Annotated in this window: 51 protein-coding genes and 1 riboswitch (2 of these 52 only partly in view); of the genes, 34 read left to right on the plus strand and 17 right to left on the minus strand. The window is 72.2% G+C overall.

What is annotated here, in order from left to right; genetic code table 11:
• A protein-coding gene (locus ACIRQ9_RS07430; RefSeq protein ID WP_404168093.1) for a hypothetical protein crosses the window boundary here: on the plus strand, nt 1–569 show its 3' portion. It extends 199 nt beyond the left edge of the window; 569 of the gene's 768 nt are visible here — the last part of the coding sequence; its start codon lies off the left edge, out of view; the stop codon is at nt 567–569.
• On the opposite strand, the gene ACIRQ9_RS07435 is transcribed toward ACIRQ9_RS07430, so the two are convergent.
• From ACIRQ9_RS07435 to cobT, 3 genes are all read right to left on the minus strand, one after another.
• Nucleotides 506–1,231, minus strand: coding sequence for a hypothetical protein (locus ACIRQ9_RS07435; RefSeq protein WP_404168095.1), 726 nt, complete (start codon nt 1,229–1,231; stop codon nt 506–508). The genes ACIRQ9_RS07430 and ACIRQ9_RS07435 overlap by 64 nt on opposite strands.
• Nucleotides 1,232–1,241: 10 nt before the next feature.
• The gene (locus ACIRQ9_RS07440) at nt 1,242–3,020 is read right to left on the minus strand and encodes a phosphatidylglycerol lysyltransferase domain-containing protein (protein WP_404168097.1); all 1,779 of its coding nucleotides are present in this window, start codon (nt 3,018–3,020) and stop codon (nt 1,242–1,244) included.
• Between the two features lie 74 nt (nt 3,021–3,094).
• A complete protein-coding gene (cobT, locus tag ACIRQ9_RS07445) occupies nt 3,095–4,183 on the minus strand; it encodes a nicotinate-nucleotide--dimethylbenzimidazole phosphoribosyltransferase (RefSeq protein WP_404168099.1) in 1,089 nt (362 codons plus the stop codon).
• A 141-nt stretch (nt 4,184–4,324) separates the two neighbouring features.
• Here cobT and ACIRQ9_RS07450 point away from each other — a divergent pair, with 141 nt between their 5' ends.
• Complete coding sequence (locus ACIRQ9_RS07450; protein WP_404168101.1) at nt 4,325–5,299, plus strand: class I SAM-dependent methyltransferase; 975 nt, start codon at nt 4,325–4,327, stop codon at nt 5,297–5,299.
• A gap of 23 nt (nt 5,300–5,322) precedes the next feature.
• Here the strand turns inward: ACIRQ9_RS07450 and ACIRQ9_RS07455 are convergent, their stop codons facing one another.
• Entirely contained in the window at nt 5,323–6,522 is a 1,200-nt protein-coding gene (locus tag ACIRQ9_RS07455; RefSeq protein ID WP_404168102.1) for a bifunctional adenosylcobinamide kinase/adenosylcobinamide-phosphate guanylyltransferase, read from the minus strand.
• Between the two features lie 180 nt (nt 6,523–6,702).
• Between ACIRQ9_RS07455 and ACIRQ9_RS07460 the strand changes: the two genes are divergently transcribed.
• Nucleotides 6,703–6,915 carry a hypothetical protein gene (locus tag ACIRQ9_RS07460; protein WP_404168104.1) on the plus strand — a complete coding sequence of 71 codons (213 nt, stop codon included), beginning with the start codon at nt 6,703–6,705 and terminating at the stop codon, nt 6,913–6,915.
• A gap of 43 nt (nt 6,916–6,958) precedes the next feature.
• Here the strand turns inward: ACIRQ9_RS07460 and ACIRQ9_RS07465 are convergent, their stop codons facing one another.
• The 3 genes from ACIRQ9_RS07465 to ACIRQ9_RS07475 form a co-directional block, all read right to left on the minus strand.
• Entirely contained in the window at nt 6,959–8,026 is a 1,068-nt protein-coding gene (locus tag ACIRQ9_RS07465; RefSeq protein WP_404168106.1) for a S1C family serine protease, read from the minus strand.
• 71 nt (nt 8,027–8,097) lie between these two features.
• On the minus strand, nt 8,098–8,802 hold the full coding sequence (locus ACIRQ9_RS07470; RefSeq protein WP_404168230.1) for a class I SAM-dependent methyltransferase: 705 nt from the start codon (nt 8,800–8,802) through the stop codon (nt 8,098–8,100).
• An 80-nt stretch (nt 8,803–8,882) separates the two neighbouring features.
• Nucleotides 8,883–9,479 carry a DUF3043 domain-containing protein gene (locus ACIRQ9_RS07475; RefSeq protein WP_404168108.1) on the minus strand — a complete coding sequence of 199 codons (597 nt, stop codon included), beginning with the start codon at nt 9,477–9,479 and terminating at the stop codon, nt 8,883–8,885.
• Between the two features lie 276 nt (nt 9,480–9,755).
• Here ACIRQ9_RS07475 and ACIRQ9_RS07480 point away from each other — a divergent pair, with 276 nt between their 5' ends.
• The 6 genes from ACIRQ9_RS07480 to ACIRQ9_RS07505 all read left to right on the plus strand — a co-directional run bounded on the left by ACIRQ9_RS07480 (nt 9,756) and on the right by ACIRQ9_RS07505 (nt 18,711).
• Nucleotides 9,756–10,547, plus strand: a complete 792-nt coding sequence (locus tag ACIRQ9_RS07480; protein ID WP_404168110.1) for a PspA/IM30 family protein — start codon at nt 9,756–9,758, stop codon at nt 10,545–10,547.
• A gap of 28 nt (nt 10,548–10,575) precedes the next feature.
• Nucleotides 10,576–10,854, plus strand: coding sequence for a hypothetical protein (locus tag ACIRQ9_RS07485; protein WP_404168232.1), 279 nt, complete (start codon nt 10,576–10,578; stop codon nt 10,852–10,854).
• Nucleotides 10,855–11,094: 240 nt separating this feature from the next.
• Nucleotides 11,095–12,345, plus strand: a complete 1,251-nt coding sequence (locus tag ACIRQ9_RS07490) for a sensor histidine kinase (protein WP_404168112.1) — start codon at nt 11,095–11,097, stop codon at nt 12,343–12,345.
• Nucleotides 12,342–13,025: a response regulator gene (locus ACIRQ9_RS07495; RefSeq protein ID WP_404168114.1), complete on the plus strand. Its 684-nt coding sequence runs from the start codon at nt 12,342–12,344 to the stop codon at nt 13,023–13,025. Before ACIRQ9_RS07490 ends, ACIRQ9_RS07495 begins: the two co-directional genes overlap by 4 nt.
• 198 nt (nt 13,026–13,223) lie before the next feature.
• Nucleotides 13,224–16,337, plus strand: coding sequence for an efflux RND transporter permease subunit (locus tag ACIRQ9_RS07500; RefSeq protein WP_404168116.1), 3,114 nt, complete (start codon nt 13,224–13,226; stop codon nt 16,335–16,337).
• A 148-nt stretch (nt 16,338–16,485) separates the two neighbouring features.
• Nucleotides 16,486–18,711 (plus strand): PQQ-binding-like beta-propeller repeat protein, encoded by a 2,226-nt coding sequence (locus ACIRQ9_RS07505; RefSeq protein WP_404168117.1) that lies wholly within the window; start codon nt 16,486–16,488, stop codon nt 18,709–18,711.
• A gap of 15 nt (nt 18,712–18,726) precedes the next feature.
• Here ACIRQ9_RS07505 and nadA read toward each other — a convergent pair whose 3' ends face one another.
• A complete protein-coding gene (gene nadA, locus ACIRQ9_RS07510; protein WP_404168119.1) occupies nt 18,727–19,911 on the minus strand; it encodes a quinolinate synthase NadA in 1,185 nt (394 codons plus the stop codon).
• 326 nt (nt 19,912–20,237) lie between these two features.
• Between nadA and ACIRQ9_RS07515 the strand changes: the two genes are divergently transcribed.
• Nucleotides 20,238–20,594, plus strand: coding sequence for an iron-sulfur cluster assembly accessory protein (locus tag ACIRQ9_RS07515; protein ID WP_030951236.1), 357 nt, complete (start codon nt 20,238–20,240; stop codon nt 20,592–20,594).
• A gap of 69 nt (nt 20,595–20,663) precedes the next feature.
• Here the strand turns inward: ACIRQ9_RS07515 and ACIRQ9_RS07520 are convergent, their stop codons facing one another.
• Both ACIRQ9_RS07520 and ACIRQ9_RS07525 read right to left on the minus strand, forming a co-directional pair.
• The gene (locus tag ACIRQ9_RS07520) at nt 20,664–22,448 is read right to left on the minus strand and encodes a hypothetical protein (protein WP_404168121.1); all 1,785 of its coding nucleotides are present in this window, start codon (nt 22,446–22,448) and stop codon (nt 20,664–20,666) included.
• Between the two features lie 104 nt (nt 22,449–22,552).
• On the minus strand, nt 22,553–22,762 hold the full coding sequence (locus ACIRQ9_RS07525) for a hypothetical protein (protein ID WP_404168123.1): 210 nt from the start codon (nt 22,760–22,762) through the stop codon (nt 22,553–22,555).
• A gap of 131 nt (nt 22,763–22,893) precedes the next feature.
• On the opposite strand from ACIRQ9_RS07525, the gene ACIRQ9_RS07530 reads away from it, so the two are divergent.
• Nucleotides 22,894–23,868 (plus strand): carbohydrate kinase family protein, encoded by a 975-nt coding sequence (locus ACIRQ9_RS07530; RefSeq protein ID WP_404168125.1) that lies wholly within the window; start codon nt 22,894–22,896, stop codon nt 23,866–23,868.
• Between the two features lie 67 nt (nt 23,869–23,935).
• Here the strand turns inward: ACIRQ9_RS07530 and ACIRQ9_RS07535 are convergent, their stop codons facing one another.
• Nucleotides 23,936–25,312 (minus strand): cysteine desulfurase/sulfurtransferase TusA family protein, encoded by a 1,377-nt coding sequence (locus tag ACIRQ9_RS07535; RefSeq protein WP_404168127.1) that lies wholly within the window; start codon nt 25,310–25,312, stop codon nt 23,936–23,938.
• Between the two features lie 327 nt (nt 25,313–25,639).
• Here ACIRQ9_RS07535 and coxB point away from each other — a divergent pair, with 327 nt between their 5' ends.
• From coxB to ACIRQ9_RS07555, 4 genes are all read left to right on the plus strand, one after another.
• On the plus strand, nt 25,640–26,602 hold the full coding sequence (gene coxB / locus ACIRQ9_RS07540) for a cytochrome c oxidase subunit II (protein ID WP_404168129.1): 963 nt from the start codon (nt 25,640–25,642) through the stop codon (nt 26,600–26,602).
• Nucleotides 26,599–28,329 (plus strand): cytochrome c oxidase subunit I, encoded by a 1,731-nt coding sequence (ctaD, locus tag ACIRQ9_RS07545; RefSeq protein ID WP_351325279.1) that lies wholly within the window; start codon nt 26,599–26,601, stop codon nt 28,327–28,329. The genes coxB and ctaD overlap by 4 nt, the downstream gene beginning before the upstream one ends.
• A complete protein-coding gene (locus ACIRQ9_RS07550; RefSeq protein WP_046727399.1) occupies nt 28,326–28,724 on the plus strand; it encodes a cytochrome c oxidase subunit 4 in 399 nt (132 codons plus the stop codon). The genes ctaD and ACIRQ9_RS07550 overlap by 4 nt, the downstream gene beginning before the upstream one ends.
• A 152-nt stretch (nt 28,725–28,876) precedes the next feature.
• Nucleotides 28,877–30,139 carry an Ig-like domain-containing protein gene (locus ACIRQ9_RS07555; protein ID WP_404168131.1) on the plus strand — a complete coding sequence of 421 codons (1,263 nt, stop codon included), beginning with the start codon at nt 28,877–28,879 and terminating at the stop codon, nt 30,137–30,139.
• Nucleotides 30,140–30,243: 104 nt separating this feature from the next.
• On the opposite strand, the gene ACIRQ9_RS07560 is transcribed toward ACIRQ9_RS07555, so the two are convergent.
• Entirely contained in the window at nt 30,244–30,645 is a 402-nt protein-coding gene (locus tag ACIRQ9_RS07560; protein WP_363013827.1) for a hypothetical protein, read from the minus strand.
• Nucleotides 30,646–30,823: 178 nt separating this feature from the next.
• Here ACIRQ9_RS07560 and ACIRQ9_RS07565 point away from each other — a divergent pair, with 178 nt between their 5' ends.
• From ACIRQ9_RS07565 to ACIRQ9_RS07590, 6 genes are all read left to right on the plus strand, one after another.
• Nucleotides 30,824–31,444 (plus strand): heme-copper oxidase subunit III, encoded by a 621-nt coding sequence (locus ACIRQ9_RS07565; RefSeq protein ID WP_351325272.1) that lies wholly within the window; start codon nt 30,824–30,826, stop codon nt 31,442–31,444.
• A gap of 78 nt (nt 31,445–31,522) precedes the next feature.
• Nucleotides 31,523–32,335: a cytochrome c gene (locus ACIRQ9_RS07570; protein WP_404168133.1), complete on the plus strand. Its 813-nt coding sequence runs from the start codon at nt 31,523–31,525 to the stop codon at nt 32,333–32,335.
• Nucleotides 32,332–33,390, plus strand: a complete 1,059-nt coding sequence (locus ACIRQ9_RS07575) for a Rieske 2Fe-2S domain-containing protein (protein WP_404168135.1) — start codon at nt 32,332–32,334, stop codon at nt 33,388–33,390. The genes ACIRQ9_RS07570 and ACIRQ9_RS07575 overlap by 4 nt, the downstream gene beginning before the upstream one ends.
• Entirely contained in the window at nt 33,387–35,024 is a 1,638-nt protein-coding gene (locus ACIRQ9_RS07580) for a cytochrome bc complex cytochrome b subunit (RefSeq protein ID WP_404168137.1), read from the plus strand. Before ACIRQ9_RS07575 ends, ACIRQ9_RS07580 begins: the two co-directional genes overlap by 4 nt.
• Before the next feature lie 132 nt (nt 35,025–35,156).
• Nucleotides 35,157–36,221, plus strand: coding sequence for an anthranilate phosphoribosyltransferase (gene trpD / locus ACIRQ9_RS07585; protein WP_404168139.1), 1,065 nt, complete (start codon nt 35,157–35,159; stop codon nt 36,219–36,221).
• 98 nt (nt 36,222–36,319) lie between these two features.
• Nucleotides 36,320–36,436: riboswitch (SAM riboswitch) on the plus strand.
• 154 nt (nt 36,437–36,590) lie between these two features.
• Nucleotides 36,591–37,952, plus strand: coding sequence for an aminotransferase class V-fold PLP-dependent enzyme (locus ACIRQ9_RS07590; protein ID WP_404168141.1), 1,362 nt, complete (start codon nt 36,591–36,593; stop codon nt 37,950–37,952).
• A gap of 117 nt (nt 37,953–38,069) precedes the next feature.
• Here ACIRQ9_RS07590 and ACIRQ9_RS07595 read toward each other — a convergent pair whose 3' ends face one another.
• Complete coding sequence (locus tag ACIRQ9_RS07595) at nt 38,070–38,351, minus strand: Lrp/AsnC family transcriptional regulator (protein ID WP_024882613.1); 282 nt, start codon at nt 38,349–38,351, stop codon at nt 38,070–38,072.
• A complete protein-coding gene (locus tag ACIRQ9_RS07600) occupies nt 38,348–39,091 on the minus strand; it encodes a rhomboid family intramembrane serine protease (protein WP_404168143.1) in 744 nt (247 codons plus the stop codon). Before ACIRQ9_RS07600 ends, ACIRQ9_RS07595 begins: the two co-directional genes overlap by 4 nt.
• A 152-nt stretch (nt 39,092–39,243) precedes the next feature.
• Here ACIRQ9_RS07600 and ACIRQ9_RS07605 point away from each other — a divergent pair, with 152 nt between their 5' ends.
• The 5 genes from ACIRQ9_RS07605 (at nt 39,244) to ACIRQ9_RS07625 (ending at nt 44,619) form a co-directional block, all read left to right on the plus strand.
• Nucleotides 39,244–39,483, plus strand: coding sequence for a hypothetical protein (locus tag ACIRQ9_RS07605; protein WP_009309707.1), 240 nt, complete (start codon nt 39,244–39,246; stop codon nt 39,481–39,483).
• Between the two features lie 40 nt (nt 39,484–39,523).
• The gene (locus ACIRQ9_RS07610; protein ID WP_404168145.1) at nt 39,524–40,867 is read left to right on the plus strand and encodes an NYN domain-containing protein; all 1,344 of its coding nucleotides are present in this window, start codon (nt 39,524–39,526) and stop codon (nt 40,865–40,867) included.
• Nucleotides 40,868–41,077: 210 nt separating this feature from the next.
• A complete protein-coding gene (locus ACIRQ9_RS07615; RefSeq protein WP_404168147.1) occupies nt 41,078–42,112 on the plus strand; it encodes an NlpC/P60 family protein in 1,035 nt (344 codons plus the stop codon).
• Between the two features lie 263 nt (nt 42,113–42,375).
• Nucleotides 42,376–43,392: an NlpC/P60 family protein gene (locus tag ACIRQ9_RS07620; RefSeq protein ID WP_404168149.1), complete on the plus strand. Its 1,017-nt coding sequence runs from the start codon at nt 42,376–42,378 to the stop codon at nt 43,390–43,392.
• A 30-nt stretch (nt 43,393–43,422) separates the two neighbouring features.
• Entirely contained in the window at nt 43,423–44,619 is a 1,197-nt protein-coding gene (locus tag ACIRQ9_RS07625) for a hypothetical protein (protein ID WP_404168151.1), read from the plus strand.
• Nucleotides 44,620–44,631: 12 nt separating this feature from the next.
• On the opposite strand, the gene ACIRQ9_RS07630 is transcribed toward ACIRQ9_RS07625, so the two are convergent.
• Complete coding sequence (locus tag ACIRQ9_RS07630; protein WP_404168153.1) at nt 44,632–45,885, minus strand: glycosyltransferase 87 family protein; 1,254 nt, start codon at nt 45,883–45,885, stop codon at nt 44,632–44,634.
• Between the two features lie 111 nt (nt 45,886–45,996).
• Between ACIRQ9_RS07630 and ACIRQ9_RS07635 the strand changes: the two genes are divergently transcribed.
• Together ACIRQ9_RS07635 and ACIRQ9_RS07640 are read left to right on the plus strand one after the other, a co-directional pair.
• A complete protein-coding gene (locus ACIRQ9_RS07635) occupies nt 45,997–47,139 on the plus strand; it encodes a glycosyltransferase family 4 protein (protein WP_404168155.1) in 1,143 nt (380 codons plus the stop codon).
• 78 nt (nt 47,140–47,217) lie between these two features.
• Entirely contained in the window at nt 47,218–48,852 is a 1,635-nt protein-coding gene (locus ACIRQ9_RS07640; RefSeq protein ID WP_404168157.1) for a GMC oxidoreductase, read from the plus strand.
• A 4-nt stretch (nt 48,853–48,856) separates the two neighbouring features.
• Here ACIRQ9_RS07640 and ACIRQ9_RS07645 read toward each other — a convergent pair whose 3' ends face one another.
• Nucleotides 48,857–50,653, minus strand: coding sequence for an AMP-dependent synthetase/ligase (locus ACIRQ9_RS07645; RefSeq protein ID WP_404168159.1), 1,797 nt, complete (start codon nt 50,651–50,653; stop codon nt 48,857–48,859).
• A gap of 316 nt (nt 50,654–50,969) precedes the next feature.
• Between ACIRQ9_RS07645 and ACIRQ9_RS07650 the strand changes: the two genes are divergently transcribed.
• The 6 genes from ACIRQ9_RS07650 (at nt 50,970) to ACIRQ9_RS07675 (ending at nt 56,083) form a co-directional block, all read left to right on the plus strand.
• On the plus strand, nt 50,970–51,767 hold the full coding sequence (locus ACIRQ9_RS07650) for a metallophosphoesterase (protein WP_404168161.1): 798 nt from the start codon (nt 50,970–50,972) through the stop codon (nt 51,765–51,767).
• Between the two features lie 134 nt (nt 51,768–51,901).
• Nucleotides 51,902–52,342 (plus strand): SRPBCC family protein, encoded by a 441-nt coding sequence (locus ACIRQ9_RS07655; protein ID WP_351325245.1) that lies wholly within the window; start codon nt 51,902–51,904, stop codon nt 52,340–52,342.
• 149 nt (nt 52,343–52,491) lie between these two features.
• A complete protein-coding gene (locus ACIRQ9_RS07660) occupies nt 52,492–53,646 on the plus strand; it encodes an ArsA family ATPase (protein WP_404168163.1) in 1,155 nt (384 codons plus the stop codon).
• A gap of 63 nt (nt 53,647–53,709) precedes the next feature.
• The gene (locus ACIRQ9_RS07665; protein WP_404168165.1) at nt 53,710–54,171 is read left to right on the plus strand and encodes a DUF5304 domain-containing protein; all 462 of its coding nucleotides are present in this window, start codon (nt 53,710–53,712) and stop codon (nt 54,169–54,171) included.
• A 55-nt stretch (nt 54,172–54,226) separates the two neighbouring features.
• Nucleotides 54,227–55,180 (plus strand): ROK family glucokinase, encoded by a 954-nt coding sequence (locus ACIRQ9_RS07670; RefSeq protein ID WP_404168167.1) that lies wholly within the window; start codon nt 54,227–54,229, stop codon nt 55,178–55,180.
• Nucleotides 55,181–55,330: 150 nt separating this feature from the next.
• Nucleotides 55,331–56,083 (plus strand): endonuclease/exonuclease/phosphatase family protein, encoded by a 753-nt coding sequence (locus ACIRQ9_RS07675; protein ID WP_404168169.1) that lies wholly within the window; start codon nt 55,331–55,333, stop codon nt 56,081–56,083.
• A 69-nt stretch (nt 56,084–56,152) separates the two neighbouring features.
• Here the strand turns inward: ACIRQ9_RS07675 and ACIRQ9_RS07680 are convergent, their stop codons facing one another.
• Nucleotides 56,153–56,598 carry the 3' portion of a hypothetical protein gene (locus ACIRQ9_RS07680; protein WP_404168171.1) on the minus strand. The gene runs 118 nt beyond the window's last position, so the window shows 446 of its 564 coding nt (coding positions 119–564); its start codon lies beyond the right edge, outside the window — the gene reads right to left on this strand; the stop codon is at nt 56,153–56,155.

Below are 56,598 nucleotides of genomic sequence, written 5' to 3' on the forward strand. Positions count from 1 at the left end.
TCGGCGGGTTCGGCGCGGTCGCGGGCGGCCGGCAGGGCTTCGGCGCCGCCCTCGCCGCGGTCGTCTTCGGCGTCGGCGCCGGGCTGGTCCTCGACGAGTTCGCCCTGATCCTGCACCTCGACGACGTCTACTGGACCGAGGAGGGCCGCCAGAGCGTCGAGGTCGTCGTCATCACCGCCGCGATGGTCGCACTGCTGCTCGCCGGGTTCTCGCCGTTCGGCGTCAACGACATCTCGGCCGACGAACTCCAGGACCGCGGCGCCGTCATCGCCAACGTCGTGGCGAACTTCCTCTTCTCGCTCGTCGCCCTGAGCAAGGGCAAGGCGCGGCTCGCGATCTTCGGCGCGGTCGTGCCGTTCGTGGGCCTCGTCGGCGCGGTCCGGCTGGCCCGGCCCGGCTCGCCCTGGGCCCGCCGCTTCTACCCGGGCCGCCCGCGCTCCCGCGCGAGGGCCGAACTGCGCGCCTACCACCACGACCGCCGCTGGGCCCGGTTGAGCAGAACCCTTCAGGACTGGATCGGCGGCAAGCCCGACCGCCCGGAACCGGCCCGGCTGCCCGGCCGCCGCTGACGCCTGGGGCGGCCCAGCCGCCGCCCCGCCACCACCGTCGCGCACAGCGCCAGCACGCTCGCGATGGCCGCCAGGTGCTCCTTGCCCGCGAGGTTGTCCTTCAGCAGCACCTCGGCCACCATCGCCGCCGCCACCACGCCCACGGTGGCGCAGGCGCCGTACCGCCATCCCAGCAGCACCGCGAGCCCGACGACCGCGGCCGACGGGCCGGTGTCCACCACCCAGGCGTCCGAGGCGGGCAGGCCCAGCGGGTGCCGCGGGCCCAGTGCGATGCCGGCGCGGGCGTACAGGGTGCCGGCGAGGGTCGCGACGTAGGCGACGGTGAGGGTCCGCCACCAGCCCAGGCACACCTCCGCGATGCCGAACACGAGCAGGATCTGCGCCAGCGCGCCCCACACCGGCAGGTCCAGCGCCGGCACGAACAGCGAGAGCGGGGTGCGCCGCAGGGCCGTCCAGAGCGGGTCCGCCGCCCGGACGCTCCCGATCTCCTGCACGAACCGGTAGCCCCACGACTGGTTCTGGACGAACTGCAGCAGCGCCGTCAGGCACACCGCCGCCACCGACATCGGCACCGCCCGCAGCCGCCGCTTCGCCAGCGGGCCGCGCACGGTGGCGTACAGCAGACCCCATTCGGCGCGGGCCCAGCGGGCGAGCGGCGTCATCCGGCGGTCCTCATCCGCGCGCGTCCCGGTCGGTGTCCAGGTGCCGCCGGCGCAGCCGTCCCGGCACCGCGGGCACGGCCCCCAGGAACCCCTCCGCGCGCGCCGACGCGAGACCGATGCGCGGCAGGTCCGCGGTCTTCTCGAAGAGCAGGAACCGCGGTTCCCAGATCGGGCGGTACTTGGCGTTGGCCCGGTACAGGGACTCGATCTGCCACCACCGGGAGAAGAAGCTCAGCAGGGACCTCCACAGCCGCAGCACCGGTCCCGCCCCGAGCCGCGCACCCCGTTCGAAGACCGAGCGGAACATCGCGAAGTTGAGCGAGACCTGCGTGATCCGGATCTCCCGGGCCCGCCGCAGCAGCTCGATGACCATGAACTCCATCAGCCCGTTGTCGGAGTCCCGGTCCCGCCGCATCAGATCGAGGGAGAGCCCGCCGGGACCCCACGGCACGAACGACAGCAGCGCCCGCAGCCGGCCTTCCCCGTCCGTGCACTCCAGCATCACGCACCGCCCGTCCCGGCCGTCGCCGAGGCGTCCCAGCGCCATGCTGAACCCGCGCTCGGTGGCGCCGTCCCGCCAGTCGTCGGCGCGCCGCAGCAGGTACGCCATCTCGTCGGCGGGGATGTCCTCGTGGCGGCGGACCCGCACCGAGTAGCCGGCGCGGCCGACCCGGTTGTGGGCCTGCCGGACGGTCCGCATGGCCCGTCCCTCCAGCGTGAACTCGGCGACGTCGACGATCGCCTCGTCGCCGAGTTCCAGCGCGTCGAGACCGTGCCGCGCGTAGACGGTCCCGGCCTCCTCGCTCGCGCCCATCACCGCCGGGATCCACCCGTGCGCCCTGGCCTCGTCCAGCCACGGCACGATCGCGCCCGGCCAGGCCTCCGGATCCCCGATGGGATCCCCTGAGGCGAGGCTGACCCCGCCCACCACCCGGTAGGCGACCGCGGCCTTCCCGGTCGGCGACCACACGACGCTCTTCTCCCGGCGCAGCGCGAAGTACCCGAGCGAGTCCCGTTCGCCGTGCCGCTCCAGCAGTTCCCGCAGCCGCTTCTCGTCGTCCTCGGTGAGCGGGTCGACGGCACGGCGGGAGCGGAACGCGGCGTACAGGACGGCGAGGACGAGCAGCGTGCTCAGCACGTTGACGGAGACGTTCACCCAGTTGGGCGGCGCGATGTACGGGAATCGGGACGGGTCTGCGGAGACCGAGACCAGACGCAGGGTGCCGTAGTGCCAGCGTTCCGCGAACGTCGAACGGGCCGCGTGCGGGGCCTGGTTGGTGACGGTCACCAGGAGGGCGGCGAGCAGCGAGGCGAGCAGGCCGCCGCCGGCCGCGACGGTCGCCGCGAGCCGCGGGTTCGCCCGGTCGCCCTTGGCGTAGAACTCCCGGCGGCCGGCGAGCAGCGCGGCCACGAAGGCGGCGGTCAGCGCGATCGAGACCCAGTTCTGCGGATACCGCCGGATCTCCGGGAACGCCATGGCGAACGCGAACAGCACCAGGAACAGGCCGCTCAGCACGAGGTTGAGGATCCAGGCGGCCCGCTTGCGCCGCCGCATCGTGATCGCGAGGAACGCGGTGAACACGCCGGAGGCGAAGCCGGCCGTCAGCAGGTACGGCGTGAAGAAGTCCTCCTGGTTGTGCCGTCGCACGTCCTGCCCCAGCGACACCCACACCGCGCTGAGGAAGTTGACGAAGGCGACGGCCCGCAGGTACCACACGGCGGAGGTGGCGGCCCGCCGGGAAACCCCGACGGCCCGCCACCGTTCAACGGCAATCCGGACATCTCCCATGGAGAGGGATCATATGGGCGCTCTCGCGGGGAACGCCGTCACACGCACGGACCGCACCGCCGTCGGTGACACCGCTACTCCGCCGGCTTGTCCTCCGCCGCCTCGGCCGCCTCTTCCCCGGCGCGCTCGGGGAGTTCGGCCGCCAGCGCCGCCGCGGACCTGACCAGCGGGAGGGCCAGCAGCGCCCCCGCTCCCTCACCCACCGTCACACCCTGGGCCAGCAGGGGCTCCAGGGCCATCCGGTCCAGCGCCTTCGCCTGGCCCGGCTCCCCGCTGTCGTGGCCGGCCAGCCACCAGTCCGGCGCCCGGAACGCGATCCGCTGCGCGACCAGCGCGCACGCGGCCGCCACCACCCCGTCCAGCACCACCGGCAGCTTGCGGACCGCCGCCTGCAGCAGGAACCCGGTCATCGCCGCGAGATCGGCCCCGCCGACCGCCGCCAGCAGCCGCAACTGGTCGCCGAGCACCGGCCGGGCCCGCCGCAGCGCGTCCCGGATCGCCGCGCACTTGCGCATCCACGCCAGGTCGTCGATGGCCAGCCCGCCCCGCCCGGTCACCACGGACGCGTCGGTCCCGCACAGCGCCGCGATCAGGACGCAGGCCGCCGTGGTCCCGCCGACGCTCACGTCGCCGAGCACCACCAGATCGGTCCCCGAGTCGGCCTCGCCGTCCGCCAGCGCCATCCCCGCGCGGAAGGCGGTCTCGGCCTCCTCCGGGGTGAGCGCGTCCTCGACGTCGATCCGGCCGCTGCCGCGCCGCACCCGGTGCGAGACGACCTCCGCGGGCAGCGACCCGGGGTCGCAGTCCAGGGCCATGTCGACGACCGTCAGCGGCACTCCGAGCCGCCGCGCCAGCACCGCCACCGGGCTGGCCCCGGCGAGGACCGCCCGCACCAGCACGTCGGCGGTGCCCGCGGGCCGCGCGGACACGCCGAGTTCGGCGACGCCGTGGTCACCGGCGAAGAGCAGGACCCGCGGCCGGTCGACCGGCCGTACCGGCACGGAACCCTGCGCGGCGGCCAGCCACTCGCCCAGGTCGTCGAGGCGGCCCAGCGCCCCGGGCGGCACGACCAGCCGCTCCCGGCGGGCCTCCGCGTCACGGCGCACGCCGCCGTCGGGGCGCTCGATCAGATCGGTGAAGTCGTCGAGATTAAGCGAGCTCATTCGCCGAACAGTACCGGCACCGAACGAACGGTTCGGTGCCAGATCGCCCCCACACCCGCACGGCGTCTTGGCAGGCAAGATCGGTATCCCATACGTTCCATTTTGCAGTGGATTGCCTATTGGGAGCCCAGGGAGCCGCCGATGCCGCCCACACCCGAACTCCTGCCGGGCGCCGACCGGTTCCACGAACCGCGCCGCGAGGACTGCCCCTGGTGCGGCTCCGGACGCCTGCGCACCCGGCTGCGCACGCCCGACCTCCAGCACCACCGGCCCGGCACCTTCGCCGTCGACGAGTGCCGCGACTGCGGCCACGCCTTCCAGAACCCGCGCCTGACCGCCGAGGGGTTCGTCTTCTACCACCGGGACCACTACCAGGGCCGGCTGGAGGACCACGCGGACCGCCTGCTCGCCACCCGCGGCGGCCGCCGCAGGCACCGCGCCGCCGCCCGCGCCCTGCTGGCCCTCACGGAGCCGGAGAGCTGGCTGGACGTCGGGACCGGCCGCGCCCACTTCCCGCGCGCGGCCAAGGAACTCTTCACGTACACGTCGTTCGACGGCCTGGACTCGACCCTGCGCGTGGTGTGGGCCCAGGCCGACGGACACGTCGAGGAGGCCCACTGCGGCCACCTGACCGCACCGGACATGCAGGCCCGGCTGCGCGCCCGCTACGACGTCGTCAGCATGTTCCGCCACCTCGAACACGCCCCCGACCCGCGCGCCGAACTCCGCGCGGCGCTCGCGGCGCTGCGGCCCGGCGGTCACCTCCTGCTCGACACCGCCGACCCGCGCAGCGCCTACGGCACCCTGCTCGGCAAGTGGTGGGTCCCCTTCGGCCAGCCCCGCCACCTGCACCTGCTGCCGCCGGCCAACCTGCGGGCCGAACTGGAGGCGCAGGGCTGCGAGATCCTGCGGGCCGACCGCGGCGCCCCGCACATCCCGTACGACATCTCGGCGGCACTCGCGCTGCTGCTGGGCCGCGTGCTGCCCCGGCGGGCGCTGCGCGCGACGGCCCCGCTGGTGGCCGCGGCCGCGGCCGTCGACCACGCGCTGGCCCCGCTGCTGCGCCGCACACCCTTCTCCAACGGCCACCGGATCATCGCGAGGAAGAGACGCTGACGGCCGCGCGGCGCCGGGTGCCTCTACCGCAGGATCAGAGCCTGGCCGGCCACCACCAGCACCACCTGTTCGCACTCGGCCGCGAACGCCGTGTTCAGGCGGCCCAGTTCGTCCCGGTAGCGGCGTCCCGACGCCGTGGCCGGGACGATGCCCGAGCCCACCTCGTTGGAGACGGCGACCACCGTCCGCCCGGTCGAGCGCACGGCCTCCGTCAGCTCCCGCACCCGCTCCCGCAGCGCCTTCTCGCCGCCCGACGCCCACTCCGTGTCGTCCCACGCCCCGACGGCGTCCATCGCGTCCGTCAGCCACAGCGACAGGCAGTCCACCAGCAGCGGCGGCCCGTCCTGCGCCAGCAACGGCACCAGGTCGCACGTCTCGGTCGTCCGCCACGACCCCGGCCGCCGTTCCCGGTGCACGGCCACCCGCGCCGCCCACTCGGTGTCCCCGCCGCGCGTGCCGCCCGTGGCGACGTAGAGCACGTCGGGGAAGGACTCCAGCCGCCGTTCGGCCTCCACGGACTTGCCGGACCGCGCCCCGCCGAGCACCAGCGTGCGGCGCGGCACGTCGGGCACGTCCTCGTACACCCCGACCGTCAGCGTCGTGCCGTCCGGCACCGCCCGCGCCCCGGCCGCCGCCAGCCGCCGCCGCATCTCCGGCCCCGGCGGCACGTCGTGGTCGAGATGGACGGCGACGACGTCGGTGGCCGGACCCACCGCGCCCACCGCCCGCAGCCGCGCCAGCGCGTCGGGCCGTCCCACGACGTCCAGGAGCGCCATGTCGTACGACTCCGAGCCGCCGTTCTCCAGTCCGGCCGGCGCACCGCCCGGCGGCAGGTACAGCATCCGCTGCTCGTCGGGTCCGGTCACCGCGTACCCGGTGCCGCCCGCGTCCATCGCCAGCGCCCGCACCCGGTGCCCGGTCAGCAGCGTCAGCTCCCGGCCGTCCGGCACCCGTACCGGCTGCGGCAGCCCGGTGGGCACCTCGACGGCGGGTCCGTCGTGCGGATGCGACAGCAGCACCTGCCGTACACCGGTGAGGGACCGTCCGGCCCGCGCCGCCGCGAACGCCGCGCCCGGCGTCAGGTCGAGCAGCAGCGTGCCGTCCACGAGCACCGAGGCGGCGGCCCTGGCGTCCTCCCCGACGGCGCGGGCACAGGCCGCGCAGGGACAGTCCGGGCGGGGCAGGCCCGCGGGGGCGCCGGTACCGAGCAAAGTCACTTCCACGGACCGATTCTCACCCGTCCTGACGGTTCCCGCTCCGGCCGACGCCCCGTGCGACGTGCCGCGTCAGGGGCGCGGGAAGCGGTGCGACCCGCCGCCACCGGCCCACGGCCGAGCCCGCAACCAGCAGAGTTTTCGGCGCCCCGCTTATACGATGCACCAGTTGGATCAAAGGAGGCCTACATGGCGGCATGGACGTGGCGGTTCGAGAAGGCCGACGGGACGGAGGTCCAGCCCGCGGTGGAGCCAGAGGAGTTCACCACCCAGGGCGACGCCGAGTCGTGGATCGGCGAGCACTGGAAGGACCTGCTGGCCGGCGGCGCCGACCAGGTGCGGCTCTACGAGGACGCCACCGAGATCTACGGCCCGATGAGCCTGCACGCGAACGAGTCCTGAGAGGTGCCGGACCGGGGCGGCTCCGCACGGGGCCGCCCCGCCGTCACTGCTCTCCCAGCGTCACGTCCACGGTGCGTTCGACACCCTCGCGGGTGAAGGTCACCGTCGTCCGCTGCCCCGGCCGGTCCGCGGCGAGCGACTCCGCCAGAGAGGTGATGGTGGTGACGTGGTCGCCGCCCAGCCCGGTGATGATGTCCCCGGCCCGGATGCCCGCCCTGTCCGCCGCGTCCCCCTGTTTCACCGTCACCACGGCCACCCCGGCGGGCTGGTAGTCCGCGTCGACGACGGTGCGCCCGCTGATGCCGAGCGCGGCCCGCCCCGAGTCCGTGACCTTGCCCTGCTTGATGATCTGGTCGGCGACCGTCTTCACCATCGACCCCGGGATGGCGAACCCGATCCCGGGCGCCGCGCTGCCGCCCAGGTCCGGATCGCTCGCGGCGAGCGTCGGGATGCCGATGACCTGGCTGTCCAGGTTGACCAGGGCGCCGCCGCTGTTGCCGGGGTTGATCGCGGCCGACGTCTGCACCATGTTCGGGATGGTGGCGCCCGTGCCGCCGCCCTCCTGGTTCTCGCTGACGGTCCGTCCGGTCGCCGACACGATGCCCTCGGTCACGCTGGACGACAGCCCGAGCGGCGAGCCCATGGCCAGCGTGATCTGCCCGACCTCGACCTTCTCGGTGTCCCCGAAGGACGCCGCCTTCAGCCCGTCCGGTTTCCTGTCGAGCCTGAGCACCGCCAGGTCCTGCTCGGGATAGGAGTAGACGAGCGTCGCGGTGAGCGGTTCCTCGCTGTTGGCGGTGGTCACCTTGAACTTCTTCTCGCCCTGGACGACATGGGCGTTGGTGACGATGTGTCCGTCGCCGTCGTAGACCACACCGGACCCCAGGTCCTTGCTGGCCTGGATCTGCACCACCGACGGCAGGACGTCCTTGATCACCTTCTGGTACTGGTTCTGCAGTTCGGACGCCGCCGCGGGGACGGCCGCCGCCCGTGCGGTCGAGCGGTCCCCGGCCGGGGAGCCGGCGGCGGAACAGGCGCAGAGCAGGGCGAGACAGCAGGAGCCGAGCGCGGCGGCCGTACGCGGGATCCGGCGGGTACGGGAAGCGTCCATGCCCCCGAGTCTCGCCGCGGGGTGCCGGTCCGGCGCGTGCTGCTGACCCGAACGGGCAGCGTGCGGCGGGTTCAGCCGCGGACCCCGCACAGATGCAGCAGCGCCGCGACCGCGCGGTAGGGATCCGTCCGCCCGGCCCGCTCCTCGGCCGCCAGCAGCGTCTCCAGATCGGCGGGTGCCGCGGCGCCGTCCGCGGCCGTGTCCGTGAACACCCGTACGCCGTACCAGGAGTGCAGCGGCGCCCCGATGCCCGCGAGCGCGGCGGTGACGGCCGCCAGCCGGTCGGCGCGCACGTCCAGGCCCAGCCGGTTGCGGTAGGAGACGGTGTCGAAGGCGCCCAGCGCCCCCGCCCAGTCACCGCTCAGTCCCGGCCGCATCGCCAGCGCGTCCGCGTTGCGCACCAGCAGCGACAGCAGCCCGCCCGGCGCCAGCATCCGGGCCAGCCCGGCCAGCAGCGCGTCCGGCTCCTCGACGTACATCAGCACACCGTGACAGAGCACCAGGTCGAAACCGCCCGGCAGGAAGTGGACACCCGTGTCCCGGCCGTCGCCCTCGACGATCCGCACCCGCTCGCGGATGCCCTCCGGCTCACCGGCCAGGGCCTCACGCGCGGCGGCGATCATCGCCGGTTCCCGCTCGACACCGGTCACCTGGTGCCCGGCACGGGCCAGCCGCAGCGCCTGCGTGCCCTGGCCCATCCCGACGTCCAGCACCCGCAGCCGCTGCCCCACCGGGAACCGGCCGGCTATCTGCTCGTCGAGCTGCCGGGCGACCAGCTCTTGTCGTACGACGTCACGCAGTCCGCCCAGCTTCTCCAGCCAGGCCTTCGCCGCACCCCCGGTGAACGGCTCTGCGCTCAGGGCCGCTCTCCGCGCTTGACCTGCGGCTTGGGCAGCCGGAGCCGACGCATCTGGAGGGAACGCATCAGCCCGTAGGCGACGGCGCCCTTCCTGTTCTGGTCGGGGAAGCGCTCGGTGAGGCGCTTGCGCAGCCGGATGCCGCTCACCGCCGCGTCGAGCACGATCAGCACGATCACCACCAGCCACAGCAGCAGCGCGATGTTCTTGATCGCCGCGTTGTTGACGACGCTCATGACCAGGATGATCACGGCCAGCGGCAGGAAGAACTCCGCCATGTTGAACCGCGAGTCGACCCAGTCGCGGGCGAACTTGCGGACCGGGCCCTTGTCACGGGCCGGCAGGTACCGCTCGTCGCCGGTGGCGAGCGCCTGGCGCTGCCGCTCCATGGCGGCGCGCCGGTCCTCCCGCTGACGCTTGGCGGCGTCCTTGCGGTTGGTCGGCGTGCTGGCCACGCTGCGACGCTGGGTCTGGGCCGCACTGCGCTTGGGCGTGGGCCTCCCCTTGGGCGCCTGTGGGTCACGGGTCTGCTTGGAGTCGGTCACCGCCGCCTTGTCGGCGGGGGCCTTCTCTTCCTTGGCACGGCTACGGAACACAAAACCCAAGGGTACGGGGTGGACACGTGTGGGCCCTAGTCCGGCGGGGAACGATCCCGCAACGCCGGACGTCTCCATGGGGGACAGAGGGGACGTTGCAGACGCTTCGCTCGGGGTCGCTCTCCTACCTGTGCCGGAGCGCGAACGTCGGCAGTCGTCCTTGGGGATGAGCGCATCGGTCCCCGAACAGTGCGGTAATGGAGGCAGGGCCCGTACTGTGGGTTCTGTCGCAGGATCTGTGAGCTGGAGTCCGTCAGAAGGGGGCGCGCGAAGCCCATGAGCGGTGTCATGAAGCGTATGGGGATGATCTTCCGCGCGAAGGCGAACAAGGCCCTGGACAGGGCCGAGGACCCGCGCGAGACCCTGGATTACTCGTACCAGAAGCAGCTCGAACTGCTCCAGAAGGTGCGCCGCGGGGTTGCGGACGTCGCCACCTCCCGCAAGCGGCTCGAACTCCAGCTGAACCAGCTCCAGCAGCAGTCCTCCAAGCTGGAGGACCAGGGCCGCAAGGCGCTCGCGCTCGGCCGCGAGGACCTCGCCCGCGAGGCGCTGTCCCGCCGCGCCGCGCTCCAGCAGCAGGTGACCGACCTGGAGACCCAGCACTCCACCCTCCAGGGCGAGGAGGAGAAGCTCACCCTCGCGGCCCAGCGCCTCCAGGCCAAGGTGGACGCCTTCCGCACCAAGAAGGAGACCATCAAGGCCACCTACACCGCGGCCCAGGCGCAGACCCGCATCGGCGAGGCCTTCTCCGGCATCTCCGAGGAGATGGGCGACGTCGGCCTCGCCATCCAGCGCGCCGAGGACAAGACGCAGCAGCTCCAGGCCCGCGCCGGCGCGATCGACGAACTGCTCGCCTCCGGCGCCCTGGACGACCCGACGGGCATGGCCAAGGACGACATCGCCGCCGAGCTCGACCGCCTCTCCGGTGGTACGGATGTGGAGCTGGAACTCCAGCGGATGAAGGCCGAGCTGGCCGGCGGTCAGCCGCAGCAGGCCATCGAGGGCGGCGCCGGCCAGGAACGGCAGGCGCAGCAGCCGCAGGACACCCCGCGCTTCGACAAGCAGTAGCCGACGCCTGGAGGGCGACATGGCCGACATGGTCGTAAGGATCATGGGGGAGGGCCAGGTGAGGCTGGCCGACAGCCACCTCACCGAACTGAACAGGCTGGACGACGAACTCCTCGCGGAGACGCAGTCCGGTGACGAGGCGGCCTTCCGCCGCACCCTGACCGCCCTCCTGGACAAGGTCCGGGAGCTGGGCAGCCCGCTCCCGGACGACGCCCTGGAACCCTCGGACCTGATCCTCCCCTCCCCGGACGCGAGTCTGGAGGAGGTCAGGGCACTCCTGAGGGACGACGGCCTGATCCCGGGCTGACCCGGAGCACCCGGACGAAGGCGGACTCGTACCCCCGCCCCCCCGGCCCCCCCGTCCACCCCGCCCGGGGCCCGCGGACGAAGGCCGGTCCCGCGCACGGTCAGCCCGTCCGGCGGGTGAGGACGAGGCCGTTCGGGCCGAAGCGGGGGTGCGGGGGCGGCGGTGCCTGCGAACGGCGCCCGCGGCGGCGGGCCGAACCGGCGGTTCCGGCGCACCCGGACCCGCCGTACTGTTCACACCGTGAGCCCCTTCGAAAGAGCCCGCTGCCGCGTCGGCGCCCACCCGCTCGCGGTGGACGCGGTCGTCGCCGCGGGCGCTCTCGTGTGCATGGTCGTGAGCTCCTTCGCCGTCCCGCACGGCGCGCACGGCGTCGCCTGGGGCATCCGTGCCCCGGACCCGCTCAGCCTGGTCCTGATGACACTCGCCGCCGTCGCCCTGGTCTTCCGCCGGCACGCCCCGAAGACGGTCCTCGCCGTCACCGGCGCGGCCTCCGTCGTCGAATGCGTCACCGGCGACCCCCGCGCGCCCGTCGCGATGGCGGCCGTCGTCGCCCTCTTCACCGTCGCCGCCACCACCGACCGCCGCACCACCCTGCGGGCCGGCCTGCTCACCATGACCGTGCTGACCACCGCCGCGATGGCCGCGGGCCCGCTGCCCTGGTACGCCCAGGAGAACCTCGCGATCTTCGCCTGGACCGGCATCGGCGCCACCGCGGGCGACGCGGTGCGCAGCCGGCGGGCGGTCGTCCAGGCCATCCGGGAGCGGGCCGAACGCGCCGAGCGCACCCGCGAGGAGGAGGCCCGCCGCCGGGTCGCCGAGGAACGGCTGCGCATCGCCCGGGACCTGCACGACGTCGTCGCCCACCACATCGCCCTGGTCAACGTGCAGGCCGGCGTCGCCGCGCACGTCATGGACAAGCGGCCCGACCAGGCCAAGGAGGCCCTCGCCCACGTCCGCGAGGCCAGCCGCTCCGCACTCAACGAACTGCGCGCCACCGTCGGCCTGCTCCGCCAGTCCGGCGACCCCGAGGCCCCCACCGAACCCGCGCCCGGCCTGCACCGCCTCGAAGAGCTCGCCGACACCTTCCGCAACGCCGGCCTCCAGGTCGAGGTGGCCCGCGCCGACCAGGGCACCACCCTGCCCGCCGCCGTGGACCTCGCCGCCTACCGGATCATCCAGGAGGCCCTGACCAACGTGCGCAAACACGCGGGGCCGGCGGCCAAGGCCGAGGCCAGCGTCGTGCGCGTCGGACCGCACATCGAGGTCACGGTCCTGGACGACGGTCCCGGCGAGGGCGCGGAGTCGGCCGCCACCGAGGGCGGCGGCCACGGCCTGCTCGGCATGCGCGAGCGCGTCACCGCCCTGCGCGGCACCCTCACCACCGGCCCCCGCTACGGCGGCGGCTTCCGCGTCCATGCGATCCTGCCCGTCAAGACCGACACCGACGACCGTACGGACCGCCGCACGGGCGCCCTGGGGGATTCCGCATGACGATCCGTGTCCTGCTCGCCGACGACCAGGCACTGCTGCGCAGCGCGTTCCGCGTGCTCGTCGACTCCGAGCCGGACATGGAGGTGGTCGGTGAGGCCTCCGACGGCGCCGAGGCGGCACGGCTGGCCGGGGAGACGGCGGCCGACGTCGTCCTGATGGACATCCGGATGCCGGGCACCGACGGTCTGGCCGCCACCCGGATGATCAGCGAGGATCCCTCCCTGGACCGGGTCCGGGTGGTCATCCTGACCACGTTCGAGGTCGACGACTACGTGGTCCAGGCGCTGCGCGCCGGTGCCTCCGGCTTCCTCGGCAAGGGCAGCGAACCCGAGGAGCTGCTGAGCGCCATCCGGGTCGCCGCCGGCGGCGAGGCCCTGCTGTCCCCGGCCGCCACCAAGGGCCTGATCGCCCGGTTCCTCGCCCAGGGCGACGACGGCGCCGACGGCCGCGACCCGGCCCGCGCCGAGCGGCTGGACGCCCTCACCTCACGCGAGCGCGAGGTGCTGGTCCAGGTCGCCGGAGGGCACTCCAACGACGAGATCGCCGAGCGCCTGGAGGTCAGCCCGCTGACCGTGAAGACGCACGTCAACCGGGCCATGGCCAAGCTGGGCGCCCGGGACCGGGCGCAGCTCGTCGTGATCGCCTACGAGTCGGGACTGGTCCGCCCGCGGACGGACTGACCTCCACCCGCGCGTACTCCACCGGGAGTACGAGCCCGGTGAAGGACGGCACCCAGGGCCTACGGGACCGGGGCCGCGGATGGGCGAGGGTGGTGGGGTGGGCGCTCACAGGTGCCCCCCTGTGCCGCTCGTCCGTCGCTCTCGCGCACCGCTCCGCAGCCCCGCGCACAGCAGCTCACCGAAAAGAGACCCTGACCCATGTCCTGGCTGTCCCGATTCAGCCTCGCGCAGCGGGCCCTGATAGGCCTCATGTCCCTGATCGCGCTCGTCTTCGGAGCGATCGCGATCCCCCAGATCAAGCAGCAGCTGCTGCCCACCATCTCCCTGCCCATGGTGTCCGTGATCGCCCCCTACCAGGGCGCGCCGCCGGACGTCGTCGAGAAGCAGATCGTCGAGCCGATCGAGAACAACCTCGAAGGCGTCGACGGCGTCACCGGCGTCACCTCCACCGCGAGCGAGGGCAACGCCGTGATCATGGCGTCCTTCGACTACGGCAACGACACCAAGCAGCTGGTGGCCGACGTCCAGCTGGCCGTCAACCGCGCCCAGCTCCCGGCCGACGTCGACCCGCAGGTCATCTCCGGCTCCACCGACGACATGCCGACGGTGGTGCTGGCCGTCACCTCAGGCCGGGACCAGCAGGCCCTCGCCGACCAGCTCGACAAGACGGTCGTCCCGGACCTGAAGGGCATCGACGGCGTGGGCCGCGTCCAGGTCACCGGCGTGCGCGACCTCCAGGTCACCGTCACCCCCTCGGACGCGAAGCTGGCGCGGGCCGGCCTGACGCCCGCCGCCCTCGCCCAGACGCTCCAGGCGGCCGGCGCTACCGTGCCGGCGGGCTCCTTCGACGAGGGAGGCGCCAACCGCACCGTCCAGGTCGGCGGCGGCCTCACCTCGCTGGCGCAGATCAAGGACCTGAGGGTCGCGGGACAGGGCGGCACGAAGCCCGTGCGCCTCGGTGACGTGGCCACGGTCGAGGAGCGGGAGGCCCCGGCCGACTCGATCACCCGCACCGACGGGCGTCCCAGCCTCGCCGTGAACGTCACCATGGACCACGACGGCAGCGCCGTCTCCATCTCGAACGCGGTCAAGGACAAGCTGCCGAAGCTCCGTCAGGACCTCGGCTCCGGCGCGACCCTCACCGTGGTCAGCGACCAGGGTCCCGCGGTCTCCAAGTCCATCAAGGGCCTGACCACCGAGGGCGCCCTCGGCCTGGTCTTCGCGGTCCTGGTCATCCTGGTCTTCCTGGCCTCGGTCCGCTCGACCCTCGTGACGGCGGTCTCCATCCCGCTGTCGGTGGTCCTCACGCTCATCGTGCTGTGGACCCGCGGCCTCTCCCTCAACATGCTCACGCTCGGCGCGCTCACCATCGCCATCGGCCGGGTCGTCGACGACTCGATCGTGGTCCTGGAGAACATCAAGCGCCACCTCGGCTACGGCGAGGAACGCCAGTCCGCGATCATCGGCGCGGTCCGCGAGGTGGCCGGCGCGGTCACCTCCTCCACCCTCACCACGGTCGCCGTCTTCCTGCCGATCGGGCTGGTCGGCGGCATGGTGGGCGCCCTGTTCGGCTCGTTCAGCATCACCGTGACGGCCGCGCTGCTCGCCTCCCTGCTGGTCTCCCTGACGGTCGTGCCGGTGCTGTCGTACTGGTTCCTGCGGGCCCCGAAGGGCACCCCCGAGGACGCCGCGCAGGCCCGTCGCGCGGCCGAGGCGAAGGAGGCCGACAGCCGGCTCCAGCGCGCCTACGTGCCCGTCCTGCGCTTCGCGACCCGGCGCCGCCTGACCAGCGTGCTGATCGCCGTCGTGGTCCTGGTCCTCACGTTCGGCATGGCCGGGCTGCTGAAGACCAACTTCTTCGACCAGGGCGACCAGGAGGTCCTCACCGTCAAGCAGGAGCTGAAGCCGGGCACCAGCCTGGCCGCGACCGACGCGCAGGCCAAGAAGGTCGAGAAGCTGCTCGCCTCCGTCGACGGGGTGAAGGACTACCAGGTCACCATCGGCTCCTCCGGCTTCATGGCGGCCTTCGGCGGCGGCACCGACACCAACCAGGCGTCGTACTCCGTGATGCTGGACGACGCGAAGTCGTACGACACGGTGCAGACCGCCATCGAGGACGGCCTGCACAGGCTCCCGGGCGTCGGCACGACCACGGTGTCGGCCGGTGACGGCTTCGGCAGCCAGGACCTGAGCGTCGTCGTGAAGGCGGCCGACGCGGACGTGCTGCGCAAGGCCTCCGAGCAGGTCCGGGCCGCCGTCGCGCAGCTCGACGGCGTCACCGACGTCACCAGCGACCTCTCCCAGAGCGTGCCGCGCATCTCGGTGAAGGCCAACTCCAAGGCCGCCGCCGCCGGGTTCGACGACCAGACGCTGGGCGCCGCCGTCACCCAGGCGGTCAAGGGCACCACGGCCGGCAAGGCCACCCTCGACGACACCGAGCGCGACGTCGTCGTGAAGTCGGCGAAGCCCGCCGAGACCCTCGCCCAGCTGCGCGCCCTCAAGCTCGGCCCGGTCCGGCTCGGCGACATCGCCACCGTCAAGGTGGTGGACGGGCCGGTCTCGATGACCCGGATCGACGGCCAGCGCGCCGCGACCGTCTCCGCGAAGCCGACCGGTGACAACACCGGAGCGGTCAGCAGCCGGCTCCAGTCGAAGATCAAGGCGCTGAAGCTCCCCGCGGGCGCGACGGCCTCGATCGGCGGCGTCACCTCCGACCAGGACAGCGCGTTCAGGAACCTGGGCCTGGCGATGCTGGCGGCGATCGCGATCGTCTTCATGCTGCTGGTGGCGACCTTCCGCTCACTGGTCCAGCCGCTGATCCTGCTGGTCTCCATCCCGTTCGCGGCGACCGGCGCGATCGGCCTGCTGGTCGTCACCGGCACCCCCATGGGCGTCCCGGCGATGATCGGCATGCTGATGCTGATCGGCATCGTGGTCACCAACGCGATCGTCCTGATCGACCTGGTCAACCAGTACCGGCGCCAGGGGTACGGCGTGGTCGACGCGGTGATCGAGGGCGGCCGGCACCGGCTCCGCCCGATCCTGATGACCGCGCTGGCGACCGTCTTCGCCCTGCTGCCGATGGCGCTCGGCGTCACCGGCGAGGGCGGCTTCATCGCCCAGCCGCTGGCGGTGGTCGTGATCGGCGGTCTGATCACCTCCACGCTGCTCACCCTGCTCCTCGTCCCGACGCTGTACGCGATGCTCGAACTCCGCAAGGAGCGCCGGGCGGCGAAGCGGGCGGCGAAGCGCGGCGGCACGGACGCGGACGCCGCGCCGAAGGCGGAGGAGCCGCAGCCCGCGGGCGTGTGACGCGCCCGCGCGCGGCCGCCCGAACGCCGCCGCGCCCGACGGCCGGTTCCCGGGACACCTCCGGGAACCGGCCGTCGTCGACGGCGGCGTTCAGGCCGTTCCGTATGCTGGCGCCGCGAACCGCACGACGGGGAAGGGGACTTTCGGCGTGCCGCTGCACAAGGACGACCCGAGATCCCTCGGCGGGTACCGGCTGGCCGACCGGCTCGGGGCCGGCGGCATGGGCATCGTCTACTGGGGCCGGTCGCGCTCCGGGCGCGAGGTCGCCGTCAAGGTGGTGCACGCCCACTACGCCGGCAACCCGGTCTTCCGGGCCCGGTTCCGGATGGAGGTCGAGGCCGCCCGCCGGGTCAGCGGCGCCTTCACCGCACCCGTCCTGGACGCCGACCCGGACGCGCGCACACCCTGGATGGCCACCCAGTACGTGCCCGGCCCCTCCCTGGCCGCCCGGATCCGGGCCCAGGGCGCGCTGCGCCCCACCGAACTGCGGCCGCTGGCCCTCGGCCTGGTGGAGGCGCTGCGGGACATCCACCGGGCCGGGGTCGTGCACCGGGACCTGAAACCGGCCAACGTCCTGATGGCCGACGACGGTCCGCGCGTCATCGACTTCGGCATCTCCCGGGCCGCCGAGGACCACCACACCCTCACCGAGACCGGGCAACTGGTCGGCACCCCGCCGTTCATGTCGCCTGAGCAGTTCACCGACGCCCGTACGGTCGGCCCCGCCTCGGACGTCTTCTCGCTCGGCGCGCTGCTGGTGTACTGCGTCACCGGACGCGGCCCCTTCGACGCCGACAGCCCCTATCTGACCGGCTACCGGGTGGTCCACGACGAGCCCGTCCTGGACGGCGTGACCGGCCCGCTGCGCGCGGTCCTGCGAGGCTGCCTGGCCAAGGAGCCCGCCGCCCGGCCCGGACTCGACGAACTGGCCCGGGAGTTCGCGGCGGCGCTGCCGGAACCCGCGCCCGACGAGCCGCACACGACGACCCTGCGGCCGCTCTCCGCGCGGCCCGGCACCGCGCCCTCGCCCGGCGACACCACCGGACCGTTCCCCGGCCGCCGCCCGCGCCGCCGCGCCCCGCGGGTGCTGCTCGCCGCGGCCGCGGCGACCGCCCTGGCCCTCACCGGCTCCTTCCTGCCCGGCCCCTGGAACGCCGACGGCGGGACGCGCACCGGCTCGCCGGCGGCCCCCGGATCCCGCTGGGGCACCCTCCCCGACGGCTGGAAGCCCTGGCAGACGACGGTGTCCGCGACCGCCGAACAAGGTGTCAGGAAGGCCCCGGGCCACGAGGGCGACACCTCGCCCTCCTGCGTCTCGGACGGCTCCTCCGTCTACTGCGGCGGCACCGCCCTGCTCCCCACCCGGGTCGACGCCACCACCGGCCGGACGCTGTGGCGGGCCGGGATCGCGCCCTCGGGCGTCCCGGCCGACCGCTACCTCACCACCGTCCTCGGCGTGGACCACGGCCGGGTCCTGGTCGAACTGCAGATCACCGGCGGCGACGGAGCGGGACAGGCCCAGAGCGTCATGGCGCTCGACGCCGCCGACGGCGCCAGGCTCTGGTCCCGCGCGGTCCGCACCGACAGCCTCGGCTCGGCCTACGCCGACGGGGTGACCCTGACCCAGGAGGGCGACGGCAGCGCCGTCACCGTCCGCTCGGCGCGCGACGGCAGCCTGCGCAGGACCGTGCCGGTGCCCCGGGGCTGGCTCTGCTCGCCGCTGTCGGCCGGGGACTTCCCCTACGTGGACTGCGGCGACCAGACGGACGGCTCGCGGGCCACGAGGTTCTTCGCCGTCGACCCGGCCGACGGCCCGGTGCGCACTCTGGACTCGCCCGCCCAGACCGGCAGTTTCGTCGGCAGGCTCGGCAAGGAGCTGGTCTTCCTTGAATCGGACGACCAGGACGTGAACAACGGCCCCGACCTGATCTACACCCGCATCGTGCGGGCGGACGCGGAGACCGGCAGGCGGTCGGTGACCGAGCTGCCCGAGCACTACCGGGGCGGGCTGCCCACCCTGGCCCGCGGCACGCTCTACCTCGCCACCTCAAGCGGCCTGGTCACCGCCTTCTCCCCGACCACCGGGAAGAAGCTGTGGAACAGCCACACCACCCTGGAGACGCCGGGCCAGGCCTCGGTGGACCCGAGCGGCCGCACGCTCTACATGGCCGGCGCGAGCGGCCGGGTGGCCGCACTGGACACGGCCGGGGGCACGGTCCTGTGGGAGTCCTCGGCCCGCGCGGAGGTGCTGGGCAACAGCGGCCTGCTGCCCACGGTCTGGTTCAACCGCGGCGCCCTGGTCCTGTCGACCTCCGACGGCACCGTCTTCACCCTCGACCCGGCACACCCCGAGCGGAAGCCCGTCTCGGGGTGACGCCGGGCGGTACGGCTACGGCAGCGCCAGCATCCGCTCCAGGGCGAGCTTGGCGAACGCCTCGGTCTCCCGGTCGACCTCGATCCGGTTGACCAGGTTGCCCTCGGCCAGCGACTCCAGGGTCCAGACCAGGTGGGGGAGGTCGATGCGGTTCATGGTGGAGCAGAAGCAGACCGTCCGGTCGAGGAAGACGATCTCCTTGTCCTCGGGGGCGAAACGGTTCGCCAGGCGGCGGACCAGGTTCAGCTCGGTGCCGATCGCCCACTTGGAGCCGGCCGGCGCGGCCTCCAGGGCCTTGATGATGTACTCGGTGGAACCGACGAGGTCCGCGGCGGCCACCACCTCGTGGCGGCACTCCGGGTGGACCAGGACGTTCACGCCCGGGATGCGCTCGCGCACGTCCTGCACCGACTCCAGCGAGAAGCGGCCGTGCACCGAGCAGTGGCCGCGCCACAGGATCATCCTCGCGTCGCGCAACTGCTCGGCCGTCAGGCCGCCGTTCGGCTTGTGCGGGTTGTAGAGCACGCAGTCGTCCAGGGACATCCCCATGTCCCGCACGGCGGTGTTGCGGCCCAGGTGCTGGTCGGGCAGGAACAGCACCTTCTCGCCCTGCTCGAAGGCCCACTCCAGGGCCCGCTGCGCGTTGGACGAGGTGCAGATGGTGCCACCGTGCCTGCCGGTGAACGCCTTGATGTCCGCGGAGGAGTTCATGTACGAGACGGGCACGACCTGGTCGGCGATCCCGGCCTCGGTCAGCACGTCCCAGCACTCCGCGACCTGTTCGGCCGTCGCCATGTCGGCCATCGAGCAGCCGGCGGCCAGGTCGGGCAGGACCACCTTCTGGTCGTCCGAGGTCAGGATGTCGGCGGACTCGGCCATGAAGTGCACACCGCAGAAGACGATGTACTCGGCCTCCGGGCGGGCGGCCGCGTCCCGGGCCAGCTTGAAGGAGTCGCCCGTGACGTCGGCGAACTGGATGACCTCGTCGCGCTGGTAGTGGTGGCCGAGTACGAAGACCTTGTCGCCGAGCTTCTCCTTGGCCGCGCGGGCGCGCGCGACCAGGTCGGGGTCGGACGGCGAGGGCAGGTCGCCGGGGCATTCGACACCCCGCTCGCTCTTCGGGTCGGCCTCGCGGCCGAGCAGCAGCAGGGCGAGCGGGCTCGGCTGTACGTCGAGCTCCGTGGTCTGGGCGGTGGTCACGACACGCACCCTTTCTACTTTTCGTCGTTCTGACGTTATCTATCATAACCGCTTCACGTCACTTTGACGAAGGCCATTGTGTCCATGTGACGTGAATCCCGGCCCCGCGCGGGAGGGTTGCGGGGGAGCGGTGACGGGGTGCCGGCCCGGTGGTGGCGGGGCGGCTGTGGGGTGGCCGACAGACCGCTGCGCGTGACTTCGGGCGTGTGCGAGCATGAAGAAGTAGAGAAAACGCGAGAACGCCGATGCCGGCCCGGAATGAAACAGCGGACCCGCCGGTTGCACTCGTCGGCAAGCAGTCTCCGTACAACCCGGGAGAGATGTAGATGTCCGTATCGGACGAGACCAGCACCGCCACCGACGGCATCATCCTCAGTGACGCCGCCGCGGCCAAGGTGAAGGCCCTGCTCGACCAGGAAGGCCGTGACGACCTCGCGCTGCGCGTCGCCGTCCAGCCCGGCGGCTGCTCCGGCCTGCGCTACCAGCTCTTCTTCGACGAGCGTTCCCTCGACGGGGACGTCGTCAAGGACTTCGGCGGCGTCAAGGTCGTGACCGACCGCATGAGCGCCCCGTACCTGGGCGGCGCGTCGATCGACTTCGTCGACACCATCGAGAAGCAGGGCTTCACGATCGACAACCCGAACGCCACCGGCTCCTGCGCCTGCGGCGACTCCTTCAGCTGAGCCGTCGGCACGGCGAGCGGCACGAAGGCGGCGGTCCCTCCTGGTGAGGGGCCGCCGCCTTCGTCCGTCTCAGCGCACCTGCGGGTCCAGCGGGGTCGCCTTCTCCTTCGCGACCGCCCGGCCGTCCGCGCCGACCACCTTCCGGCCGTCCAGCGGCGCGTGCAGCCGCACCGTCTTGTGGTACTGCTTGGCGATCATGACGCAGACCTTGTCCGGCCAGGGCGTCGCGGTCACCTCGACCGTCACCTGCCGTGCGCTCTCGTCCGCGGTGACCGCGTAGTCGGCGCACACCCCGCCGGTGAAGGCGACGGTCAGATCACTGCCGTCGGCCGTGTAGCCGTCCACCCTCACGTCCTTCGGGGCGCCCGGGGACGAACTCGGCGCCGGTGAGGCGGTGGAGGCCAGGTACGCCGGGTCCACCGCCGGATAGGTGACGGTGTACGGGTCCGCCGCGCCGCGCACCCGGAACAGCCAGGACGGCACCAGCGTCTGCCGGCCGCCGACGGAGTGCGCGGCCAGCCCGAACACCGCGCCCTCGACCACGGCCGAGGAGGCGGACGGCGAGGACGCGGAGCACGGCTGCTCCAGCCGGTCCTTGAGCGGTACGGAGCTCGCGCAGCCGCCGATCCCCATCCGGTGGTCGGACCGCGGCGCCGCGTTCATCAGGCCGAGCGTCCTTGTGGCGCTCAGCACCGGATACGTGTCGCCCTTGACGGGCGTGGCGAGCATGCCGTTGCCGCCGACGACCTCGCCCTTGCCGCCGACGGTGAGCCCGGTCGTCCAGCCGTGGGTGGGCAGCCCGCCCACGACCGGGTCGGCGTTCACCGCCCGCTGGGCGCCCATGACCTGGCTCGCGTCGAGTTTCGCGCCGCCCTGGCCGAGCGCCTCGAGAACCGGTGCGGCGGCCTTCTCGGCGACGGCGACGCTCACCGGCGCCGGGGCCGGTGCCCCCGGGTCCCGGCCGCACACCGGTCCGGCCTTGCAGTTGTCGGTGCCGGGGGCGTAGCGGGTGTACGTCCAGATCCCCGGGGCGTCTTTGTTGACCTGGAGGCTGCCGCCGGAGCCGTCGTGGTCGGTGCCGACCTTCCACACCCGGCCCTCGGCGACCGGCGCGCCCTCGACCCCGAGCGCCTTCGCCAGCGCGGCCACCCTGTCCGCGGGGACCTCGCCGGCCGGCCGGTACACCGCGGCCGAGCCGGGCCCGTCCGGGAGCTTTCCGTCCGCCCGGTAGGTCGTGCCGTAGGGATCGGGTTCGCCCGGCGCGATGCCGTTGCCCGCGGAGGAGTGGCCGTCCAGGGCCAGCGGCGGGGGAGCGGAACCGCCGGACGCGCCCGCCCCCGCTCCGGTCCCGCCGCCGGAACCGCCGCTCGCGGCGACGTAGGCCCCGCCCCCGCCGGCCAGCAGCACGGCGACGGCCACGGAGGCGACGATCAGCGGAGACCGGCGCCGTACGGGACGGCCGGGCTCGTCCCCGGGCCCCTCGCCCGCACCGGAGAGGGCCGTCACCTCGGCGTTGTCGTGGGTCACGTCCTGAGCGGAGGCGTCCTCCGACGCCGGGGCCCTCTCGGAGGTTGCCGGGGTTGCCGGGGTTGCCGGGGTGGTCGCCGGGTCGGCGGCGGCCGGCGACCCGGCGTCGTCCGCGGGCCGGGGGCTCCCGGTGTCGTCCGCGGTGGCGTCCGGGGCCGTCTCCGGTGGCGCCTCCGGGGCGCTCGTTTCCCGCGCGGGACGCGCGGTGGGCTCGGTGGTCTCGGCGCCGGGTGCCCGCGGCGCGTCTGCCGGCTCCCGGGGCTCCACGGGCTCCCCGGTGCCACCCGCGGCCGCGTCCTCGTCGTTCTCGGGTCGCTCGCTCTTCACCGCATCGCTCCTCGCCGCGTGTCGTATCGCGCCTCCCCTTCACGGGGGACGGCGATGGGACGCGGGAGGGGAGCGCGCGGTTCCCCGTGAACGCGCCGGGCGCGTCAGTCCCCGTAGTCGGACATCGCGTCCAGCAGCCTGGCGGACTTCTTCGGCACGGTCACCCCGTGGATGAGCGACGGCGGCACCGGACGGGCGTCGCCGTGCTCGGGAACCGCCCAGTGCGGGGCCATCCGGGCGCAGTCCCCGCGCAGCGACGCGAGGTCGCCGTCGAGGTCGGCCGGAGCGGGAGCCTGGACCTTGAGGTTTGTCATGAACGAACCGTATGCACGCCCGGGGCCGCGAAGAAAGATCTACTATCGGGTAGTTTTGGCACCTTCAGAGCCCCCGGTCGACCCGGTAGCGTTAACTGTCATTCACGCCTCCCCTCAGGAGAGTCCCAGCCGTGCGCATCGCAGTCACCGGCTCCATCGCCACCGACCACCTCATGACCTTCCCCGGCCGCTTCGCCGACCAGCTCGTCGCGGACCAGTTGCACACGGTCTCGCTGTCGTTCCTGGTCGACAACCTGGACGTACGGCGGGGCGGCGTCGGCGCGAACATCGCGTTCGGCATGGGACAGCTCGGCACCCGCCCGGTCCTGGTCGGCGCGGCGGGCTTCGACTTCGACGAATACCGGGCCTGGCTCGACCGGCACGGCGTCGACACGGACTCCGTCCGCATCTCCGAGACCCTGCACACCGCGCGCTTCGTGTGCACGACCGACGCGGACCACAACCAGATCGGCTCCTTCTACACGGGCGCCATGAGCGAGGCCCGGCTGATCGAGCTGAAGACGGTGGCCGACCGGATCGGCGGCCTCGACCTGGTCCTGATCGGCGCGGACGACCCGGAGGGCATGCTCCGCCACACGGAGGAGTGCCGGGCCCGCGCCATCCCCTTCGCCGCCGACTTCTCCCAGCAGATCGCCCGGATGAACGGCGACGAGATCCGGATACTGCTGGACGGCGCCACCTACCTCTTCTCCAACGAGTACGAGAAGGGCCTGATCGAGACCAAGACCGGCTGGAGCGACGAGGAGATCCTCGGCAAGGTCGGCCACCGGGTCACCACGCTGGGCGCCCGCGGGGTGCGCATCGAGCGGGCCGGCGAGGAGGCCATCGAGGTCGGCTGCCCCGACGAGGAGCGCAAGGCGGACCCGACCGGCGTCGGCGACGCGTTCCGCGCCGGGTTCCTGTCCGGGCTCGTTTGGGGTGTCTCGCTGGAGCGGGCGGCCCAGGTGGGCTGCATGCTCGCCACGCTCGTCATCGAGACCGTGGGCACCCAGGAGTACCAGCTGCGCCGCGGCCACTTCATGGAGCGGTTCACCAAGGCGTACGGGGACGAGGCAGCCGAAGAGGTGCGCGGGCACCTGGTCTGACGTCGCCGGACGACGGGCGCGCGCGGGAGCTGGTCGCACGGTTCCCCCGCGCCCCCGACGACGTGCCTCAGCCGACCCGGCGCACCAGGTACGCCGTCCCCTTCTCCGCCGCCTCCTCGCCCACGTACTCCTGGCCCCGCATCTCGCACCACGCCGGGATGTCCAGGCGCGCGGCCTCGTCGTCCGAGAGCACCCGGACCAGGCCCCCCACCGGCACGCTCCCGATGACCTTCGCCAGCTCGATGACCGGGATCGGGCACCGCTTGCCCAGGGAGTCCACGACGACCTCCGCCGCCCCGACGGCCGTCGTCACCGGCGGGGCGTCCAGCTTCTCCCGCACCCCCGCCACCACCCCCGGCAGCACGTCGAGGAAACGGTCGACGTCCGCCTCGGCGGCCCCCGGTGGCAGCGACACCCGCACGTTCCCCTCGCTCAGCACGCCCATCGCCCTGAGCACATGGCTCGGTGTCAGCGTGCTGCTCGTGCAGGAGGATCCGGAGGACACGGAGAAGCCCTCGCGGTCCAGCTCGTGAAGCAGGGTCTCCCCGTCGACATAGAGACAGGAGAAGGTGACGACACCCGGCAGCCGCCGGTCCGGGTCGCCCACCACCTCCACGTCCGGCACCGCCTGCGGCACCCGCGTCCGGATCCGCGCCGTCAGTTCCCGCAGCCGTACCGCCTCCCGCTCGGCCTCCGCCCGCACCGCCCGCAGGGACGCGGCCGCCGCGACGACCGCCGGCAGGTTCTCGAAACCGGGCGACCGGCCCGATTCCCGCTCGTCCGAGGCGCCTTGGGGAGCGAACCGCACCCCCTTGCGCACCACCAGCAGCCCTACCCCGCTCGGCCCGCCCCACTTGTGCGCGCTCGCGGTCAGCAGCGACCAGTCGCCCTCGACGGGTCCCCACCCCAGCGACTGCGCCGCGTCCACCAGCAACGGCACCCCGGCCGCCCGGCACGCCTCGGCGACGGCCGCGACCGGCTGCACGGTGCCCACCTCGTGGTTGGCCGACTGGAGGCAGGCGAGCGCGGTGTCGGACCGCAGGGCGTCCGCGTAGGAGTCGGGGTCCACCGCGCCCGTCCGCCGCACCGGCACCCGGGTCACCGTCCCGCCCTCCGCCTCGAACACCTCGGCCGAATGGAGTACGGAGGAGTGTTCGACGGCTGACACGATCAGGTGACGTCCGGTGCGCCGGCGGCCGGCCAACGCCCCGCCGACGCCGGTGTGGACGGCCCGTGTTCCGGACGGGGTGAACGTCAGTTCGTCCGCCCGGCAGCCGACCGCCTCGGCGGCCGCCTCCCGCGCGGCGTCCAGCAGCATCCGGGCCCTGCGGCCCTCGCGGTAGAGCCGGGAGGGATCGGCCCACCCGTCGTCCAGGGCGGCCAACAGCGCCTGCCGGGCGACGGGATGGAGGGGTGCAGCCGACGCTGCGTCGAAGTAGGACACACGGCAACGTTAAAACGTCCCCGAGTGCGGCGACCCGGGGGTGTCGGGGGCACCCCCGGCCGAAGGCTCGGGGAGGAGCGGCGCGACGAGGCACGTGGCACCCCCACTCGCCACACAAACCGCTACAACCCGAGCTATTGGGCGTGCTTTCCCACCCCTACGGGGTGACCCGCGGCGCGTATGACCCCCTCCCCGCGAACCCCCTAACGGCGTCGGCTAGGGTTTGGTCCGCATAAACATCCAAACCCTGCCCGACGCAGGGCGGCGACCGACCAGCCAGAAGGCCGCAGCCGAACCGCGCGGGCGAGACTCTCGGGAAGGCGCTACGTGAGTCCCAACGGCTCCGACCGCTCGCCGCGGCGCCCGATGCGGCGGAAGCTGCTGCAGGCTATGACCGCGGGCCTGGTCCTGGCATCCGCTACCGGATGCACATACAAGGACTTCCCCCGCCTTGGTATGCCCACCCCCACCACGGAAGAGGCTCCGCGGATCCTCTCCCTGTGGCAGGGCTCCTGGGCCGCCGCGCTCGTCGTCGGCGTGCTGGTGTGGGGTCTGATCATCTGGAGCGCCATCTTCCACCGGCGCAGCCGCACCAAGATCGAGGTGCCGGCCCAGACCCGGTACAACATGCCGATCGAAGCGCTGTACACGGTGGTTCCGCTCATCATCGTCTCGGTGCTGTTCTACTTCACCGCGCGTGACGAGACGAAGCTGCTCAGCCTCACCGACAAGAAGCCCGACGTCACGGTCAACGTGGTCGGCTTCCAGTGGAGCTGGGGCTTCAACTACATCACGCCCGTCGACGGTGTCCCCGGCGACGCGAAGACCGACGCGAACCTGGCCGCCATTCCGGACCGGTTCAAGAAGGAGTTCCCGGCCGCTGCCGGCGGCGTCTACGACGTCGGCACGCCGGGCGTCAAGAACCCGCAGACCGGCAACCCCGGTCCGACGCTCTGGCTCCCCAAGGGCGAGACCGTCCGCTTCGTCCTCACCTCCCGTGACGTCATCCACGACTTCTGGGTGGTGCCGTTCCTGATGAAGATGGACGTCGTCCCGGGCCACACCAACGCCTTCCAGGTGACCCCCAATCAGGAGGGCACCTTCCTCGGCAAGTGCGCCGAGCTCTGCGGCGTCGACCACTCCCGGATGCTGTTCAACGTGAAGGTCGTCTCTCCTGAGCGCTACCAGCAGCACCTCAAGGACCTCGTCAAGAAGGGGCAGACCGGTTACATTCCCGCCGGCATCGCGCAGACGAGCCACGAGAAGAACCGGGAGACGAACAACCTGTGAGCATCCTCAACGAACCCCAGGGTGCCGCGGCTGAAGGCTCGTACGCTGACGAGCTGCCGGTCAGGCGCAAGCAGCCCGGCAATGTCGTGGTGAAGTGGCTGACGACCACCGACCACAAGACCATCGGAACGCTCTATCTGGTCACCTCGTTCGCGTTCTTCCTGATCGGTGGAGTGATGGCGCTGCTCATGCGCGCCGAACTCGCTCGCCCCGGTCTGCAGATCATGTCGAACGAGCAGTTCAACCAGGCGTTCACGATGCACGGCACGATCATGCTGCTGATGTTCGCGACGCCGCTGTTCGCGGGCTTCACCAACTGGATCATGCCGCTCCAGATCGGCGCGCCCGACGTCGCGTTCCCGCGGCTGAACATGTTCGCCTACTGGCTCTACCTGTTCGGCTCGACCATCGCGGTCGGCGGCTTCCTCACCCCGCAGGGCGCGGCCGACTTCGGCTGGTTCGCGTACTCGCCGCTGTCGGACGCGGTCCGCTCGCCGGGCATCGGCGCCGACATGTGGATCATGGGTCTGGCCTTCTCCGGCTTCGGCACCATCCTCGGCGCGGTCAACTTCATCACCACGATCATCTGCATGCGCGCACCGGGCATGACGATGTTCCGCATGCCGATCTTCGTGTGGAACGTGCTGCTGACCGCCGTCCTGGTCCTGCTCGCCTTCCCCGTCCTCGCCGCCGCGCTGTTCGCGCTGGAGGCGGATCGGAAATTCGGGGCACACGTCTTCGACGCGGCCAACGGCGGAGCGCTGCTGTGGCAACACCTCTTCTGGTTCTTCGGACATCCAGAGGTGTACATCATCGCGCTGCCGTTCTTCGGCATCATCTCCGAGGTCATCCCGGTCTTCTCCCGCAAGCCGATGTTCGGCTACATGGGCCTGATCGCGGCGACCATCGCGATCGCCGGTCTGTCCGTGACGGTGTGGGCGCACCACATGTACGTCACCGGCGGTGTGCTGCTGCCGTTCTTCTCCTTCATGACGTTCCTGATCGCGGTCCCGACAGGCGTGAAGTTCTTCAACTGGATCGGCACCATGTGGAAGGGGTCACTGAGTTTCGAGACCCCGATGCTGTGGGCCACCGGCTTCCTGATCACCTTCACCTTCGGTGGTCTGACCGGTGTCATCCTGGCCTCGCCGCCGATGGACTTCCACGTCTCGGACTCGTACTTCGTGGTGGCCCACTTCCACTACGTGGTCTTCGGCACGGTCGTCTTCGCGATGTTCTCCGGCTTCCACTTCTGGTGGCCGAAGATGACGGGCAAGATGCTCGACGAGCGTCTCGGCAAGATCACCTTCTGGACGCTGTTCGTCGGCTTCCACGGCACCTTCCTGGTCCAGCACTGGCTGGGCGCCGAGGGCATGCCGCGCCGGTACGCCGACTACCTGGCGGCCGACGGCTTCACCACGCTGAACACGATCTCCTCGATCAGCTCCTTCCTGCTCGGCCTGTCGATCCTGCCGTTCCTCTACAACGTCTGGAAGACGGCCAAGTACGGCAAGAAGGTCGAGGTCGACGACCCGTGGGGCTACGGCCGCTCGCTGGAGTGGGCGACCTCCTGCCCGCCGCCGCGGCACAACTTCCTCACCCTGCCGCGGATCCGCAGCGAGTCCCCGGCGTTCGACCTGCACCACCCTGAGATCGCCGCCCTGGAGCAGCTGGAGCACGGCCACGCCGCCGCCGCTGTCGCGGGCAGCAAGGAGGCCGGCAAGTGAAGATCCAGGGCCGCATGTTCGTGTGGCTGAGCGTCTTCGTCCTCGCCATGGCGATCGTCTATGGCGTGTGGTCGAAGGAGGCGGCCGGTACCACGGCGCTCTTCATGGCCTTCGGCCTGTGCATCATGATCGGCTTCTACCTGGGCTTCACGGCCTCGCGGGTGGACGCCGGTGCCCAGGACAACAAGGAGGCCGACGTCGCGGACGAGGCCGGCGAGGTGGGCTTCTTCAGCCCGCACAGCTGGCAGCCGCTCGCCCTCGGTGTCGGCGGCGCGCTCGCCTTCCTCGGTGTCGCGGTCGGCTGGTGGCTGCTGTACTTCTCGGCGCCCATCATCATGATCGGCCTCTTCGGCTGGGTGTTCGAGTACTACCGCGGTGAGAACCGCACCCAGTAGGCACGTACCGAACGCACCGGGAGCCCGGATCCTCCGTCAGGAGGGTCCGGGCTCCCGGCGTTGCGGGGGCGGCTCCCGCCTTCGGCGCAGTGGCGTCACCCGTACGGGTCATCCGGCATGCCGGTCCCGAAAACCTCTCATAACGTGACCATATGAGTCAGACTCCGTGCGCCCGCACCGTCGTCAGCTGCGCCCTGCTGGTGACCGCCCTCGGAGCGGGCATCACCGCTTGCGGATCCAGCGGCAACCCACTGTCGGAGAAGCCGCACGACGCGGCGGACCAGATCTCCTTCAACACCCCCACCGGCGCCGGGAAGCGGGCCGATCCCGACAAGCCGCTGGAGGTCGTCGCCAAGAACGACGAGGACCGGATCACGGACGTCACGGCCCAGGACGCCACCGGTCGCGTCGTGGCGGGCGAACTCGACGCCGACGGGCGCCGCTGGCACAGCACCTCCCCGCTGGCCGCCGACGCCCACTACACGGTCCAGGTGAGCACCGAGGACGAGGACGGCGTGCCGGGCCGCAAGACCCTCACCTTCGACACCAGCAAGCCCACCACGCAGCAGCGGCTGAAGGTCACCTTCGGCCCCAAGGCGGGCGAGTACGGCGTGGGCCAGCCCGTCACCGCCCAACTCGACCAGCCCGTCAAGGACAAGGCCCAGCGGGCCGTCGTGGAGCGCGGCCTGCGGGTCGACTCGGTCCCCGCCGTCGAGGGGTCCTGGTACTGGGTGAGCGACAAGGAGCTCCACTACCGGCCCAAGGACTACTGGCCCGCGCACGCCACCCTCCAGGTGCGCAGCAACCTGGACGGCATCAGGATCAGCGACCGCCTGTGGGGCGGCGCGGCCGCGCCCCTGAAGCTCACCACGGGCGACAAGCTCCTCGCCGTCACGGACGCCGGCGCCCACCAGATGACGGTCTACAAGAACGACAAGGAGATCAACCAGATCCCCATCACCACCGGCAAGCCGGGCTTCGAGACCCGCAACGGCGTCAAGGTCGTCCTGGAGAAGCAGTACTTCGTACGCATGCGCGGTTCCACCGTCGGCATCGCCGAGGGCACCTCGGACTCCTACGACCTGCCGGTCTACTACGCCACCCGGGTGACCTGGTCGGGTGAGTACGTGCACGCCGCGCCCTGGTCGGTGGGCTCCCAGGGGTACGCGAACGTCAGCCACGGCTGCACCGGCATGAGCACCTCGAACGCCGAGTGGTTCTTCGACGCCTTCCACCCGGGTGACCTGGTGAAGGTCGTCAACTCCAACGGCGAGGAGATGGAGCACTTCGGCAACGGCTTCGGCGACTGGAACCTGTCCTGGAAGGACTGGCGGGCCGGCAGCGCCCTCACCGGCGGCACCCAGACCACCCAGAACCCCCAGAACGCGGCCCGTCTGCAGCCCGCGTCACTGTGAGGGGCCAGGGGCGCGGGGCGGCGCCCACGTCGCGGCGGCCGCCCCGTGGGCACCGGCGGCCCCCACGGGCCCGCGACCGCGCAGGCACCGCGCCCCGGCCTCCCCTAGGCGCTCTGCAGCCTCCGCTGGCGCAGCAGGGCGGCCAGCGAGGCCGCGAACTCCACCGGGTCCACCGGCAGCGTCACCGCCGCGTCCGCGCGGCTCCAGGTGGCCAGCCAGGCGTCCTGCGGCCGGCCGATCAGCAGCAGCACCGGCGGACAGTTGAACACCTCGTCCTTGATCTGCCGGCACACGCCCATGCCCCCCAGCGGCACGGCCTCGCCGTCCAGCACGCAGACGTCGATGCCGCCCTTGTCCAGTTCGGTGACGACCGCCTGGGGCGTCGCGCACTCCACGAACTCGACGAGGGGCACATCGGGGGCCGGGCGCCGGCCGGCGGCCAGCCGGACCTGCTCGCGGGTGTTGGAGTCGTCGCTGTAGACCAGCACCGTGGCGGTCGGCTGCATTCTTCCTCCGAGGCGTCAGCGTCGTACGGACAGGACCGATGCGCCGGATGCTACTCCCCCGGACACCTCGTCAACACCTGTTGGAACACCGCTTCGATGGGCCATCCGGGCAGTACACACGGTGCGGACACCCCGAACGGCACCCCCCGGAGTGAGCGCGAGATAAGCGACCGACATAATGTCGGTCGTGGCGACAGCAACGACAGTAGAAACCGGGCACGCGCACCCGTCGGTCAATCGGCCGAACCTCACCAGCGTCGGAACCATCATCTGGCTGAGTTCCGAGCTGATGTTCTTCGCGGCCCTCTTCGCGATGTACTTCACCCTGCGATCGGTGACCGGTCCGGATCACTGGAAGGAGATGGCGAGCCATCTCAACATTCCGTTCTCCGCGACCAACACGACGATCCTGGTGCTCTCCTCCCTGACCTGCCAGCTCGGCGTGTTCGCCGCCGAGCGCGGGGACGTGAAGAAGCTCCGGGGCTGGTTCATCATCACCTTCGTGATGGGCGCGATCTTCATCGGCGGTCAGATCTACGAGTACACCAACCTGGTGAAGGAGGACGGCATCTCGCTCTCCTCCGACCCGTACGGCTCGGTGTTCTACCTGACCACTGGCTTCCACGGCATGCACGTGACGGGCGGCCTCATCGCCTTCCTGTTCGTTCTCGGCCGCACCTACGCGGCGAAGCGCTTCACGCACGAGCAGGCGACCGCGGCCATCGTCGTGTCCTACTACTGGCACTTCGTCGATGTCGTCTGGATCGGCCTTTTCGCCACGATCTACCTGATCAAGTAGCCGGGGCCGGCTCCACGCGCTGCACAAGCGCACCACCCAGAAGCATCGACGCAGAAGATCCTGACACCGGGGTAATCCGTGAAAAAGCTCTCCGCACGACGACGCCATCCGCTGGCGGCGGTCGTCGTCCTACTCTTTGCGCTGGCGGCCACTGGGGGGCTGTACGCCGCGTTCGCGCCCGCGGGCCGGGCGCAGGCCGACGAGACCTCCCAGTCCCTGACCATTGAGGAGGGCAAGAAGCTCTACTCGGTCGGCTGTGCCAGCTGCCACGGCACCGGCGGTCAGGGTTCGTCCGACGGCCCCAGCCTGGTCGGCGTGGGCGCCGCCGCGGTCGACTTCCAGGTCGGCACCGGCCGTATGCCGGCCGCCACCTCGCAGGGCCCGCAGGTCGTCAAGAAGAAGAACATCTACAGCCAGGCCCAGATCGACCAGCTCGCGGCGTACATCGCCTCGCTGGGCGCCGGTCCCCAGGTGCCCACCAAGGAGCAGTACGGCCCGGGCGGCGCCGACATCGCCGCCGGCGGCGAGCTGTTCCGCACCAACTGCGCGCAGTGCCACAACTTCGTGGGTGCGGGTGGTGCGCTGACCAAGGGCAAGTTCGCGCCGACCCTGCAGGACGTCGCCCCGAAGCACATCTACGAGGCCATGCAGACGGGCCCGCAGAACATGCCGTCCTTCCCCGACACGACGCTGTCCGAGAAGAACAAGAAGGACATCATCGCGTACCTCGACGCGGTCAACAGCTCCAAGACGACGAACCCCGGCGGTCTCGACCTGGGCGGCCTCGGGCCGGTCAGTGAGGGTCTGTTCGCCTGGATCTTCGGTCTCGGCGCCCTGATCGCCGTCGCCGTCTGGGTCGCCGCTCGGACCGCAAAGGCCAAGAAGTCATGAGTAGCCAAGAGATTCCAGAAGAGAACCTGCCCGCTGGGCAGGGACACGCGCACGGTGCCGTGAGCGTCGCGGACGAGAAGGACCCGTTCGCCGACCCCGGTCTGCCGCCCCACGAGCACCGGATCCAGGACATCGACGAGCGGGCCGCCAAGCGGTCCGAGCGCGTCGTCGCCCTGCTGTTCACGGTGTCGATGCTGGCCACCGTCGGGTTCATCGCGTCCTACGTGACGATCCCGAAGGACAAGTCGATCTTCGTCTTCCCGCTCGGTCACATCAGCGCGCTGAACTTCGCGCTGGGCCTGACCCTCGGTGTGGCGCTGTTCTGCATCGGCGCGGGCGCGGTCCACTGGGCCCGCACCCTGATGTCCGACGTGGAGGTCGCCGACGAGCGGCACCCGATCGAGGCGAGCCCCGAGGTCCGCGCCAAGGTCCACGCGGACTTCAAGCAGGGCGCCAAGGAGTCGGCGCTCGGCCGGCGCAAGCTGATCCGCAACACGATGTTCGGCGCGCTGACCCTGGTCCCGCTCTCCGGTGTCGTGCTGCTGCGCGACCTCGGCCCGCTGCCCGGCACCTCGCTGCGGCACACGGCGTGGTCCAAGGGCAAGCTGCTCGTCAACATGAACACCAACGAGCCGCTGCGTCCCTCCGACGTCGCCGTCGGCTCGCTGACCTTCGCCAAGCCCGAGGGCGTCGAGGAGTCCCAGGAGGACTTCCAGAACGTGATGGCGAAGGCGGCCCTGATGATCATCCGGCTGCAGCCGGACAACATCAAGGACAAGCGCGAGCTGGAGTGGTCCCACGAGGGCATCGTGGCCTACTCGAAGATCTGCACCCACGTGGGCTGTCCGATCTCGCTGTACGAGCAGCAGACCCACCACGTGCTCTGCCCGTGCCACCAGTCCACCTTCGACCTCTCCGACGGTGCCCGAGTGATCTTCGGCCCGGCCGGTCACGCCCTGCCGCAGCTGCGCATCGGTGTGAGCGAGGAGGGCTACCTCCAGGCGCTCGGCGACTTCGAGGAGCCCGTCGGTCCTGCTTTCTGGGAGCGCGGATGAGCACTACGACGAACGACGAGACCCGCGCACGCGGGAAGGCTCCGGCCGGCGAGCGTGTCGCCGACTGGGCCGACGGACGGCTCGGGATCTACTCCCTCGCCAAGTCCAACATGCGCAAGATCTTCCCCGACCACTGGTCGTTCATGCTGGGCGAAGTGTGCATGTACAGCTTCATCATCATCATCCTGACGGGTGTCTATCTGACGCTGTTCTTCCACCCGTCGATGAACGAGGTGACGTACCACGGCAGCTATGTCCCGCTCCAGGGGCAGATGATGTCGGAGGCGTTCAACTCGACCCTGCACATCTCCTTCGACGTGCGCGGTGGCCTGCTCATCCGGCAGATCCACCACTGGGCCGCGCTGATCTTCCTCGCGGGCATGTTCGTGCACATGATGCGCGTGTTCTTCACGGGCGCCTTCCGCAAGCCGCGTGAGATCAACTGGATGTTCGGCTTCCTGCTGTTCGTCCTCGGCATGTTCACCGGCTTCACCGGCTACTCGCTCCCGGACGACCTGCTCTCCGGTACCGGCGTCCGCTTCACCGAGGGCGCCATCCTGTCGACGCCGATCGTCGGCACGTACATCTCGTACTTCCTCTTCGGCGGCGAGTTCCCGGGCCACGACTTCGTGGCGCGGTTCTACTCGATCCACATCCTGCTGCTGCCGGGCATCATGCTCGGCCTGATGGTCGGCCACCTGATCCTGGTCTTCTACCACAAGCACACGCAGTTCGCGGGTCCCGGAAAGACCGAGAAGAACGTCGTCGGCATGCCGCTGCTGCCGGTCTACATGGCCAAGGCCGGAGGCTTCTTCTTCCTGGTCTTCGGTGTCATCGCGGCCATCGCGGCGACCACCCAGATCAACCCGGTGTGGGCCATCGGCCCCTACCGTCCGGACCAGGTGTCCACCGGCGCCCAGCCCGACTGGTACATGGGCTTCGCCGAGGGCCTGATCCGGTACATGCCGGGCTGGGAGATCAACTTCTGGGGCCACACGCTGGTCCTCGGCGTGTTCATCCCGCTCGTCCTGTTCGGACTGGTGCTGGGCGTCATCGCGGTCTACCCGTTCATCGAGTCCTGGGTCACCGGCGACAAGAGCGAGCACCACATCCTGGACCGGCCGCGCAACGCCCCGACCCGTACCGGGTTCGGTGTCGCCTGGGTGACCGTGTACATGATCGGGCTGGTCGGTGGTGGCAACGACCTCATCGCCACCCACTTCCACCTGTCGATCAACGACGTGACCTGGTTCGTCCGGATCTTCTTCTTCGCCGGACCGGTCATCGCGTTCATCGTCACCAAGCGGATCTGCCTCGGCCTGCAGCGCCGGGACCGCGAGAAGGTGCTGCACGGTCGCGAGACCGGCATCATCAAGCGGCTGCCGCACGGTGAGTTCATCGAGGTGCACGAGCCGCTCAGCCAGGAGCAGCTGCACACCCTCACGGCCCACCACCAGTACGAGCCGGCCGAGGTCGGCGCGGGGGTCGACGAGAACGGTGTCGAGCGCAAGATCAAGGGGTCCGAGAAGCTCCGCGCCAAGCTGAGCAGCGCCTACTACGGCGAGGACAGCCAGATCCCGAAGCCCACCGTCGAGGAGTACAAGGAGATCACGAGCGGCCACGGCCACCACTGATCGACCGCGTCGCCACACGACGGCCGAAGGGCCCCCGTCCGGGGTACGGACGGGGGCCCTTCGCCGTGTCCGGAGCTGGATAGGGTAGGCCCCGACGACCCTTTTCCCCGTACGACGATCAGGAGCGGCTCCATGAGCGCTGTGACCCCCGCTGGAGGCGACACCGCGGCGGGCCGTTCCTGGCCCGAGGTGCTGAACGCACTGCTGTACGGCCAGGACCAGAGCGCGGACGCGACGGCCTGGGCGATGGACCAGATCATGCGCGGCCAGGCGACCGACGCCCAGATCGCCGGCTTCGTCGTCGCCCTGCGCGCCAAGGGCGAGACGGTCGACGAGATCAACGGGCTGGTCCGCACGATGTACGCGCACGCCAACGTCATCGACGTGCCCGGCCGCACGGTCGACATCGTCGGCACCGGCGGCGACGGCGCCAAGACGGTGAACATCTCCACGATGTCGGCGCTGGTGGTGGCCGGCACCGGGGCGAAGGTCGTCAAGCACGGCAACCGGGCCGCGTCCTCCGCGTCCGGCGCCTCGGACGTGCTGGAGAAGCTCGGCGTCAACCTCGACCTGACCCCGCGGCGGGTCGCCGAGGTCGCCGAGGAGGCCGGCATCACCTTCTGCTTCGCGGTCAAGTTCCACCCGGCGCTGCGCCACGCCGGCGCGGCCCGCGGCCAGCTGGGCATCCGTACGGTGTTCAACATCCTCGGCCCGCTGACCAACCCCGCGCAGGTGCGGGCCCAGGCGGTCGGCGTGGCGGACCCGCGCATGGCGCCGGTCGTCGCGGGCGTCTTCGCCGAGCGCGGCAACTCCTCGCTGGTCTTCCGCGGCGACGACGGCCTCGACGAGCTGACGACCACCGCCACCTCGCGGGTCTGGATCGTCCGCGACGGCACGGTCACCGAGGAGAGCTTCGACCCGAGGGACGTGGGCATCGGCCTGGTCCCGGTGGAGGCGCTGCGCGGCGGCGACCCGTCGTACAACGCGGAGGTCGCCCGCCGGCTCCTGGACGGCGAGACGGGGCCGGTCCGCGACGCGGTGCTGCTGAACTCGGCGGCGGCGCTGGTGGCCCTGGACCCGGGCACCGGGACGCTGGCCGGGCAGATCCGCGCCGGCATGGACCGGGCCGCGGAGTCGGTCGACTCGGGCGCGGCCAAGCGGGTGCTGGAGCGCTGGGCGGCGGCGACCCACCGGTAGCCCGCCGGCCGGAGATCACGCGCCGGCGCGGCGACCTGCGTTCCGTCATCCGGACAGAGGTTGCGCGCCGGCGATCATCTCCTCTACTTTTCCTCTCAGGTCATGAGTGACAGTCATGAGGCCCCGGCCGACTGTCCGGCAACCCTCCGTCCGTGGCGGGGTGCCCCGGGTGAAGACCAGGCCGTAGGCAGCGAGGTCTGCGGCAAGCGCGGATCCCTCACGCTCGTCCAGCGAGCACGGCCCGGGGATCCTGGTCACCGAGGGAGTCTCCCGTGAGCAAGCGAATGCGCTAGGGCGCCGAGCCCCCCTTCCGCGCACCTGTCCGCATGCCTGTTCCGCCTTCTTCTTTCCTCTCACGGGAGTTCCGCCATGTCCGTCTCCACCGCTGTCTCCACCCCGTCGGTTTGTGCCCCGCTGCCCGTTCTGGGACGTGATGTCACCGTCCCGCTCGTCACCGGCGGCGAAGTCACCTACGCCGCCCTCGACTACGCGGCCAGCGCCCCCGCGCTCCAGCGGGTCTGGGACGACGTGGCGGCGTACGCGCCCTACTACGGCAGCGTCCACCGCGGCGCCGGCTACCTCTCCCAGCTCTCCACGGACCTCTTCGAGAACGCCCGCAGGACCGTCGCGGAGTTCCTCGACTGCCGCCCCGACGACCAGCTGGTCTTCACCCGTTCGACCACGGACTCCCTGAACCTCCTGGCCCGCGCCCTGCCCGCCGACTGCCAGGTCTTCGTCTTCGAGACCGAGCACCACGCGAGCCTGCTGCCCTGGCAGGACGCCCGGGTCAGCTACCTGGACGCCCCGCGCACCCCGGCCCAGGCCGTCCGGACCCTGGAGCGCGCCCTCGCCGCCCGCGATCCCCACGGCCCGGCCCTGGTCTGCGTCACCGGCGCCTCGAACGTCACCGGTGAGCTGTGGCCGGTACGGGAACTGGCGGCCGCGGCGCACGCGCACGGCGCCAGGATCGTGCTGGACGCGGCCCAGCTGGCGCCGCACCACCCGGTGAGCGTGCGCGACCTGGACGTCGACTGGATCGCCTTCTCCGGCCACAAGCTGTACGCGCCGTTCGGCTCCGGCGTCCTGGCCGGCCGCGCCGACTGGCTGCGGGCCGCCGAGCCGTACCTCGCGGGCGGCGGCGCCAGCCGCACGGTGACCCGGCGTGAGGACGGGGGAGTGGCCGTGGAGTGGCACGAGAGCGCCGCCCGCCACGAGGCCGGCTCGCCGAACGTCATCGGGGCCTACTCGATCGCCGCGGCCTGCAAGGCGCTCACCGAGGCGGGCTTCGAGACGCTGGTGGCCCGCGAGCGGCACCTGATCGCCAAGGTCCGCGCGGGCCTCGCGGAGGTCCCCGAGGTCCGCGTGCTGTCCCTCTTCGGCGACGACGCCCCGCGGGTGGGCGTGCTCTCCTTCGTCGTCGAGGGCTGGAACAGCTCCCACTTCGCCGCGGCCCTGTCCGCCGAGTACGGCATCGGTGTCCGCGACGGCCTCTTCTGCGCCCACCCGCTGGTGCGGACCCTGCTGGGTTCCGACCCCGGGACCCAGGGCGAGTGCGGGGCGCCGGAGGCGGCGCCGGGGGAGAAGTCCCTGAACGCGATCCGGGTCAGCTTCGGCGCGGGTACGCCCGACGAGCACGTGGAGCGCTTCGTGACGGCGGTGCGGGAGCTGGTGGCCGACGGTGCGAAGTGGTCGTACCGCACGGAGGACGGCCGCTGCGTCCCGGCGGTCTGATCAGCGCCCCTCGGGGGCGCGGGGAACCGCGCGATCGGCCACGACGGACCCGCGGTGGACCACGGTGCGGGCCGGCGGGGACCGGCCGCGCGGTTCCCCGCGCCCCTGAAGGGGCTTCTAGCTGTCCAGGCCGATCGCGAACGCCGCCTCCAGGTCGTGCTGGGAGTAGGTACGGAACGCCACGTGCGTGTCCGTGCCCTCCACGCCCTGGATCTTGCTGATGCGGCCCGGGATCACCTCGGCCAGGTCCTCGTGCTCGCGCACCCGGACCATGGCGATCAGGTCGTAGGTGCCGGTGACGGAGAAGACCTCGCTGACGCTGTCCAGCGCGGCGATCTGTTCCGCGATCTCGGGGATCCGGTCCACGCTGGTCTTGATGAGGACGATCGCGGTGATCACGGCTGGTTCTCTCCCTCGGGAGCCGGAGCTGGGGCGGCCTTCACTTTAGTCCCACGCCCGTACCGCACCCACGCGTAGCCGAGGCCGAGCCCGAAGCCGACCACGTGGGCGAGATAGGCGACGCCCGGACCGGCCGGCGCCTGGTTCAGGGCGAGCCACTGCAGGGCCGCCCAGAACGGGAGCACCACCCAGGCCGGGAACCGCAGCGGGAGGAAGAAGAGGAACGGCAGAAGACTGGTCACACGGGCGCTGGGGAACAGGTAGAGGAACGCTCCCAGGACTCCCGAGATCGCCCCGGACGCCCCGACCAGCGACTGCTGCGAGGAGGCGTTGGCGGCCGCGTAGCCGAGCAGCGCGAGGTAGCCGCAGACGAGGTAGAAGAGGGTGAACTCCACGCGGCCCATCCGCTCCTCGGTCATCGTCCCGAAGACGAAGAGGAAGAGCATGTTGCCCAGGAGGTGCACCCAGCTGCCGTGGATGAACAGCGCCGTGGCCGGGGTGAGCAGCTCCCGTGCCGGGCCGTCGAACAGGTCGGCCGGGACCACTCCCCAGCGCCGGAAGTACGCGCGCTGGGCGGCGGCCAGGGCGTCCCCGGTGCCGTAGGAGTGGTTGAAGCCGGACGCCGGGCCGAGCAGGAAGATCAGGCAGCACACGGCGATCAGGGTGTACGTCATGGGGGCCGAGGTGCCCCTCAGGTTCCGTACGGTCCGCACGGCCGTCGGATTCCAGTTGCCGATCATGGACATAGAGCATGGCGTAACCGGACGCACCGGTGCAGATCGCCTCGCCGCCGCGGACAGGGCCGCGTCGAGGACTCGCCAGGCCGTAGGGTAACGAGCCACACGCGTCGGGACGGCGCGTCACGGACACTAGAAGGAAGCGAACAGCCACGATGACGGTTCCCCTGCCGACCGCCACGACGCGGTGGCGCTGCACCCTCTGCGGCAACCTCACGCGCTTCGACGTGACCCGCTCGTCGAAGGTCGTGGAGTACGTCCACCTCGACCTGGCCGGTGAGCCCAAGGTCGAGGAACGCGAGGTGGTCAGTGAGACCATCGAGTCGGTGCGCTGCCGCTGGTGCAACGCGGTGGACCAGGTGGAACTCGTGGACAGGCCGGGCGCCGACTCCTGAGACCGGGAGGCGGCCCCGCACAGGTGATGGGGTGTGACGGATGGTGGAGACCACCGGCGGAGGGCCGGGCGACGGCACCGCCGAGGTGCTTGACCGTCCGCTGCCCGACGGCGTGCGACGGCGGGTCGTGCAGATCGTGTCGGACGGCTTCGGCGGCCTGACCGTCGCCGAACTCCCCGCCCAGCTGCGGCAGTACGCCCGGTTCGCACCGAACCGGCGGGCCAAGTTCGCCGGCAACGCCATGGCGACCGCGCTGGAGACGGACACCCTCTTCAGACAGCGGATCGGGGAGAAGCTCAGAGAGGCGCAGCCGGAACTCGCCGGCGCCCTCGACGCCGGCTCACCGCCCCCGGCCGCGGACCCGCTCGACGTGGCGGCCGCGGCCTACGTACTGCGCCCCACGGGCTGGGTGAAGCTGGTGGCGGCGGCCGGCGAGGAGGCCCAGCGGGCCTACGCCGAGCGGGCCGACGAGGAGAGCCGGGCCGAGCTGGAGCGGCTGCGCGAGGAACTGGACCGGGCCCGGGACCAGACCCGTGCCGAGACCGAGCGGCTGCGCGCGGAGCTGGACGCGGCGCGCAAGGAAGCGGAATCGCTTCACCGCAAGCTGCGCGCCGCCCACAGCGACGTCAAGCGCGGCGAGGCCGCGCTGCGCAAGCTGCACGCGGCGATGGAGTCGATGCGCGCCGACGGGCAGGCCCAGGTGTCCGCCGCCGAGAGCGAGGGCCGGCGCCTCAAGGCCCGCCTCGGTGAGGTCGAGGCGGCCCTGGAGGCCAGCCGCAGGGCCGCCCGCGAAGGGCGCAGCGTCGAGGACATGAGGGTGCGGCTGCTGCTCGACACGGTGCTGGACGCGGCCCAGGGGCTGCGCCGCGAACTGGCCCTGCCGCCGGTGTCGGTGCGGCCCGCCGAGACGGTGGACGCGGTCGAGCCGGGACGGATGACCCCGAAGGACATCGCGGCCAGGGCGCTGTCCGAGAACGACCCGGCCGTCCTCGACCAGCTGCTCGCCCTGCCGCAGGCGCACCTCGTGGTGGACGGCTACAACGTGACCAAGACCGGCTATCCGCAGATGCCGCTGGAGAAGCAGCGGCTGCGGCTGCTCGGCCAGCTCTCCCAGCTCGCCGCGCAGACCGGCGCCGAGGTCACCTGTGTCTTCGACGGCGCGGAGCTGGCCGCGCCGGTGCTGCTCGCCCCGCCGCGGGGCGTGCGGGTGCTGTTCTCCAAGCCGGGCGTCACCGCGGACGAGCTGATCCGCCAGCTGGTCCGCGCCGAGCCGCCGGGGCGGCCGGTGATCGTCGCCTCGACCGACCGCGAGGTCGCCGACGGGGTCGCGAAGGCGGGTGCCCGTCCGGTGGCTTCTGCCATGCTTCTGAAGCGACTGTCCTGAACATTCAACGGACATATGCAATGCCCGAATTGACCGAACAGTGACGCAACGTAGCGTCAATCGAACATCACGGCACGTGAGTTATGTGCAAAGAGTGCGTTGCGTGACCAGTTTTTTCGCTGTTGGGTTTGAACTGATCACGGGGAGGTCACTAGGGTCAGGCCTCGAACCTCCACACGGGTGATCACTCAAACGAAGGAGCCCGTCTCCGTGGCGTCCCATCGTCGACCCAAGCAGCCCAGTCGCGCGCGCGTGACCGTGCTGACCACCGCAGCCGCCGCTGCCGTCGTCCTCAGCGCCAATGCCGCCAACGCGGCGCCCGGCGAGAAGCTGAACAAGGACGAGGTCAAGGCCAAGGTCGACAAGCTCTACGAGGAGGCCGAGCAGGCCACCGAGAAGCTGGACGGAGCCAAGGACAAGCAGCAGAAGCTGCAGAAGGAGATCTCCACGATCCAGGACAACGTGGCTCGTGGGCAGGAGGACCTCAACAAGCTGCGGGACAGCCTCGGTTCGCTGGCCACCGCGCAGTACCGCTCCGGCGGCATAGACCCCTCGGTCCAGCTCTTCCTCTCGTCCGACCCGGACGACTACCTCGACAAGGCCTCCACGCTCGACCAGTTGAGCGGCCAGCAGGTCGAGGCCCTGAAGAAGATTCAGGACAAACAGCGCGAACTCGCCCAGGAGCGGGCAGAGGCCACGGACAAGCTCAAGGACCTCTCCGCCACCCGCACCGAGCTGGCCAAGCAGAAGAGCGCCGTCCAGTCCAAGCTCGCCGACGCGCAGAAGCTCCTGAACACCCTGACGGCCAAGGAGAAGGCCGCCCTCGACGCCGAGCAGGCCCAGGCCGCCAGCCGCGCCTCCTCCCGCGTGAACCTGGGCAACACCGGTTCCGCCTCCGGCCGCGCCGGCGCCGCCTTCTCCGCCGCCCAGTCCGTGATCGGCTCGCCGTACGTCTACGGCGCCTCCGGACCGTCCTCCTTCGACTGCTCGGGCCTGACCTCCTGGGCCTACGCCCAGGCCGGCGTCACCATCCCGCGCACCTCCGAGGCCCAGGCCAACGCCGGCACCCGGATCTACAGCCAGAGCGACCTCAAGGTCGGCGACCTGGTCATCTTCTACGGCGACTTCCACCACGTCGGCCTCTACGCGGGCAACGGCCAGGTGCTGCACGCCCCGCACACCGGCGCGGTGGTGCGCTACGAGGCGATCGGCGACATGACGTTCGAGTTCGGCGTCCGGATCTGACCCCCGCGGGTCACGCCGACACCCGTACGGCCCAGAGGCGACCCGGCGCAGCGCCCGAACGAGCGAATCCCGGCGACCCCGGATGACGTCACGCCCCGCCGTTGACCTGCGTCAGCGGCGGGGCGTCACCTTGTGCGGCGGCCGTGGGTCTTTGGCCGGGGCGTGGTCGCGCGACTACTGTCTGGCGCGTTTCCTCCGGTGCGGGGCATCCCCGTCCCCGGCACCGGAGGAAGCGGTACCCGTCCGCCGGCAGAAGGACCACCGTGGGGTTTCACCGCCGTCTCGCACCGTCCGGGTTCAACCGCGGCGCCGGTGCCGCCCTGTGCGCGCTGTCCGCCGCGGCGGCCGCGCTCGGCGCCGTCCCCGCGCACGCGGCCCCCAAGGGCCCCACCCGCGCCGAGGTGGACCGGCTGTACCAGCAGGCCGAGGAGGCCACCGAGGCCTACAACAAGGCCGACGAGCGGGCCGGCGTCCTGCGCCGCGAGGTGAACGACTCCCAGGACCGCATCGCCCGCCGGCAGCAGAGCGTCAACACCATGCGGGAGGCGCTCGGTTCCCTGGCCGGCGCCCAGTACCGCTCCGGCGGCATCGACCCCACCGTCGCCCTGCTGTTCGCCGACGACCCGCAGGAGTACCTCGACCGGGCGTCCCTGCTCGACCGCATCGACGCCCGCCAGGCCGGACAGCTCAGGGAACTGCGGTCGGCCCTGCGCGAACTGGCCCAGGAGCGCGACGAGGCGGCCGGCCAACTCCGCGAGCTGGAGCGCAGCCGCGCCGCGGTCGCCTCCCACAAGGCCGCCGTGGAGAGGAAGCTCGCGGCGGCCCGGCGGCTGCTCGGCACGCTGCCCGCGGCCGACCGCGCCGCCTTCGGGCACGCCTCGCGAAGCGACGCCCGCGCCGGCCTGCCGGTCCTCTCCGGCGCCACCGCCCCCGACGCCCGGGCCGCCGCCGCGGTGGCCGCCGCCCGCGCCGCCCTGGGCAGGCCGTACGTGTGGGGCGCCAACGGCCCCTCCGGCTTCGACTGCTCGGGCCTGATGCAGTGGTCGTACGCGCAGGCGGGCATCCACCTGCCGCGCACCTCGCAGGAGCAGCGCGGCGCCGGCCGCCAGGTCCCGCTCTCCCAGGCGCAACCCGGTGACCTGGTCGTCTACCGCTCCGACGCCAGTCATGTGGGGATGTACGTCGGCAACGGACAGGTCATCCACGCCCCCTACCCGGGCGCACCGGTCCGCTACGACCCGGTCGGGATGATGCCCATCTCCTCGGTCACCCGGCCCTGACATCCGGGCCCGGGCCCGTACGATCGGAAAGTGGCTGGTGGCGGACGGGCGTGGCGCACGGGAGCGGCGGGGCTGTGCCTGCTGCTCCTGCCGCTGACGGGATGCGGCGGCGGGCAGGCGGCGACCGGGTCGGCGACGGCGGCGGTGCAGCAGGTCCTGGACCGGCGCGCGGCCGCCCTCCTCGGCCATGACGAGCGGGCCTACGCCGAGACCGGGACCCGGGCCTCGTACACGGACCTGCGGGCGGTGCCCCTCGCCGACTGGAGCTACCGGCTGACCGCGCTCCACCCGGACGGCGCCGAGGCCACCGCGGAGGCCCGGCTCAGCTACCGCGTCCGGGGCTACGACCAGGCCCCGGTCACCACCGACCGGACCCTGGCCCTCAGCCGCACCGCGGACGGCCGGTGGTACGTCGCAGGCGACAAGCCCGCCTCGAAGGCCGGACAGCAGCTCTGGGACCAGGGCACCGTGACGGCCGTCGAGGGCACCCACGGCCTCGTGCTCGGCGTCGGCCAGTCCGCGGACACGCTCCGGGACTACGCCGGGCTCGCCGACACCGCGGTACCCGCGGTCTCCCGGGCCTGGGGCACGCAGTGGACCCAGCGGGTGGTGCTGGAGGTGCCCAGGTCGCTGGACGGCATGGCGGGCCTGCTCGGCGCCCCGGCCTCCGACTACCGCGGCATCGCCGCCGTCACCACCGGTGAGGCGGGCGGATCCGGCCGCGGCCCGGCGGACCGGGTCATCCTGAACCCCGAGGCGTACGCCGTCCTCGGCCCGCTGGGCAAGCAGGTCGTGCTCACCCACGAGACGACCCATGTCGCCACCCGCGCCCACACCTCGCCCGCCACCCCGCTGTGGCTCTCCGAGGGGTTCGCGGACTGGATCGGCTATCTCGGCACCGGCCGCACACCCACCGAGACCGCACCGGAACTGGCCCGCGCCGTGACGGACGGGCACCTCCCCGAGGACCTTCCGGCGGACCAGGACTTCGGCTTCACCGACGACCCCACCCGGCTCGCCGAGGCCTACGAGGGCGGCTGGCTGGCCTGCCGGATGATCGCCGCGCACTGGGGCCGGGAGCGGCTCGACGCCTTCTACCGGGCCGTCGGCGCCCACCGGGACCGCACCGGCGCCGTCGAGGACGCGCTGCGCACGGAACTCGGCACCACCCTGCCGGACTTCACCGCCCGCTGGCGCGCCTACCTGACCGACCAGCTCGGCGGCTGACCCGGCCCGCGCTCACGAGCGGACCGGTGCCTGCGCCGGACGGGCGGCCGGGGCGGGCGGCGCGGCGGCCGGGCCCGCGGTCACCGTGGAGCGCCACAGCTGCCGGGCCGCGGCGACCGCCGCCGCGAGCAGCAGGCCGTTGCGCAGGAACAGCAGCGTGATGCCGTACCAGTCGCTCACCACGACGTGCGAGAAGCCGACCGGGAACTCCAGGACCGTCACGAACGCCGCCGCGAGGACCAGGACCGCCGGCAGCGTCATCCGGCCGGCCCGGAAGCAGAGGCAGACGGCGGCCAGGCCCACCAGCCACACCAGGTACTGCGGACTGATCACCCGGCTGGTGACGGTGAACATCAGGACGGCCGTGAACGCGGCGTCCGCGAGCGTGTGGGACCGGAAGCGGACCGCGCGCAGCCGCCACAGCAGCAGCCAGCCGAAGGCGCCCGCGCTCAGCAGCAGGGCCGCCGCGCTCACCGCCTTCACCCCCGGGCCGAGGAACTCGATCGAGCCGTAGTTCAGCAGCACCTCGCCGTGCCAGCCGTGGTGCCGTGCGACATGGAGGACCAGCGCGCCCAGCGACTCCACCTCGGTGCCGCGGTTCCGCTGGAAGGTCAGGAACGCGAACGCGCCCGGCATGGCCACCGCGAACAGCGCCCCGACCGCGCCCGCCGTGACCACCGCCGACACCCAGGCCCGCCGACCGGGAGTGCCGCCGCGGGCGCGGGCGCCGACCAGGAGCAGCGCCGGCCACACCTTGACCATCGCGCCGAACCCCGCCAGCGCCCCGGCCAGCCGGGGATGCCGGGCCCCGGCGAGCAGGGCGGCCACGGCGACGGCGGTGACCATCAGGTCGTAGCGGGCGTAGACGGTCGGGCCGAGCAGCGGCACGCCCGCCACCCAGACCCAGGCGCCGCGCAGGGTCCGGCCGGGCCGCGGGCCCGTGCGCAGGAGCAGGACCAGCACCGCCAGGTCGGCCAGCAGGACCAGCACGAAGAAAGCGGTCGCGTAGTCCAGGAACGGCAGCAGCCCGGGGGCGAGGACCGCCAGGGCGGCCGCGGGCGGGTACTGCCAGGTGACGTCGTCCAGCGGAAACGTTCCGTGCCGCAGGACCTCGTACCACCCCTGGTAGATCACCGACACGTCGGAGGTGACGTCGGCGCCCGGGAACACGAACACCTTCAGCACGAACAGCAGCAGCGTCAGCCGGGTCGCGGCCCACACGGCCGACGGCAACGCCAGGGCACCCCGCACGCCGGTCCTGTCCATCCGAGCCCCTGTCCTCCGTCGCGTGCCTGGAACGCGCCACATGATCTCCCGGCGCCTGGGCGAGGGCCGTGAAGCACGGCCGAAGACGCGGGGCGGGTAAGGTCGGCCGCGATGCACAAGACCCTCATCGTCACGAACGACTTCCCGCCCCGGCCCGGCGGCATCCAGGCCTTCCTGCACAACATGGCCCTGCGGCTGGACCCGGAGCGGCTGGTGGTCTACGCGTCCACGTGGAAGCGGAGCCGGGAGGGCATCGAGGCCACCGCCGCCTTCGACGCGGAGCAGCCCTTCACCGTCGTACGGGACCCTACGACGATGCTGCTGCCCACGCCGGGGGCGACCCGGACGGCCGTGCGGCTGCTCCGGGAGCACGAGTGCGCCTCCGTGTGGTTCGGGGCGGCGGCGCCGCTCGGCCTGATGGCGCCGGCGCTGCGCGGGGCGGGCGCCCGGCGGCTGGTCGCCACCACCCACGGGCACGAGGCGGGCTGGGCCCAGCTGCCCGCCGCCCGGCAGCTGCTCGGGCGGATCGGCGAGACGACCGACACGCTCACCTACCTCGGCGAGTACACGCGCTCCCGGATCGCCACCGCGCTCCGTCCGGCCGCGGCCGCCCGGATGGTCCAGCTGCCGCCCGGTGTGGACGAGAAGACCTTCCATCCGGGGTCCGGAGGCGCCGAGGTGCGGGCGCGGCTGGGGCTGACCGACCGGCCGGTGGTCGTCTGCGTGTCGCGGCTGGTGCCGCGCAAGGGGCAGGACACGCTGATCCTCGCGATGCCGCTGATCCTGGCCGCCGAGCCGGACGCGGTGCTGCTGATCGTGGGCGGCGGCCCCTACGAGAAGGAGCTGCGGCGGCTGGCCCGGGAGACCGGTGTCGAGGCGTCGGTGCGGTTCACCGGCGCCGTGCCCTGGGCCGAGCTGCCCGCGCACTACGGCGCCGGCGACGTCTTCGCGATGCCCTGCCGGACCCGGCGCGGCGGCCTGGACGTGGAGGGGCTCGGCATCGTCTACCTGGAGGCCTCGGCGACCGGCCTGCCGGTGGTGGCCGGTGACTCCGGCGGCGCGCCGGACGCGGTGCTCGACGGGGAGACCGGCTGGGTGGTGCGCGGCGGCTCCGCGGAGGAGACCGCCGAGCGCGTCGTGGCGCTCCTGGGCGATCCCGCACTGCGCCGGCGGATGGGGGAGCGCGGGCGGCGGTGGGTCGAGGAGAAGTGGCGGTGGGACCTCCTCGCGGAGCGGCTGAAGGAACTGCTCTAGAGGTACGCGTCCCCCTCGCGTGTCACCAACTCGGCCGCAGGTCTAGGCGGAACCGGAAAATCCGCACATGCTGCGCGCATGACAGCAAAACTGATGCAGCGTCAGCTGACGAGACGTCACATCCTGGGCATGATCGCCCTCCAGACCGCCGCCGCGGCCGGTCTCACCCGCGTCCAGCTCCAGTCCGCGCAGGCCGCCGAGGAGGCACCAGCCGTCGACAACGCCCCCGCGATCGTGGTCGGTTCCGGCTACGGCGGGGCCGTGGCCGCGCTCCGGCTCGGCCAGGCCGGGGTGCGGACCCTGATGATCGAGATGGGGCAGCTGTGGAACACGGCCGGCTCCGACGGAAAGGTCTTCTGCTCCACCGCCGCCCCGGACAAGCGGTCCATGTGGTTCAAGACCCGCACCGAGGCGCCGCTCGCCAGCTTCCTGTGGCTGGACGTCGTCAACAGGGACATCACCCCCTACCCCGGCGTCCTGGACCGGGTGCACTACGACAACATGTCCGTCTACGTCGGGCGCGGCGTCGGCGGGGGCTCCCTGGTCAACGGAGGCATGGCGGTCACCCCGCTCCCGTCGTACTTCGCCGAGCAGTTCCCGACCGTGGACGTGAACGCGATGTACGGCACGTACTACCCGCGCGCCCGCGCCATGCTCGGCGTCAACACCGTCGACCCGGCGTGGTTCGAGTCGACGGAGTGGTACCGCTTCACCCGGACCTCCCGGAAGGCCGCCGCCAACGCCGGCCTCAGGACGACCTTCGTGCCCAACGTCTACGACTTCGGCTACATGCAGCAGGAAGCCGCCGGCACCGCCACGAAGTCCGCGCTCGCCCAGGAGGTCATCTACGGCAACAACCACGGCAAGAAGAGCCTCGACAAGACCTACCTCGCCGCCGCCCTCGGCACCGGCAACCTCACCGTCCACACCCTGGAGAAGGTGCGGACCATCAGCCGCACGGGCGACGGCCGCTGGCTGCTCGGCGTCGACCGGATCGACGCGACCGGAGCCGTCGTGGAGACCAAGCAGTACAGCTGCGCCTACCTGTTCCTCGGCGGCGGGAGCCTCGGCACCAGCGAACTGCTCGTACGCGCCCGGGACACCGGGGCCCTGCCCGCGCTCGACCCCGGTGTCGGCGCCGGGTGGAGCACCAACGGCAACACCATGGTCGGGCGGGCCAACCACATCTGGGACACCACCGGCGCCAACCAGGCGACCATGCCGGTGATGGGCATCGACGACTGGGCCAACACCGCCAACCCCGTCTTCGCGGAGATCGCCCCGCTGCCCATCGGCTTCGAGACCTGGGTGAGCCTGTACCTGGCGATCACCAAGAACCCGCAACGGGCGTCCTTCACCTACGACGCGGCGAGCGACAGCGTGAAGCTCGGCTGGACCGCGGCCCAGAGCGCGGTCTCGGTCGCCATGGCGAAGAAGCTCTTCGACCGGATCAACCTGGCCAACGCCACGATCTACCGGTACGACCTGTTCGGGTCGGGCAGCAAGGTGTTCGCGGACGACTTCTGCTACCACCCGCTGGGCGGCTGCGTGCTGGGCCGGGCGACCGACGACTGGGGCCGGGTGAAGGGCTATCCGAGGCTGTACGTCACGGACGGCTCACTGGTGCCCGGGAACATCGGCGTGAACCCGTTCGTGACCATCACCGCGCTCGCCGAGCGGACGATGGAACGGGTCCTCGCCGAGGACATGTGAGCCGCTACTTCGCGTAGATGGCCTCGATCTCGTTCGCGTAGTCCTTCGCCACCACGTTGCGCTTGAGCTTCAGGGACGGCGTCAGGTGGCCCGACTCCTCCGAGAACTGGGAGGACAGAATGCGGAACTTCCGCACCGATTCCGCCTTCGACACCGCGGCGTTGCCGTCGTCGACCGCGTCCTGGATCGCCGCGACCAGGTCCGGGTCGTCACGCAGCGACGCCGCGGTGGAACCCGCCGGCTTGCCGTGGTCGGCCGCCCAGCGGCCCAGGAACTCGTCGTCGACGGTGACCAGCGCGCCCACGAACGGCCGCCCGTCGCCCACCACCATGCACTCCGCGACCAGCGCGTGCGCGCGGATGCGGTCCTCGATCACGGCCGGGGCGACGTTCTTGCCGCCCGCGGTGACGATGATCTCCTTCTTGCGGCCGGTGATCCTGAGGTAGCCGTCCTCGTCCAGGGTGCCGATGTCGCCGGTGTGGAACCAGCCGTCGGCCAGCGCCTCGGCGGTCGCGCCGGGGTTGTTCCAGTACTCCCTGAACAGGTGCTCGCCGTGCAGCAGCACCTCTCCGTCGTCGGCGATGCGGACCACCGAGCCGGGCAGCGGCTGCCCCACCGTGCCGATCTTCTGCCGGTCCCAGGGGTTGAACGCGGTCGCGGCACAGGACTCGGTCAGGCCGTAGCCCTCCAGGACCGTGAAGCCGATGCCGCGGAAGAAGTGGCCCAGGCGCTCGCCGAGCGGGGCGCCGCCGGAGATGGCGTACTCGCCCCGGCCGCCGAGCACCGCGCGCAGCTTGCTGTAGACGAGCTTGTCGAAGGTCCGGTGCTTGATCCGCAGGCCCAGCGAGGCCCCCGACGGCGAGTCCAGCGCCTTGCTGTACGCGATCGCGGTGTCCGCGGCCTTGTCGAAGATCTTGCCCTTGCCGTCCGCCTGCGCCTTGGCGCGCGCCGAGTTGTAGACCTTCTCGAAGACCCGCGGGACGCCGAGGACCAGCGTCGGCCGGAAGGAGGCCAGTTCGTCGGTGAGGTTCTTGATGTCCGGGACGCAGCCCAGCTTGATCGGCGCCATCATCGGGGCGATCTGCACGAGCCGGCCGAAGACGTGGGCGAGCGGGAGGAAGAGCAGGACGCTGCACTCACCGGTGCGGAACAGCGGGCGCAGCCGCTCCACGATGTTGCCGCACTCGGCGAAGAAGTTGCGGTGGGTCAGGACACAGCCCTTGGGACGGCCCGTCGTCCCGGAGGTGTAGACGATGGTCGCCGGGTCGTCGGCCTTCGCCTGCGAGCTGCGCTCCTCGACGGTCGCGTCCGTGACGCCCTGGCCGAGCCTGCCCAGCTCCTCCAGGCCGCCGGCCTCGATCTGCCAGACCTGCTTGAGGGCCGGCAGCGTCTCGCGCACCGACTCGACGGCGGCCGCGTGGGTGTCGAGTTCCACGACGCAGGCGGTCGCACCGGAGTCGCTGAGGATCCACTGCACCTGCTCCGGCGAGCTGGTCTCGTAGACCGGCACGGTGACCGCGCCGGCGCACCAGATCGCGAAGTCGAGGAGCGTCCACTCGTAGCGGGTGCGGGACATCAGGCCGACCCGGTCGCCCGGCTGCACGCCAGAGGCGATGAGTCCCCTGGCGGCCGCGTGCACCTCGGTCAGGAAGGCGGTCGCGGTCACGTCCTGCCAGACACCCCCGACCTTGCGGGCCATGACGGCGACATCCGGGTGCTGCGCGGCGTTTCTGCGGACGATGTCGGTCAGATTGCCGTCCGCGGGGACCTCGTACAAAGCCGGAAGACTGAACTCGCGCAAGACTGCTGCTCCTCATAGGGCGCCGGCGCCACGACGTTGTGCGATGCGACGGTGCGGTCCAAGGCTCGGGCAGGTGCTCAGGGGTTCGCCACGGCCACATGATCCGTTGGTTGAATTCCCGAGCACGACTGGACTGCCCGGACGTTACCCGCCGGTATGGCTTCTAGGACAGGGGGTCCCGGCGAGATGTTCGGTGCGTCACACAGATTGGGTGTTCCTTCGCGTACGGTAGTCCACCGCTTTAGTGACTGACCAGTAACCGCAGGTCCGGCCACCGCCTGTTCACGTTTGCCGCACAGGCCTACCCTTGATCACCATGGCAGCCACACCCTCAGGCAACCGCAGGACCCGCGTCCACGTGGTCAGCGACGTGCACGGCAACGCCCGTGACCTGGCCCGGGCCGGCGACGGCGCCGACGCCCTGATCTGCCTCGGCGACCTCGTCCTCTTCCTCGACTACGCCGACCACTCGCGCGGCATCTTCCCCGACCTGTTCGGCGTCGAGAACGCCGACCGGCTCGTCGAACTGCGCACCGCCCGCCGCTTCGAGGAGGCGCGGGAACTCGGCGCCCGGCTGTGGGGCGGGATCGGCATGGACCGGGCGACCGCCATCGAGAAGGCGGTCCGCAAGCAGTACGCCGAGATGTTCGCGGCCTTCCCCACCCCGACGTACGCCACCTACGGCAACGTCGACATCCCTCCGCTGTGGCCGGAGTACGCCGGGGCGGGCACCACGGTCCTGGACGGGCAGAGGGCGGAGATCGGCGGCCGGGTCTTCGGCTTCGTGGGCGGCGGCCTGCGCACGCCGATGCGCACCCCCTACGAGATCTCCGACGAGGAGTACGCGGCCAAGATCGAGGCGCTCGGCGAGGTCGACGTCCTGTGCACGCACATCCCGCCGGAGGTGCCGGAGCTGGTGTACGACACGGTGGCGCGCCGTTTCGAACGGGGCAGCCGGGCACTGCTCGACGCCATCCGGCGCACCAGGCCGCGCTATTCGCTCTTCGGGCATGTCCACCAGCCGCTGGTGAAGCGGATGCGGATCGGAGCCACCGAGTGCGTGAACGTCGGACACTTCGCCGGCACCGGCCGCCCCTGGGCGCTGGAATGGTGACGGCGGCCCCGGACCGGGCGTGAAGACGCCTGGTCGGCGCGCGGTAGCCTTCACGCTGCACACGCGTGCGCACGCTCGCGCACGGAGACCCCTTGTACCGGTCTCACCGGCCCGCATCTGGAGGAGCCACGGCGATGGCGGAACACACCAGCTCGAGCATCACGATCGAGGCGGCCCCGGCCGACGTCATGGCGGTGATCGCCGACTTCGCCCGCTACCCGGACTGGACCGGTGAGGTGAAGGAGGCCGAGGTGCTGAAGACCGACGCGCGCGGCCGCGCCGAGCAGGTCCGCCTCGTCATGGACGCGGGCGCGATCAAGGACGACCAGACCCTCGGCTACACCTGGACCGGCGACAACGAGGTGGCCTGGACGCTGGTGAAGTCCCAGATGCTGCGGTCGCTGGACGGCTCCTACCTGCTGAAGCCGGCCGGCGCCGGGGCGACCGAGGTCACCTACTCGCTGACCGTGGACGTGAAGATCCCGATGCTGGGGATGATCAAGCGCAAGGCGGAGAAGGTCATCATCGACCGGGCGCTGGCGGGACTGAAGAAGCGGGTCGAGTCGGGCGCCTAGCCTCCTCCCGGCCGCCGGTGCGCGAGGGCCGGCCGTGCGGGGCGGGCGCGGGCGGCACGCCGGCCGCGCCGGTGAGCGCCCCACCCCCGGCCCCGGCCCCGGCTTCCGGCACCGTCGAGCGGGCCCCGCTTCCGTTACGGTTCACCCCCATGCGCACCATCCTGATCACCGGACCCGGCGGCAGCGGCCGTACCACCGTCGCCGCGGCCACCGCCCTGCGCGCCGCGGCCGAGGGCATCCCGACCCTCGTCCTCGGCGCCGACCGCACCGACACCCTCGGCGCCGCCCTGGGCACGGCGACAGGACCCGCGCCGACCCGTGTCACCGCCGCCCTCACCGCCTGGCGCCCGGACGCGGGCGCCCGGTTCCGCGAGGACCTCACCGCCTTCCAGACCCGCGCCGCGGGCGTCCTCGACCTGCTGGGCGCCGCCCGCCTGGACGCCGAGGAACTCACCCCGCTGCCCGGCGCCGAGGAACTGTCCCTGCTGCGCGCCCTGCGCGACGCGGCCCTCTCCGAGCGCTACGACCTGCTCGTCGTCGACCTCCCGGCCGCCCCGCGCGCCCTCGACCTGCTCGCCCTGCCCGAGGAGCTGCGCCGCTACCTGCGCCGGCTGCTGCCGCCCGAACGGCAGGCGGCGCGCGCCCTGCGCCCCGTCCTCGGCCGGCTTGCCGGCGTGCCCATGCCCGCCGACTGGCTCTACGAGACGGCCGCCCGCTGGGACGTCGAGCTGGCCGCCGTGGAGGCCGTCCTCGCCGACCGCCACACCGCCGTACGCCTGGTCGCCGAGCCCGGTCCGGCCGGCGCCGACGCCGTCCGTGACACCCGCCTCGGCCTCGCCCTGCGCGGCCTGCGCACCGAGACCCTGGTCGCCAACCGCGTCCTGCCCGACGACGTCCCGCTGCACGGCCTGGCCGCCCAGCAGCGCAAGGCCCTCGCGGACTGGACGCAGGCCTTCGACGTCACCGCCGTGCCGCACCTCGGGCACGACCCGCGCGGCACCGAGGACCTCGCCGCGCTCGGCGTGCCGGGCGTCAACACCGCGCCCGCACCGGTCGAGTGGCCCGTCCGCGACCACATCGAGGAGGACGGCGTCCTGGTCTGGAGCATCCCGCTGCCCGGCGCGATACGGGACGGCCTCGACCTCGTGCGGCGCGGCGACGAACTCGTCATCGCCGTCGGCGGCTTCCGCCGGATCGTCGCGCTGCCGTCCGCCCTGCGCCGCTGCACCGTCGCCGGGGCCGCGCTGCGCGAGGGCGAGCTGCGGCTGCGCTTCGCCCCGGACCCGGATCTGTGGCCGCGCTGACGGTGAATCCGGTACGCCCGTTCGGGTAACGTCGTAGGGACGAACCGTAGGCAGGAGTCCGTCATGAGCGAAGAGCGCCCCACGAGCGACGCCTCCGAGGCCGCGGACGACGCACGGGTCTTCGACGCCGACGCCTGGTCCACGGCCTGTGCCGAGGACCTGGAGGCGGAGAAGACCCGCCGCCGCACCCAGTACGGCCCGCCCGCCGGGTCGGCCGCCGAGGAGCTGCGCAAACTCGTCGACGCCGTCGCCGACAAGCTGTCCGGCATCCAGAGCCCGCTCCTCGGAGCGGTCGCCGGGCCGGCCGCCCAGCAGGTGGTGCGGCAGGTCGTGCAGCAGGCGAAGAACGCCGTCGAGCCCGTCATCGAGCGCAACCCCGAGGTCTTCGACCACCTGGCCGCGGCCGGCGGCGAACTGCTCGCCGCCTACCGCTCCGCGGTCCAGGCACAGGAGACCCGCTGGACCGCGGGCGACCCCGACAAAGGCGACGACGCCGGCCCCGGCGAACGCATCGACCTTGACTGACAGCCCCCTCGGGTACGGTTGGCCGTAGCGGGGTTCGACCGAAACTGAGGGATTCATGGGACTCACCATCGGCGTCGACATCGGCGGCACGAAGATCGCGGCCGGCGTGGTCGATGAGGAAGGCAACATCCTCTCGACCCACAAGGTGCCGACCCCGGGCACGCCCGAGGGCATCGTGGACGCCATTGCTTCCGCCGTGGAGGGTGCGCGCGCCGGACACGAGATCGTCGGCGTCGGCATCGGCGCCGCCGGCTACGTGAACCGGCAGCGCTCCACGGTCTACTTCGCGCCGAACATCGACTGGCGCCAGGAGCCGTTGAAGGAGAAGGTCGAGGCCCGCGTCGGCCTCCCCGTGGTCGTGGAGAACGACGCCAACGCGGCGGCCTGGGGCGAGTACAAGTTCGGCGCCGGCAAGGGCCACCGCAACGTCATCTGCATCACCCTCGGCACCGGCCTCGGCGGCGGCATCATCATCGGCAACAAGCTGCGCCGCGGCCACTTCGGCGTCGCCGCCGAGTTCGGCCACATCCGCATGGTCCCGGACGGGCTGCTGTGCGGCTGCGGCTCGCAGGGCTGCTGGGAGCAGTACGCCTCCGGCCGCGCCCTCGTCCGCTACGCCAAGCAGCGGGCCAACGCCACCCCGGAGGCGGCCGAGATCCTGCTCGCGCTCGGCGACGGCAGCCCCGACGGCATCGAGGGCAAGCACATCTCCATGGCCGCCCGCCAGGGCGACCCGGTCGCCGTCGACTCCTACCGCGAGCTGGCCCGCTGGGCCGGCGCCGGCCTCGCCGACCTGGCCTCCCTCTTCGACCCGTCCGCCTTCATCGTCGGCGGCGGCCTCTCCGACGAGGGCGAACTGGTCCTGGACCCGATCCGCAAGTCCTACAAGCGCTGGCTGGTGGGCGGCAACTGGCGTCCGGTGGCCGAGGTCATCGCCGCCCAGCTGGGCAACGACGCGGGACTGGTGGGCGCCGCGGACCTGGCCCGGGAGCCCGACCCGATCATGTAGGGCCCCGAAGCCGCGAGAAACCGCTCCGGCACCGCCCTGGGGGCGCGGGGAAAGTTCGCGACCGACCACGACGAACCCGTCGGTCGCGCACCCGCCCCGCGCCCCGCCCCCATCAGGCGCCACGCCTCGGCCATGTCGTAAATTGACGGCATGGCAACCGCGTCGCTCCCCAACTCCCGCAGAGAGCCCGACGGTTCCGCCGTCATCCGCGTCCTCAGCTACAACGTCCGCTCGCTGCGGGACGACACCGAGGCCCTCGCCCGCGTCATCCGGGCCTGCGCGCCGGACCTGGTGCTGGTGCAGGAGGCCCCCCGCTTCTTCCGCTGGCGCAAGAAGCTCGCCCGCCTGGCCGCCGCCTGCGACCTGGTGATCCTCACCGGCGGGGCGACCGCGGCCGGTCCCGCCGTCCTCTGCGGTCTGCGCGCCACCGTGGAGCGCACCGAGGACGTGCTCCTGCCGCTCACGCCCGGCCTGCACCGCCGCGGCCTCGCGACCGCCGTCGTCCGGTTCGGCGCAGCCCGCCTCGGCGTCACCAGCTTCCACCTCAGCCTCCAGCAGGAGGAGCGCTACGAGCAGGGCGGGATGCTCCTGGACCGGGTCGCGGGCATGGGCGTGGAGCACGCCGTCGCCGGCGGCGACCTGAACGACCGCCCCGACGGCCGGACCTTCCGCCGCCTGGCCGACGCCCTCCAGGACTGCCGGGCCACCGCGCCCTGGGGCGGCGAACTGACGTCCGGGTCGGCCGACCCGCACCAGCGCATCGACGCGATCTTCGCGACGAAGGGCATCGAGGTGCTCGGCTGCGGGGTGCCCCGTGACCTGCCGGGCGTGACCGCCGCCGACCTCGCCGCGGCCACGGACCACCTGCCGGTCCTGGCCGTGCTCCGGGTGCCCGCGGCCTGAACCCGCCGAGGGCACCGCACCGCCCGCCGGACCCCGGCGCGGGCGCCCCGGCGGGTCCCTCGGACCGGGTCAGACCACGGCGCCGCGTCCCGGGTCGTCGTGCTCGTCGTCGTCCGTCTTCATCCGGGTCACCAGCGTGGCGAAGCCGCCGAGGAACCCGCCGATGCCCAGCGTCGCCAGCCACCACGTCATGTCCCAGCCGAGCAGCACGGCGAGCAGGAGCAGCACCGGCCCGCCCACCACACCCAGCCAGGCGAACCTGGCGGTCGTGTCGGCCGCCGGCAGCGGCGGCGGCTCGGGCGGCACGAAGTGCCCCTCGTCGTCCTCGTCGAAGTCGTCCTCGGAGGGCTCCGGGGCCCGGTAGTCCCGCGGCCCGACGCCGGGCGCGAAGGAGACCGAGCTGCCGAGCGGCTGCGCGGGCCGCTGCTCCTCGGCCGCCCCGGGTTCGGCGGCGTCCTCCTCGGCCGGAGGCAGCGCGAGATCCTCCACCGGCTTGTAGGGCTTGGAGCCCGGCG

This window comes from Streptomyces sp. NPDC101237 (genome assembly GCF_044767465.1).
GTDB classification, from domain to species: Bacteria; Actinomycetota; Actinomycetes; order Streptomycetales; family Streptomycetaceae; genus Streptomyces; species Streptomyces gramineus.

What these genes read in the sequence shown, in the direction of transcription:
- ACIRQ9_RS07435 (WP_404168095.1), bottom strand. Translation starts at nt 1,231, where the DNA reads ATGACGCCGCTCGCCCGCTGGGCCCGCGCCGAATGGGGTCTGCTGTAC.
- ACIRQ9_RS07440 (WP_404168097.1), bottom strand. Translation starts at nt 3,020, where the DNA reads ATGGGAGATGTCCGGATTGCCGTTGAACGGTGGCGGGCCGTCGGGGTT.
- cobT (WP_404168099.1), bottom strand. Translation starts at nt 4,183, where the DNA reads ATGAGCTCGCTTAATCTCGACGACTTCACCGATCTGATCGAGCGCCCC.
- ACIRQ9_RS07450 (WP_404168101.1), top strand. Translation starts at nt 4,325, where the DNA reads ATGCCGCCCACACCCGAACTCCTGCCGGGCGCCGACCGGTTCCACGAA.
- ACIRQ9_RS07460 (WP_404168104.1), top strand. Translation starts at nt 6,703, where the DNA reads ATGGCGGCATGGACGTGGCGGTTCGAGAAGGCCGACGGGACGGAGGTC.
- ACIRQ9_RS07465 (WP_404168106.1), bottom strand. Translation starts at nt 8,026, where the DNA reads ATGGACGCTTCCCGTACCCGCCGGATCCCGCGTACGGCCGCCGCGCTC.
- ACIRQ9_RS07480 (WP_404168110.1), top strand. Translation starts at nt 9,756, where the DNA reads ATGAGCGGTGTCATGAAGCGTATGGGGATGATCTTCCGCGCGAAGGCG.
- ACIRQ9_RS07485 (WP_404168232.1), top strand. Translation starts at nt 10,576, where the DNA reads ATGGTCGTAAGGATCATGGGGGAGGGCCAGGTGAGGCTGGCCGACAGC.
- ACIRQ9_RS07495 (WP_404168114.1), top strand. Translation starts at nt 12,342, where the DNA reads ATGACGATCCGTGTCCTGCTCGCCGACGACCAGGCACTGCTGCGCAGC.
- ACIRQ9_RS07500 (WP_404168116.1), top strand. Translation starts at nt 13,224, where the DNA reads ATGTCCTGGCTGTCCCGATTCAGCCTCGCGCAGCGGGCCCTGATAGGC.
- ACIRQ9_RS07515 (WP_030951236.1), top strand. Translation starts at nt 20,238, where the DNA reads ATGTCCGTATCGGACGAGACCAGCACCGCCACCGACGGCATCATCCTC.
- ACIRQ9_RS07525 (WP_404168123.1), bottom strand. Translation starts at nt 22,762, where the DNA reads ATGACAAACCTCAAGGTCCAGGCTCCCGCTCCGGCCGACCTCGACGGC.
- ACIRQ9_RS07555 (WP_404168131.1), top strand. Translation starts at nt 28,877, where the DNA reads ATGAGTCAGACTCCGTGCGCCCGCACCGTCGTCAGCTGCGCCCTGCTG.
- ACIRQ9_RS07560 (WP_363013827.1), bottom strand. Translation starts at nt 30,645, where the DNA reads ATGCAGCCGACCGCCACGGTGCTGGTCTACAGCGACGACTCCAACACC.
- ACIRQ9_RS07565 (WP_351325272.1), top strand. Translation starts at nt 30,824, where the DNA reads ATGTCGGTCGTGGCGACAGCAACGACAGTAGAAACCGGGCACGCGCAC.
- ACIRQ9_RS07575 (WP_404168135.1), top strand. Translation starts at nt 32,332, where the DNA reads ATGAGTAGCCAAGAGATTCCAGAAGAGAACCTGCCCGCTGGGCAGGGA.
- ACIRQ9_RS07580 (WP_404168137.1), top strand. Translation starts at nt 33,387, where the DNA reads ATGAGCACTACGACGAACGACGAGACCCGCGCACGCGGGAAGGCTCCG.
- trpD (WP_404168139.1), top strand. Translation starts at nt 35,157, where the DNA reads ATGAGCGCTGTGACCCCCGCTGGAGGCGACACCGCGGCGGGCCGTTCC.
- ACIRQ9_RS07590 (WP_404168141.1), top strand. Translation starts at nt 36,591, where the DNA reads ATGTCCGTCTCCACCGCTGTCTCCACCCCGTCGGTTTGTGCCCCGCTG.
- ACIRQ9_RS07600 (WP_404168143.1), bottom strand. Translation starts at nt 39,091, where the DNA reads ATGATCGGCAACTGGAATCCGACGGCCGTGCGGACCGTACGGAACCTG.
- ACIRQ9_RS07605 (WP_009309707.1), top strand. Translation starts at nt 39,244, where the DNA reads ATGACGGTTCCCCTGCCGACCGCCACGACGCGGTGGCGCTGCACCCTC.
- ACIRQ9_RS07610 (WP_404168145.1), top strand. Translation starts at nt 39,524, where the DNA reads ATGGTGGAGACCACCGGCGGAGGGCCGGGCGACGGCACCGCCGAGGTG.
- ACIRQ9_RS07630 (WP_404168153.1), bottom strand. Translation starts at nt 45,885, where the DNA reads ATGGACAGGACCGGCGTGCGGGGTGCCCTGGCGTTGCCGTCGGCCGTG.
- ACIRQ9_RS07635 (WP_404168155.1), top strand. Translation starts at nt 45,997, where the DNA reads ATGCACAAGACCCTCATCGTCACGAACGACTTCCCGCCCCGGCCCGGC.
- ACIRQ9_RS07640 (WP_404168157.1), top strand. Translation starts at nt 47,218, where the DNA reads ATGACAGCAAAACTGATGCAGCGTCAGCTGACGAGACGTCACATCCTG.
- ACIRQ9_RS07650 (WP_404168161.1), top strand. Translation starts at nt 50,970, where the DNA reads ATGGCAGCCACACCCTCAGGCAACCGCAGGACCCGCGTCCACGTGGTC.
- ACIRQ9_RS07655 (WP_351325245.1), top strand. Translation starts at nt 51,902, where the DNA reads ATGGCGGAACACACCAGCTCGAGCATCACGATCGAGGCGGCCCCGGCC.
- ACIRQ9_RS07660 (WP_404168163.1), top strand. Translation starts at nt 52,492, where the DNA reads ATGCGCACCATCCTGATCACCGGACCCGGCGGCAGCGGCCGTACCACC.
- ACIRQ9_RS07665 (WP_404168165.1), top strand. Translation starts at nt 53,710, where the DNA reads ATGAGCGAAGAGCGCCCCACGAGCGACGCCTCCGAGGCCGCGGACGAC.
- ACIRQ9_RS07670 (WP_404168167.1), top strand. Translation starts at nt 54,227, where the DNA reads ATGGGACTCACCATCGGCGTCGACATCGGCGGCACGAAGATCGCGGCC.
- ACIRQ9_RS07675 (WP_404168169.1), top strand. Translation starts at nt 55,331, where the DNA reads ATGGCAACCGCGTCGCTCCCCAACTCCCGCAGAGAGCCCGACGGTTCC.